The organism is Mucilaginibacter sp. UYNi724 (genome assembly GCF_054057495.1).
The window spans coordinates 1-57,671 of sequence record NZ_JBSRZI010000017.1 but is presented as its reverse complement, the minus strand read 5'-3'; the positions used below and the strand labels follow the sequence as shown (position 1 = coordinate 57,671).

Here is a 57,671-nt window from a genome sequence, read left to right as displayed (position 1 = left end):
TTGGGCATTCGCCATTGACGCTAATAAAAAGAAAATCTGTGCAACAACAATTCCTACTTTGAACCTCTTCATTAATAACATTATAATAACTTATACGAAATTTATTATTAATATGTTGCTATTTAGATTCATAACTAGTTGATCTGGCGATAGCCTCTGTAATGAAGTACAGTCATGGATTTGTCTTTTAAAAGGTTCTGCGTTGTGGTAGTCGAATGGACATCGGAAGTTTACCTTATGAATAACCAACCATATAGCCATGGACGACAAAACATAAACAGGTAGTACGGACAGCAGATTATCAACTTAAACTAAGATTATGAAGTGTCTTACTGGACAAAGTAGCTAGTCACCTTAAGTCGGCGGGAACCTTAGTTAGCGTTGTTAAGATATACTTTAAAAAATAATTACAAATTGGCCTGAGCATTGTGGAAAGAACTTTTATGCTTAAAAGCGCTTAACTTACCAGAAAGCAGACGGCTGCGCAACACACTCGCCGAGTTGCCACACGAGTTAGTAAAAATAGCTGTAAACAAATAGCACACGTTTACAGCTATTTTCGTTCTTTTTGTACCCGGACATAATTTCGTGCACGCAGAGGTACTGCTTCCCCTGAATTCAAAATATTCCTCTATCACTTCTCTATTTAAATTGGTCATCAACGAAGTTCACCCCAGAATCAGTTTCGCAGCCCCAACGAACAGTAAGCCGGTTCCGCAGAGATAACACGAAAGATATTGATAAAATAAAGGCTACACGTTCAGCCGTTTAAGATAATGTCCGAATGTGTCTGTTACACTTTCTTTACCAGCGGCGTAACACGTTACGGAAATACAATGCATGGTTTTCCAATGAATTTCTTAAGCCGGCCATAGAAGTTAACTGAATAACAGTTAGGAAAGCTGTTTTCATCAACTATTATTAACCATTACACAAACAAAAATGAATTTTAAATCAATAGCTTTAATCGCTTTCTTTGCAACCATATTTACGGCTTGTGAAAAAGACAATGACAACGCTTTGTCTACAATTGTTATCAACGATAACTTTGAAACAGCAGCGAATGGATGGACAGGAGATTTCGCTGATTACCCCTTAACTCCCGATTCTTTAACATACAACCTGAGTTTCAATACTGCCAATCTTCCCCTACCGTTAAATGTAACTAAGAAAGGTTTAAAAATCTCGGGGAATAATCATAGTGATGATCTCTTCATGTTTATTAAGAAGAAAATATCGGGACTTAAAGCCAATCAAAATTACAAGTTTAACTTTCAAATCGAGTTGGCATCAAATGCTCCTTCTAACGCTTCAGGGATCGGCGGCGCGCCGGGTGAATCCGTATATTTAGGCGCCGGAGTTACTTCAATTGAACCTAAGAAAGTTAAACTTGAGGGATTTTACCGGATGAATATTAATAAAATATCTCAATCACAAAGTGGTAAGGATATGAAAATTATCGGTAACGTAGCAAACGGGACCCAGAAAAGTGATTACACCTTATTACAGCGAAGCGGGGAATTTTCCGGAAAGGCGAATGAGAAAGGCGAGGCTTGGATCATTATTGGAACGGATTCAGGCTTCGAAGGAACGAGCACCCTTTTTTATACCAATGTTAAAACTACCATAACAAAAATATAATACCTCTTAGTTAACGCCGGTTGTTATGTTAAAACGCCGGCGTTTGCTTAAAAGACGCAGCAGGTCAGCAAAAAAAGAACTGCGATTCAGGCTAGCGATAACCAGCAGCTTGTAATTCGAACAACTTGGCGTACTTGTCATTCTGTATCAGAAGTTCCTCATGCGTCCCTATTTCCATTAGCTGCCCTTTTTCGAGTACCAGTATGGGATTACGAAATTAAAATGACGATTTTTACTTTCTGTTTAATTTCATAACTAATTTATAATCAATTAGTTATATCGTTTACTTACCGATACAGAACTTACTAAAAATATTTTCGAGTAAATCATCTGTGGTAACTGCGCCGGTGATTTCACCCAAGTAGTGTAAGGCCTGCTTGATATCCATTGACAGGAAATCTGATGTGACGGTATCTATCCCCTCAAGTACCCGTATCAGGGCTTCTTCGGTTTTTTGTAGGGCTTCAAGGTGGCGGATGTTGGTTACCAACGTTTCGTGGCCTGTTAGTTTGTCTTTTATAGCAGCAGCGTAGATCTTATTTTTCAGTTCATCTATATGCTGCTTTTCTCTGGCAGATACAATGATTGCCCTTTCGGTATGTGGCAGAGCGGATAATTGTTCCGGGCTTAGCAGATCGGCTTTGTTTGCTACAAGCAGCATGGTTATGCCGGGCTTTTGCAGGCTTTCTATATCGCTGTTCAGTTCGGCAAGGGTAATTTTTTCAGCGTCGTACACATACACAAGCAGTGCGCTTTGGCTTATTTTTTCCATGGTTCGCTGCACCCCTATCTGCTCAATTGTATCTGTAGCTTCGCGAATACCCGCTGTATCTATCAATCGGAAATTAATGCCTTGAATATTTAGCACCTCTTCTATCGTATCGCGTGTAGTACCGGGGATATGGCTCACAATGGCACGTTCTTCATTCAGGAGGGCATTTAACAAGGTCGACTTCCCCGCATTTGGCCTGCCGGCTATTACGGTGTTAACGCCATTTTTAATAGCATTTCCCAACTCAAAAGATTGTATCAAACTGCCTATTACGCGGGTAATTTCGTGGGTTAGCTTTTTCAGCTGGTCGCGGTTAGCAAACTCCACGTCTTCTTCTGCAAAATCGAGTTCCAGTTCTATTAACGACGCAAACTGTACTAATTGCCCGCGTAGTTGTTGCAGTTGATTGCTAAAGCCTCCGCGTAATTGTTGCAAAGCTACCTGTTGCGATGCTTTCGAATTGGAGGCTATTAGATCGGCTACGGCTTCGGCTTGCGAAAGGTCGAGCTGGCCGTTCAGGAATGCCCTGAGTGTAAATTCACCCGCCTTAGCAGCGCGTGCGCCATTTTTAATAAACAGCTTAATGATAGATTCAATAATATAGTTTGAACCGTGGCAAGAGATCTCTACAACATTCTCGCGGGTATAAGATCGGGGAGCCACAAATAAAGATGCCACAACCTCATCTAATTCCAGATCGCCGTCTATAACCCTGCCAAAGTGGATGGTATGCGATGCCTGTTTAGTAAGGTCTTTACCTTTCCAAACCTTTTGCGCTATGTTAATAGCATCCGGGCCCGACAGGCGTATAACCCCTATGGCCCCCACGCCGTTTGGGGTGGCAAGCGCAACTATGGTATCTTCGGTATGGTTCATGGCTGATTGTTCATGGTTCATGGCTAAGCCACAAACCGTTTTCTTGCGCGAAGGTCGTAATTTTCGGTGAATGTTATGTTGACCGGATGCCATAAACTATTACACGGCTATCATCCACGAATCATCGACCATGAACCCAAAAAGTTTTACCTTCGCGATATTATGGTAACTTTTTTTAAAGCTTCGCTCGATACAATTTCTGTACACCATGTGGGTAACCAATCTGCAGGTGAAATGTACGCCCTGTCAGAAAAACCGCTCGAGTTAAAAGATGAGATCATCCCGAACCTGTTGATGCAATACTTTTTAAAGCCTTTTGAAAAAGTTAACGAGGTTTACCACTTATTGCATAGCAGCGGCGACCTTGCCCTTAACGAGTTGCATAACTTTGCTACCAAGGTTTTTGACGACCAGGAGAAATTCCACGAGATGTCTGAGCAGATAGCAAAACATCTGTATAAAGTGAGCACACATCCCAACATCAAGGGCGGCGAGCTTTACGTAGTTTATTTTAATAATGTGCAGATAGAAGGCAACCCGCTGGATGCCATCGGAATCTTTAAATCAGAGAATAAAGAAACTTACCTAAAAGTGTACCCCGACCAGGGCGGTTTCGCGGTAGATTATGAGCAGGACGCCATCAATATCAATAAGCTGGATAAAGGGGTGCTCATCTTTAATATCGAAAAAGAGAATGGTTACAAAGTTGTAGTGGTTGATAAAGTAAGCGGCGGGCAAGATGCAGCGGTTTACTGGAAAGACGAATTTCTGCAACTGAAGATCCGTAACGATAGCTTTAACCAAACCAGCAACACCCTGGGCGTTTACAAAAACTTTGTTACCCAAAAACTGGACGATGAGTTTGAGATGAGTAAAGCCGATAAAATAGACCTGCTGAACCGCTCGATGAAATACTTTAAAGAAAAAGAAACCTTTGACCTGGATGAGTTTAGCGAAGAAGTGATCAACAACCCAGAGGCCATCGCATCTTTTAAAACATTTAAAAGCCAGTACGAAAAAGAATTTGATACCCCAATTGCCGACAATTTTGAAATATCCGGCAACGCGGTTAAAAAGCAGGCCCGTATATATAAAAGTGTTTTAAAGCTTGATAAAAACTTCCATATTTACATCCATGGTGATAATAAACTGATTGAGAAGGGCTTTGACGACGATAAATCAATGAACTATTATAAAGTGTATTTTAAAGAAGAAGAGTAAAAATGGCAGGGTGGCAAATTTTATTGTTAGCTATTGTTGCTGTTCATTTAACAATGGCGGGGCTTGCTATTTTTAGAATTGCCAAAGCAATAGTATTAACTAAAACCCAAAAGCGGTTAAACATATGTCTTACGCTAATATTCCCGCTTATATGGTCAGTATTGATATATTTTATTTTGAAAAAAGAAATGGAATCTTATGAAGCTTGTAAAAACATAAATCGATCTAACGATTTCTACGAGAGTGGCATAGCGATGAACAATTTTGGCCATCATAATTAATTAAAAAAGTCATTATTAGAGCTTAAACCATCCTTTAAAGCATCAGTCATATCGGTATAACATACAATTTATACCTTATTCTATGAAAAAGCTATTCCTTGCCTTACTACTTGCTATTGTTGTTTTATCGGGTTGCATGATGCAAAACAGAACTTTTGCACTTGGAACGTCCGAAGCAGAATTTAAATCCAAAGATAAATGGCTCACAACCATGGTAGAGCAATCTGAAGAACGTACTGTTTACAAAAAAATAGCCGGGCAAAATGGTGATCGTTACACCTATGTATATTACTATTTTGTTGATGGCAAATTAGTGCGTATGGACGAGGGCGAGCGCCAACCAACCGTTGTGGTGGAGCATGTTAAATCCTAAATTTCTTTTCTAAAATCCAGCAATTCAGCATTTGCGTATCTATAGGTAACATTATACCTATAGATATTATTTGTGATAGCTGCATTATTTAACCGGTACAATTTTTTGCGCGTTGCGGTAAGCATTGTTTTGATCCTGTTTATAGGATGCAAAATTGCTGCGCCGGTATTTGCTGCCGGCAAGTTATCTGCAAAAGAAGCATCAGCAACTACCGAAGAAAACGATAATGATGGCGTAAAAAAAAACAACGCTGCACCTTTTGAAAAAGAATTTGCCAGCTTTTATTCCAACAACACCTATGATAATCTGTGGCATACTTATGTTGTACATTTAACCGCGTACAGCAATAACTATCGTTCAACTTATTACCAAACTATTTCCATCCCACCGCCAGATAGGGCTTAGTTTACACACATCATAAGGCCTTTTTGGCTTACATAAATTGTAAATTAATAACACCTATCAAACATGAAAACATTTAACTTTTCTATAAAAAAGCTGGGCATACTATGCGCGGCAGCCATTGTACTTGTAGCAACATCTTGCAAAAAAGATAAAATAACAGTTACCCCACCTGTAGTAATTGACGAAACAATTGCCGGGCCGGATGTACCTTTTTTCGCGGTAACGCTGGATAACCAACTAATCAGCGCGAATGCAAAAAACGCAGCATCGGTAACAAAAAATACCGCTATAACCGGGTTACAGGCCGATGAAAAAATCCTGGCGATAGACTTTAGGCCGGCGACCGGCCAGCTTTACGGCGTGGGCAGCACCAGCCGTATTTACGTTATCAATACCGAAACTGCTGTAGCACGTGCAATTGGCACATCAGCATTTACGCCTGCTATTGATGGCGCGGCGGTTGGGTTTGATTTTAACCCTACGGTTGACAGGATCCGCCTGGTGAGTACAACAGGGCAAAACCTGCGCTTAAATCCTGAGACCGGCACGGTAGCCTTTACCGATGGCGTAATAAACGGTGCAACAGGCGCTACAGTTACCGCTGCCGCATACACCAACAATAAAGCGGGCGCAGCAACAACCGTATTATTTGTAATTGACGTTGCCAACGATAAACTTTACAAACAAGACCCGCCAAACAACGGCATGCTGGTAGAGATAGGCAAACTGGGTTTTGATGTACAAAGTGTTGGCGGCTTTGACATTAGCCCCGATGGTGCAACTGCTTTGGCGGTATTAAATAAAGATAATAAGTCGAGTTTATATAGCATTAATTTGGAAACCGGTAAAGCTACAAAGATCAAGAACGATTTTACCAGCGTGGTTACTTCAATCGCTATCCCTACACAACCGGTGGCTTACGCCATCAGCGCGGCTAACGAACTGGTGATATTTAACCCAACAAACCCTGTCCCTGTTGCAAAAGCGATAACTGGAATACAGGCAGGCGAGAACATCCTGGGGATGGACATGCGCCCCGTTAACGGACAGCTTTACGCCATAGGCAGCACCGGCAGATTGTACACCATTAACGCATCATCAGGCGTTGCAGCGCAGGTAGGTACAGCACAGGCACCACTGTTGGGAACGGATTTTGGTTTTGATTTTAACCCTACTGTAGATCGTATCCGTTTGGTGAGTAACCTGGGGCAAAACTTAAGACTTAACCCTAACGATGGCACCCTGGCCGCTACAGACGGCATCTTAACAGCTGGATCATCTATAACTGGTGCGGCGTACACTAACAACTTCGCGGGTGCAACCACAACTACATTGTTTGATATAGATACCCAAAACAATATGCTTTACAAGCAAGACCCGCCAAATAACGGTACACTTACCGCTATAGGTGCATTGGGAGTTAACGCAGCTGTGGCCAACGGTTTTGACATTGGCAGTACCAGTGGTACTGCTTATGCTTTGCTAACTGTTAGTGGCGTAACCAAGGTTTACACCATTAACTTAACCACAGGCGCAGCAATTGCAGGCGCAACACTTACAGGCACGGTTAAGGCATTTACATTAGGCTTAGGATTTTAATTTTAGACGGTACTTTTGAAGAAAATCCCTGCATCAAACATGCAGGGATTTTCTTTTATTAGGGCTTTTCGTCGAAGGCTAATTTCATAAAGGTCAACACCTCTTCATTTAAATCTTCAGGCATAAGCATCCTGAAATGGTGATTGAACTGCCGCTGCCCCGGCACTTGCGCTATTTTTTGAAAACAAAGATTATCCGGATATTCCTGCTTAAACGGAAAAACCACATGTATAAAGTTCTTTCCCAATTGGGTGATGTAAACAATGCGTTTCGTGCCGTTATCCAACCCTATCATACTTTTAAGCGGCACTGCTTCTATTGGCCCTATGGCATTAAAGCTATTTAAAAAATGATTGAACAGGGCAAGCGTATGCTCGCTTTTACCGTCGAGGAAATCGGATAAGTTCTGCTCTTTGGATGATATCACGTCGTTAGTTTTTACTAAAATAAAAAACTATTGTCATTTCGAACGAGGTACGAGGAGAAATCTTGTTCGATAGAATATTTGCGCTTGAGTGATAGGGCGTAGAAGATTTCTCGTCGCTGCGCTTCCCTCGAAATGACAGGGTAACGAGCTTTATTCTAAAACTCCGGCAATATCCCCTCTTTTCCCCAGCGCTCTTCTATACCCAAACCAAACAGGGCGAAATCATATTTAACGGGATCGGTAGGGTCAAATTCTTTGAGGCGTCCGGTTAGTTCGAGCGCGGTTTGCCAGTCGGTTTGTTTGCGGTTAATGAGTTTTAGCTTGCGGGCTACACGGTCTACATGCAGATCACAAGGGCAAATGAGGTCGGCGGGTTTCAGTTTGGTCCAGATGCCGAAATCAACGCCGTTATCATCCTTACGCACCATCCAGCGCAGATACATGTTAAGCCGCTTGCAAGTAGATTTCTGCGAGGGCGACGACACATGCTTTTTTGTACGGTGCGGAAAATCGGGCAGGGAAAAGAAATAGGAACGAAAATGGTTAAGTGCAGCTTCGGCACCTACATTAGTCTGAGCCTGGCGGAGACCTGTAGTGCTGATGGATCCTTCACTATCTTTGGGGACGACAAATTTATTTGAGGGCACGAACGCGTCCTCTAAACTTTCAAAATGCTCGTAATGCCACCTAAAAAACGAGATAAAATATAGCGTATCTATATCATTAAAGGTGCGGTGTTTAAAATGAAGTAATTTCTTTAGGTCGGGTTCCTCATGATTGATGATAAAATCGTAAGGCGCGCCATCCATCAGGGTAATAAGTTCCTTGCACTTATTAATGATCGTAACCCGCTGCCCCCAGGCCAGCGTAGCCGCCCAAAACCCCATGATCTCGATATCCTGTTTCCGGCTAAACATGTGCGGGATGCTCACCGGGTCGTTTGCTATAAACTCCGGGCGGTTGTATTGGGTTACTTTAGCGTCGAGGAAGGCTTTTAGGTTATCGTTCATTCTTTCAGTATCGAGTATCAAGTAGTTAGTATCGAGACCAAAACAAATCTTGATACGTGATACTAAATACTTGATACTAACTACGCCAACGCCTGTTTCAAATCTTCTAACAAATCTTCAATATCTTCTACCCCTACACTTAGACGCAACAGGTTATCTACTACGCCGGCTTTGTCGCGTTCGGCTTTGGGGATGCTGCCGTGGGTCATGCTTACGGGGTGATTTATCAATGATTCTACACCGCCTAAAGATTCTGCCAGCGCGAACACTTTGAATGAGCCGGCAATACGGTAGGTATCTTCTAAAGTCGCGTCTTTTAATACGATGGAGATCATCCCGCCAAAATCACGCATCTGCTTTTTAGCGACATCGTGGTTTTTAGAATCGGGGAAGCCCGGCCAATAAATTTTCTCTACCCGTGGGTGATCTTTCAAAAACTCGGCAACCTGGCGGCCGTTTTCGCAATGGGCTTTCATACGCAGGTGCAGGGTTTTTATACCGCGTAATACCAAAAAGCTATCCATTGGGCCGGGTGTAGCACCGCAGGCATTGTATATAAACCAAAGCTTTTTATAAAGCTCTTCGTCGTTCAGCATTAGGGCACCCATTACCACATCACTGTGGCCGCCAATATATTTGGTAACCGAGTGCATAACCACATCGGCACCCATATCAATAGGGTTTTGCAGGTATGGCGAAGCAAATGTATTATCCACCACAAACAGCAAATTTTTGACTTTGGTTATTTTGCCCACCGCCTCGATATCTACCACCTGCATGGTTGGGTTGGTTGGGGTTTCTATCCAAACCAGTTTGGTTTTGTCATTCACATACTCGTTGATAATGTCAGGGTTCGACAGATCAAGGAAATGGAATTTGATACCATAGTTAGCGTAGATCTTGGTAAAGATACGGTACGATCCCCCGTAAAGGTCGTTACCTGTTATTACCTCATCGCCGGGGGCCAGCAGTTTCATCACCGCATCAGTAGCGCCCATACCGCTTGAGAAGGCCAGTCCGTATTGAGCATTTTCCAAGGCAGCCAAACAATCCTCTAATGCCTTGCGGGTTGGGTTTGTACCGCGCGAGTACTCATAACCCTTATTATCGCCCGGCGATTTTTGCCAGTAGGTGGATGTCTGGTATATCGGCGTCATGATAGCGCCGGTAGTTGGGTCGGGCTCCTGCCCTGCGTGTATTGCTTTAGTTCCGAATTTCATGGTTGGTGAGTGGTTAACTGTGCGGGGTGCGGGGGAACGAAGTGTGTTTATCCCGCTCCTTACTCCCGCACTCCGCACTAAAAATTAATACGCCCTCGCAAATAACACCCTCTGTGTAGACGGGTTACCTGTAAGAATGCACTTGCCTGCTTCTTGTTTATTGTTCAAAGGTATGCAACGGATTGTAGCCTTAGTTTCATCTTTTATCTTTTGCTCGGTTTCTGATGTGCCGTCCCAATGGGCAGATATAAAACCAGGTTGCTCATCTAACAAGCGTTTAAATTCATCATAGCTATCCACCTCAGTAGTGTTTTCTGCACGGAAATCTGAGGCCTTTTTGTAGATATTCGCCTGGATCTCTTCCAACAATGCTTCGATGTGTGCGGCAAGGCCTTCCTGGTTTACAGTTTCTTTGGTTTTGGTATCTCTACGCGCCAATTCAACCGTACCGTTCTGCATATCGCGGCTGCCAATGGCAACGCGCAGAGGCACACCTTTTAATTCGTACTCGGCAAACTTGGCACCCGGGCGGTGGGTATCGCGTTTATCAAATTTTATGCTGATATCTTTTGCACGCAACTCTTTTGTTAATGCATTTACAAACGTTGTAATGTTCTCAAGTTCTTCGTCGTGCTTGTATATCGGTACAACAACAACCTGTATAGGCGCCAGTTTTGGCGGCAATACCAAACCAGCATCATCAGAATGGGCCATGATCAACGCACCTATTAAACGGGTCGACACCCCCCATGAAGTCGCCCAGACAAAATCCTGTAAGTTTTCTTTATTGGTGAATTTTACATCAAATGCCTTGGCAAAGTTTTGCCCTAAAAAGTGCGATGTGCCTGCCTGCAATGCCTTACCGTCCTGCATCAAAGCCTCGATGCAATAAGTATCTAACGCGCCTGCAAAACGTTCGTTTGGCGTTTTACGGCCTTTAACTACCGGTAATGCCATCCAGTTTTCGGCGAAATCTGCATAAACTTCCAGCATTTGTTCGGTTTCTGCTATGGCTTCTTGTGATGTTGCGTGGGCGGTGTGACCCTCTTGCCATAAAAATTCGCTGGTACGCAAGAACAAACGGGTACGCATTTCCCAGCGCATTACGTTGGCCCATTGGTTTACCAGGATAGGCAGATCGCGGTAGCTTTGGATCCACCCGCGGTAGGTGTTCCAGATGATGGTTTCTGATGTAGGGCGGATGATTAATTCTTCCTCTAATTTTGCATCTTCATCCACAACAATATTACCTGTTCCATCGTTCTTTAGCCTGTAGTGAGTAACCACGGCACATTCTTTAGCAAAGCCCTCTACGTGTGCGGCTTCTTTAGAGAAGAATGATTTTGGTATAAGCAATGGGAAATATGCGTTAACATGCCCCGTCTCTTTAAACATTTTATCGAGCACAGCCTGGATCTTTTCCCAGATAGAATACCCGTAAGGTTTAATGATCATACAACCTTTGACAGGCGAATATTCGGCCATGTCAGATTTAATTACTAGCTCGTTAAACCATTTCGAATAATCTTCGTCTTTACTTATAACACCTTTGCTCATATATTGGATTTTGAAATAGAAATTGACTTTGTTATTAATATTAATAACGCCCAAATTTATAAATTTATACGTTTATTTGACCTTAGAACTTTACATCCTTACAAAAATGAATAGGAACCTTATTAAAGGAATGATTTTGATCGGCGCGGTGGCGCTGAGTTCCTGCTCCGTTAACAAAACCGCATCCACTTCTAAAAATAACAACGACGACGTTTATTTCTCGCACGCGACAGCTGCCGAAGAGCCGGTGTACATCACCCGGGACCAGCAGTACAACCAGGACGGCGACGATGAAACCGATGAAGACGATTACTTTTACTATGACGATTATGCATCGCGCATAAACCGTTTTGGCTATTACTCCCCTTTTGGCTATTACGACAACTTATATTATGGCTATGGCGGTTACGGCGGCCTTGGCTACGGTTACGGCGGCGGCTGGAACATTGGCTTAGGCTTTGGTTACGGCGGTGGTTATGGTGGTTTTGGTTACGGTTCACCATACTACGGTGGCTTAGGTTATGGTGGCGGTTTTGGTTATGGCTACCCTTGGGGTGGTTATGGGTACGGCGGCTACTCTCCATACTCGTTCTGGGGAACAGGTTACGGTTATGGTAGCGGCTTTTGGGGCGGTTACTCTGCATACCGCAGCAACCCGCGCCCTTACAGGGGTAACGGCAGCCCGGGTAGTTCTTTCGGCAACCAGGGCCGTACGGCATTTGGCGGCCGCGGTGGTACCAATACCAACGGTATAGGTTATATCCCAAACAGGGGCTCCCGTGGCGTTAGCTCTGCCGATGGCAGGAATGTTTCCGGAGATGCGCGTGCAACACGTGGTGTACGTACCGACAGGCCTACTTATACACCAAGCGTTGAACGTTCTGCACCATCTACATCATCATATGGCGGCGGCGGCGGTGGCCGTAGCTCTGGTGGCGGCGGCGGTGGCGGCAGGCCTGCAAGGAACTAACTATTAACATCAACCCAACTCATTTTATGAAATTTAAATACATACTAAGTGTAATTGCTATAGTAGCATTTACCCAAAATACTTTTGCCCAATACTCGCAAGATGCCGTAAGGTTTTCGCAAACTACAACAGGTACAACATCGCGCATAAAAGCGGTTGGCGGCGCAGGTACCGCGGTTGGCGGCGACTTAAGCAATGTAAGTGGTAACCCTGCCGGCCTGGGCTTTTTTACCCGTTCGGAGTTTAGCATCACCCCCGGTTATGATAACAACAAAACAGAGGCTAATTATTTTAATAATAAGACTACAACAACCCGCAACAACTTTAACTTAAACAACGCGGCTATTGTAATTTATAACCAGCTATCCAAACCGGCCGGTGCCGATAAAAATAAAGGCTGGTTGAGCGCCAACTATGGTGTAAGCTTTAGCCGTACCAACAATTTCAACCAAAATATCCGCTACAGCGGTAACAATGGATCAAATTCTATCAACAATTATTACGCATCGCAAGCAAACCAATTTGGTATTGATGAGGGTAGCCTGGCAGGCTGGGCATATGATCATCAATTGATAGACCTTTATAATATCACGCCGACCACATCTGAGTACAGGCCAAACAACGTTGGCTCAACTGCCCAGGAAGCTGTTTACAACCGTTCTGGCAGCCAGTCGTCCGTAGATTTTTCGGTGGGCGCTAACTATAGTAACAAGCTATACTTAGGTTTTGGTTTAAGCTTTACAGATATTAAGTATAATTCTTATAACACGTTTTATGAGGATGGAAATGTATCAGTTTTAGAAGGTGGTGCACCTGTGAACCGCGCTTATAATTCGGCATACTCACAAAACCAGGCTACCACCGGTACAGGTTTTAGCGCAAAGGTTGGTGTTATTTACAAACCTGTTGAAGCTGTGCGCCTTGGTGCAACAATCACATCACCTACTTTTTATAATATAGATGATATTTACTACGAAAGCCTATCGTCAAAAGTTGGTAACAATGCTACCAACAACAACGAGTCTCAGGATTATCAATTAAACTACAACCTGCGCACACCACTAAGATTAGCGGGCGGTGCAGCAGTATTTATTAAAAACTTTGGTTTTATAACCGGCGATGTTGAATATGTTGACTATGGTACCGCGCATTTAAGCAGCAACGATAATTATGATGCAGATTTAAGGGACAACCCCGAAATTAAAGGCCTATATAAATCTGCCGTTAATGCACACATAGGTGCCGAGGCACGTATAAACAGCTTCTTTTTACTACGTGGCGGATACGGCATACAGGGTGATACCCGTAACGAAAACGGCAGCGATATAAAAACCACCAGCGGCGGGGTAGGCCTTCGTTTTGGTGCATATTATGTTGATGCTACATACGCTCACTCTACAGGCACACAAAACATTTTTCCTTATGATATTGGCGCGGGCAGCCCTGCAGCCATGTTAAGAAATACCGCTAATAACGGTTACTTAACTTTGGGATACCGCTTCTAAGATTTTAGATATCGGATGTGAGATTTGAGACAAAATCTTGCATAAATAAAAAAGGCGATGAGTTAAACTCATCGCCTTTTTTATTTAATTGATTAGACTTAATTTCTAATCTCTCCAACTTAATCTTCGTTCACAAAAGATCGTAGCATCCAGGTATTTTTCTCTTTAAACTGCATAAAACGGTTCACCATGTCGTTGGTGCCATCATCGCCGGCATCGGCAGTAATATCCAAGATCTGGCGTTCCATTTCTATCAGGGCAGCCATATCTTCGATAAGCGCTTTCACCATATCTGTATCTTTTAGTCCGATAGTTTGGATTTCTTTTAAAGTTGATTGGCTGATGTAATCGTTAAAAGTGCTATACGGGGGTTTACCCAATGTAAGGATACGCTCGGCCAATTCATCTATAGTGGTTAAAGCTACGGTGTATAGCTCCTCAAATTTAACGTGCAGGGTAAAAAAGCTTTTGCCTTTAACGTTCCAATGGCAGCCGCGTAATTTTTGGTAGTGGATATGATAGTTGGCCAACAACTCGTTCAGGTGGTCAACTACGGGTTTTACTTTTGTTTCTTCTAAGCTAATTTTTTCAGCGTCCATGATATGTGTGTGGTTTTGATGTGATAACAGCCTTTTGGTTGGCTTGTTATCAAAGTTAATATGTTTTGATATAAATAGCCATATTTGCACACTTAATGACAATGCTACAACCATTCATCTCCCAACCCTTCACCGGCACCATTTGGCGCTTGCAAACAGACGGGCTTACAGATACGATGGCTATCGAGATCCGCAACGAAGCGGACAAGCAAACCACTTTCGCATCGCTCAGTTTAGCCACCGGCGAAGTACACTTCACAAACTTTACATTACCCGAACGCTGGCTTACGGGCATCGAAGCCATTTACAACGGCGTTATACTTTTACATTACTATAAGCACGAAAGCGGTCCCGAGCACAAGGCCATCATAGCTATTGATGCCACCACATCAAAAGAGCTTTGGAGCAATTACAGTCTGGCGTTCGATCATTTATCTAACAACGGCCCGGTGGTTTATAATACCAGCTTTCAGCCAAAAAAATTAATGCTGATAGATGTGCTTACTGGGCAAACTATAAGACCATACGATACTGCGGAGGATAAACCTTTGGAGAATAATATAGTCATACCTGTATTAATGCCCGCAGCAGACATGGCGCCCGGCAGCTTGCCACACGAGCCGCACGGAAATATGGTGCATTATCTAAACCATAATAGGTACAGAATTGTATCTTTGCACACTTTAAAAAACGGGGCTTTACAACAGCACCTGCATGTGATGCAAGGTAATGATATGGTGTACCACGATTTATTAAACCAAAACATACAAAAATTGCAACCCGAGGCGTTTGTATTACATAAAAACGCACTGGTTTATATTAAAAACAAGGCCGAAATAAAAGTTTTAAAAATATAAATTACTGAATAAGAATTTATTATGAAATTTAAAATACTACTATTATCCACTGTTTTGCTCAGCTCCACTTCTATCCTTTTTGCATCGGCCCTGCCCGATTCTGTTGGTGTTGAGAACCTAAACGGCAAAAAAGTTATCCTGCATAAACTCGACGCTAAAGACAATTACTACTCGCTTGGCCGTAAATATGGTGTTAGCCCAAAGTTTATCCAAACTTTTAATAATAACGCCAAAATGCAAATTGGCCAGATCATTAAAGTACCTACCGAGCGTTCGATAGTTGAAAACGATAAGCCAACAGCAGCTGTATCACAGCCGCAGACCAAACCGGTACAACAAGCACCTGTTATTGCTAAACCTGTTGAGCAGGCACCTGTTAAAACTCCCGTAGTAACCCAGCAACAGCAGGCACAAAAGACTGTTCAACCGCCTGCAATTGTTCCTGCTACAACGCCAAACACGCAAGAGTACAAAGTATCGGCACACGAAACGCTTTATGCCATAGCTAAACGTTTTAATACTACTGTTGAGGTCCTTACTACCCTAAACAAATTAAAATCGATCAACCTTACACCCGGCCAGATTTTAATTGTGCCTAATGGTACACCTGCCCCGCAAGTGCAGGTACAGCCTGTTGTAACAGCCCAGGCGCACGTTGATACCGTTAAGCGCGACTCAACTTACGTTGCCTCGCCTATTGATAGCGCATCACGTAAACCGGGAAGCAACAAATACGGCCTGTTTGAAAAAAATGAAAAAGGCGTAGCTACATGGATAGACGATGCCAGCCTTGACCCTAACAAGAAACTCGTATTACATCGCACCGCCCCTATAGGCACCGTTATGCGCATAACTAACCCTATGAATAACCGCACCACCTTTGCCAAAGTAGTTGGCCGTTTTACAGATAGCCAGTCTACCAAGGATGCGGTAGTAGTGATGACCAAAAATGTTGCTGAAGCATTAGGCGCGCTAGACAAACGTTTTCATGTAAATATCAGCTACGGTACACCTAATGAATAAACCTTATGTAATTGGCGTTGCCGGTGGCAGCGGAAGCGGCAAAACCTTCTTTTTAAAATCCTTCCTTAAACACTTCGGCGATGACGAAGTGTGCCTGGTATCACAAGATGATTACTATTTTTCCGTGGCGCATAACATGACCAAACTGGAGAACCGTGATTATAACTTCGATCTACCATCTACTATAGATCATGACCACTTTGAAAATGATATTTTCAAGCTATTAAAGGGCGAATCTTTTATGAAGCAGGAGTACACCTTTAATAACCAAAATGCTGTCCCCAAGATGCTGGAGATAAAGCCCGCACCTATAATTATTGTGGAAGGCCTTTTTATTATGCACTTCGGTAAAATCAAGGAAGTACTTGATATGACCATATTTATTGAGGCCGACGAACACATCGCCCTACAACGCCGCCTTAAACGCGACCTGGAAGAACGCGGCTACTCTAACGAAGATGCGTACTACAAATGGGTAAACCACGTTGTACCGGCTTATAAAGAGTACTTACTACCCTACCGCGAAGCGTGCGACAAGATCGTCATCAACAACACCCAGGAAGCTGCCGATATTATCAAGATAACTGATGAGATCTCAAAAGAGTTGCGTGAGAAGGTTTTTGGCGAAACTAACGGATAAATTTTAAGATGGAGTCTACAATAGTGGTAACTTAGACGTATGAGTTATCACATCTTCATAAATAACAATCAAGATATTACCTATAAGCAACTGCTTGAAAACAGCTTTATTCCGAATAACGTTCGCGTAAATGGAGATATTAACCCCGAGGATGTTGTTGCCGGCTACAATAAATTTTACCTGGACTATGAATCATCTCGCGGTGTAGCGCTTACAGTTGGTAATGAAGCTTATGATATAGAATTAAACACTTTTGTAAGTGAAGCTGATTATATGTTGGCTGCAAAATTTGCAATGGCAATTGCGCGTATCAATAATTCAACGATTTCGCCAGAATTTTATGAGGAAACTTCTTTGGAAGAATTTGAAATTCAATTCGGTACAGACTGGGCACATTCATTCCGATTCAACGGTGTTGATGCATTGAAATTTATTTTGAAGCAGAGTGGCGAAATTAAACTGCCGGGCTGCGTGAGGCCATTTTATTTCGGGAATTATGTTTTAGACAAAATTTCGAAAGACCAGCCTAATGAAGAGCAATTCGCTGACCGTTTAACGGATGAAATTAAAAAAATACAATTTATTGAATATACTATAGATGAATTAAAAGTGCCAACCCTCATGGAAGCAGATTTTCCTGAAGGCACACAAACTTTTCAAGTTTTATTACCAGGCCATAAATTGTTACTGCAAAAATCAGATTGGGTTGTATTGCGGGCAACTGTTGGTGAAATATCAAGGATTAATCGCCAACAATTCATACAACACCCATCTCTTGTGCTAACAAGGCTTGACGAAGCTCAATATATACTCCAACCAATTGAAAAAGAGGCTTATTTAGATATCATGAAAGAATTCACTTTAACTGAAAGTGAACATATTGAAACTAAGTCGGTTGAAAAAGAATCGCCAAAAGCAGAAACACCAATAATAAATACAAAGAACAAATGGTGGCAATTTCGAAAGAGATAAGCAATCACTAATTTAAGTATCAATCGCAGTTAAGCAGCAGATCATAATACTTTTTCATGAGGATGGTATCGTAGTTTACTAGAGAATTGTAGGCTTCGGTAACCAGTTCGTTCAAAATAGAAGAGCCGAGCTGTCCTGCCCCGTTGGGGATGGAATCGTAATAGGTAATAAGCTCCTTAACCCTTATAATTTCGTACAATAATTTCTGGATCAGATCTGCCTGGTTGCCGGTCTGTATCCCTTGAGAATTATTAAGAAAATCTAAAGGATCGTTAGTAGTAGATGTCATTAGCAAATTAGTACCGGCATGATGGTGTTCTCTTTGTATTATCCTTAACTCAATCAAACCTAAAAAGTTCGGCTTTTGTTTTAAATTTTTTTCAATTAAATAGCAAAACCCTCTAAAAGAGGGTTTTGCTATTATAAATAAAGTACTGCTTAGTTGTTTTCGGCAGGTTTGTTACCGTCCGGGCGGGGCAATAAAGCCTTGCGGGAAAGTTTCAATTTACCTTGCTTATCAACATCAAGTAGTTTTACACGTACCTCGTCGCCTACGTTAAAGATACCATCCATGGTTTCGATACGTCGGTGGTCAATTTCAGATATGTGTAACAAACCATCTTTACCCGGCATGATCTCAACAAATGCACCAAACGGCATAATTGATTTCACTTTACCTTCGTATATCTCGCCTACTTCCGGTTTAGAAGCAATAGCTCGGATCCGTGATAAAGCCGCGTCGATAGCGTCTTTGTTATCACCAAAGATCTGAACGATACCTTGTCCGTCTTTTTCTTCGATAGAGATGGTAGCACCAGTTTCGCGTTGCATTTCCTGGATAATTTTACCGCCGGGGCCAATAACCGCGCCAATAAATTCTTTATCTATCTTGATCATTACGATACGCGGAGCGTGTGGTTTGTAGTCCTCACGTGGTGCGGTAAGCGTTTTGGCCATTTCGCCAAGGATATGTAAACGGCCATCTTTAGCCTGGTTTAACGCGTTGGTTAAAACCTCGTATGATAAACCGTTTATTTTCAAGTCCATTTGTACCGCAACGATACCGTTTTTAGTACCTGTAACTTTAAAGTCCATATCACCCAAGTGATCTTCATCACCAAGGATATCAGAAAGGATAGCGTATTTGGTACCCATTTCGTTAGTGATAAGGCCCATTGCAATACCAGATACCGGGTTGCTGATCTTGATACCGGCATCCATCAAAGCCAATGTACCGGCACAAACCGTAGCCATTGATGATGAACCGTTAGATTCTAAGATATCAGAAACGATACGGATAGTATATGGGTTTTCTGCCTCGGCAGGTAATACACGTTTTAACGAACGCATTGCCAGGTTACCGTGACCAATCTCGCGACGGCCTGCACCCCTGTTAGGGCGAACCTCACCTGTTGAAAAACCAGGGAAATTGTAGTGTAACAAGAATTTCTGGTAACCATTGATGAACGCGCCATCAATCATTTGCTCATCATCCTTAGCACCTAATGTAACTGTGGTTAATGATTGTGTTTCGCCACGGGTAAATACCGCGCTACCGTGTGCAGATGGCAAATAACCAACTTCGCTCCATATCGGGCGGATCTGGGTAGTAGTACGGCCGTCTAAACGTTTGCCTTCGTCTAATACAAGGTTACGGATAGCGTCATACTCAACATCGTGGTAGTATTTTTTAGCTAATGATTTGGTGATGTCGTCAATCTCGCCTAAAGTAGCGATATAAGCATCTCTAACTTCTTTAAACTTAGCGGTACGCTCATCTTTACCTGATGCTGCACCTGCAATAGCGTAAACCTGGTCATAAGTAGCAGCATAGATGGCTTTTTCAAGCTCGTCGTTGCTGTGCTCGTGGCTGTAAACACGTTTAACAGTTTTGTTAAGCTCGGCAGTTAGTTCTTTCTGAGCTAAACATTGTACTTTAATGGCAGTATGTGCAAATTTAATTGCTTCAACAAGTTCTGCTTCCTGTATCTCTGCAGATTCACCTTCAACCATGTTGATATCGTGCTCGCTACCGGCAACAATAAACTCTAAAGTTGCAGATTGCAGCTGTGTTACAGTTGGGTTGATAACCAATTGGCCGTTAACTTTAGCAACACGTACTTCAGATATAGGGCCGTTGAAAGGGATATCAGAACAAGCCAAAGCGGCTGATGCTGCTAAACCAGCAAGGCAATCAGGCATAATATCTTTATCGGCAGATATCAATGATATCATTACCTGAGTATCAGCATGATAATCGTCAGGGAACATTGGGCGCAATGCACGGTCAACCAAACGAGAGATCAAAACCTCATAGTCTGACAAGCGTGCCTCGCGGCGTAAAAAACCACCCGGGATACGACCGGTGGCAGCGTATTTTTCTTGATAATCAACAGAAAGAGGTAAAAAATCGATACCTTCTTTTGCTTCCTGCGATGATACTACTGTAGCTAATAACATGGTATCACCCATTTTAATCACTACCGAACCATCGGCTTGTTTGGCCAGTTTACCGGTTTCGATCTCAATGGTGCGGCCGTCACCTAAATCAATAACCTTTTTAATTACGTTTAAACTCATCTTGTTTGTTTTGTAGTGCACTTTTCATCTTTCGGAGCGCACCGGTTTTTTATGTGTGTGTAATAATGTTTCAAAAGTAAAAAAGCCATCCTGCAAATGCGGACGGCTTCTTTTAAAAAAATAAGAAAAGTTATTTGATGATATCCCTAAGCGCTAACGCTTTGATGATAGCACGATATCTTTCAATGTCTTTTTTGAACAGGTATGCCAACAAACCGCGGCGTTTACCTACTAATTTTTGAAGCGATAACTGGGTTGAAAAATCATGTTTGTTCTTTTTCAAGTGACCGGTTAAATGCGCGATGCGGTAAGTGAATAATGCTACCTGACCTTCGGTTGAACCTGTGTCGGTTACACTTTTACCATGTTTTGCAAAGATCTCTGCCTTTGCTTCTTTACCTAAATACATTACGTGAATAATATTAAAGCGTGATTGATTTGATTAATTGGGTGCAAAGATACGGTTTTAATTGAAAAGTAAAAATGAATTTTGAGAGGTTGGTGAGTGGTTAATTAAGTTAAGTAGCGCTTGGTTTAATATAGAGAATATTGAGTAGAGAGCAGTGATTGGTTGTTTATAGGTTATAAGCATACAAGAACTATTCACCACTTAACCCCATCAACTATTCACCAAAACATGGCGTTGCCTACGGCCCGCGCTTTCCGTTTCAAGTCCTCGCCTGCCCTACCACAAGCCACTCACGCTGTGGGCTTTCCACTGCAAACGCAAAAAAGTCTTTTGTAAACAATGTCGCGATCTGCCCGCCATTATGGCATTCTTACACAGTATGGATACAAAGGTTAAGTATAACTTTGTACCAGTTATACTTTTATACAATATTATCATAAAGGCTGTATATTTAAACACCTGTTAATAACCTGTTATGTCACAAGTCGCCAAGTCAAAAGCTACCGTAAAATCATTTTTCAGCGTTTTAAAGCAATCCTTAAAAGGCGAACAGGTAGACCTTACATCGATCACCATTAAACGGGCCATTGTATTATTAGCTATCCCCATGATGCTGGAGATGGCTATGGAATCTGTTTTTGCGCTGGTAGATCTGTATTTTGTAGGCCACTTGCCCAATAGCAGCAACGCCATCCAAACCGTTGGCTTAACCGAATCTGTACTCACCGTAATATATTCTTTAGCAATAGGCCTAAGTATGGCGGCAACCGCGGTTGTTGCCCGCCGCATTGGCGAGAAAAACCCCGAGGCAGCATCAAAAGCCGGCATGCAAACTATCGTTATCGCCGTGGTAATAAATGTAATTATCAGCATTGCGGGGTTAATCCACGCCCGCGACCTTTTGCTTTTAATGGGCGCTTCAACAGCAACGGCCAACCATGACACGCGCTTCGTCCAGATCATGATGGGTGGCAGCCTCATCATCGTACTGTTATTCCTGATAAACGGAATTTTCCGCGGGGCGGGCAATGCAGCCGTTGCCATGCGCAGCCTATGGATAGCTAACATCGCCAATATTATTTTGTGCCCTATCTTTATTAGGGGCTTTGGCCCTATCCCGGCGTTTGGTTTAACGGGCGCGGCAATAGCCACAACTATCGGTCGCGGTTTGGGAGTATCATACCAGGTTTATAATTTATTCAACAACAAAAATGCCTTAAAAATACGCCTGAGTTATTTTGTGCCCGACGGGAAACAGATTAAGGCCATCATCAAAGTAGCGGCACCCGGCATCCTACAGTTTGTAATAGCCAGTTGCAGCTGGATCTTTTTGGCAGAACTTGTTGCCACCACCGGCGGCGACCAGGGCTCGGCAGGCTATCAAACCTCGTTACGTTTAATGATGTTTTTTTTGCTGCCCGCATGGGGGCTTAGCAATGCGGCGGCTACTCTTGTTGGGCAAAACCTCGGCGCAGGCAATATAGACAGGGCCGAGCAGTCAGTATATCAAACTATCAAATACACCGTTGTTTTCCTGGGTGTGGTAAGTGTGTTGTTTTTAACCTGCGGCCATTTGTTCGCGTCGTTTTTTACAGAGGATGAAGTGGTAAAACAAGTGGCCACACGGTCCTTAAAGATTCTGAGCGGGGGCTTTATCATTTTTGGGATAGGCATGATATTCACCAGCGCCTTTAACGGTGCCGGCGATACCTGGACACCCACCAAAATAAATTTCTGCACGTTTTGGCTCTTCCAGATCCCGTTTGCCTACCTTATGGCTAAGCACTTTCAAATGGGCCCAACAGGCGTGTTCATCGCCATCCCCGTAGCCGAAATAGGCCTAACAATAGCAGCTTATATATTATTTAAGAAAGGTAAGTGGAAGAAGACGTTGGTGTAAAAAACAAGATTCATCAAACTTGTTGGTATAATATCAAATAAGTAAATTTGTATATGCAGACGATTGAAATTCAGGTACCGGACGATAAAACCCAACAGGTTAAACAATTTTTAAAAGAATTGAACATTACTGTGAAAGTAAAAAAACAAAGCACTACTCCTAATGCCGATACAATTGATGCGATAAACGAGCTAAAGGCCGGGAAAGGTAAAAAATTCAACAATGTAGCAGAACTGTTTAATAGCATTTAATTGCATCATGTTTCAAATAGTTACCTCTACAAAGTTTTTAAAAGACCTAAAACTCCTTAAGAAACGCTCGGCAAACGATTTCCATTTACTGCAACTACTCATCGAAACCCTTGCAGAAAAAGGCCATTCCGGTTTAGCTAAGAAGCATAAGCCGCATAAGTTAAGCGGCAATTACTCCGGTTACTGGGAGTGCCATGTAAAACCCGACCTATTATTAATTTGGGATGAAAATGAAGAAATAAACCTACTGGAATTGGTGCGCACAGGCTCACATTCTGACCTATTCTAACATTATTTTTCCTTTTGAATTTTTACTTTTGAATTAATGAATTACTCCACCTTCGAGACCGAACTGCGGGTACGCCCCGATGATATAGACATGTTTCACCATGTGCACAACAGCAAGTATTTTGATTACGTACTTGCCGCCCGTTACGACCAAATGGAACGCTGCTACGGCATGGCTATGGAAAAATTTATGGAGCGTGGTTTTGGCTGGGTGGTGCGCACCGCGCATGTTGACTATAAACGCGCACTCACCATGGGCGACTACTTCATCGTAAAAACCGGCATCGAAACTATTAATGACAAGGGCTGTCGCGTGGCCTTTACCCTAACCAATAAAGCCACTAACAAAGTTTGCTGCGACGGCTACTTCGATTACGTGATGATTGACATGGCTACCGGCCGCGGCGCAAAAGTCCCGGAGGATGTAATTGAGCATTACCAGATCTAAACACTATGGTACCCTTTACAATTTTCGAAATAGAAAATCACCTGCGGCCCGATTTCAGCACATCAGAATTTGAAACATTGAATGGATGGGATTTTGGATGGGAGATTTTATCTACCATCAACATTGCTGAATCAAGTGACGATGATGATGAGCTTTCAAAAAGATTTTCGCCGGGGCAAAAAGCCCTATACTTTTTTTGGTATTTGGACGGAGCAGTAGCAAACGGGGGATTTAAGCAGTTTTATGATCACAATTATGGCAAATATCTCCCCACTATAAAAAACGGGTTGGCCTTGGTAGGCGACATTGAACTTTTAAGCCTTGTTGATAAAGTAGAGCGTGCTTACCTCGAAAATCAAAAAACATTTGATGAATACAATGCAAGCTATTTTCAATTGCACGATAATACCATGGCTATAATTGAAAAGTACGCGCGGGCAAATGTTGAAGAATTTGTAAAGCTCGTTTAGTCGATAAGTAATTTTTAAAATTTTAAGGATAAGATCAGCAGAACTCCTGCTGATCTTATTGTGCACCTGGCAAGCCTCTCTGCCTCCCTAAAAATCCACACTATAGCGCATAGATAACCTTGCAAACGGGTATCGTTTGTTTACATCGCCATGTTCGTCATATTTTCCACGTAAAAAGAAATAACCCGATTCGCCAACAACCGATAGCTTTTTAGACAAGGCGTACCGCAATTCGCTGTTAACGGTATGCAAATAGTAATGAGATTTATTCCCGTTTACTGTATAAAGAAATGCGCCGCGGTAATCAAAACTTGCAAAAAACCTGTCTTTTACAATTATCCCGGCCCCGCCATTAAAGCTAAAGCCCGACGTATAATCATAATTTCGGCCGTTTGATGAGTAAGTGCTGGGCACCGCCGCCAGCAACACGGGGCCGGTGCCTATATTGGTGTTGACCTTCACTTTTGTACCCACGTCATATTGAGAGAAAAGGTTTAGCTTAACGCTTTGGCCACCATAAAAGAACGACTCATTACTAATGTAATCATAATTTGCGCTCAGGATAGCCAGGTGTTTAAAGTCTCGGTTTGATTCCAGCTCCCACCCTGCCAGCGAACCGTACACATTTATCGCGTTCACTACCGAACTATCATCCTTACCAACCTCCAGGTTAATCATGATATTACTGAATGGAGTATGGTAATCTTTATAACGGTTACCATAAAAGAGCTTGGCACGCCCAAATATCCCTGCCTTTTTATTGCCGCCTTCTGCACCTGTAATGCTATTGAAAGTACGGGCGCCCAGGTCAAACTCGGCAGATACTTGTGATGAATCCCTGTCCTTAGGGTTACCATACACTTTGCCCCATCTACCATCAAGCAAACGGTTCAGGCCATTCATTGGGTTGGCTAAAAAGGCGACAAACTCTTCCATCTGCCTGCCAAAGCCACGGTGGCGGTTGTTTACGATTTTGTTAGAGAGTCGGTAACTCATCTCGCCCAACACGATCCCCCCGAAGCTTGTGTTCACAAAATCGTTGGGCGACGGGTGCTCGTTCTCGCCAAAGGTTTCCCAAAAATAACTGCCCGCAACAGCCGCCGGTGCCGATTGCCAAAAGTTATACCCATTGCTACGAAATGAACTGAAGTATAAACTCCCCTGGTACGGGTGCCCAAATTGATTGGTACGAAAAATATCTTTATCCCATTGCCAGCTGCCGGGGTTTAAGTTGCGCCAAATGGTTGAGGTGGTTACGTTAGAGTATGGTGCATGCACTACAAACTTACCATAACTAAAGGGTATGGCTTGCGCAAGCCCCCACTCGATGGCGGCGCGGCCAAAGCGTTTTGTCTCGGGTGGTGCGGGGCCAAAAAATGGCGTACGTGCACGCCTAGGTATGGGCTTTGGCAACGTGTCAACAATCAACTTGTTGGCATCCTGGGCGGTTTGAGCAATCAGGGTTACGGGGAAACATAACACCACGGCTAAAGCCAGCATGGTGAACTGGTAAGGTAAAAATTTCAATACGCGTGCATTAAAGGGTTAAGTCATCAACAAGATTGTATTACGCAAATGTTAAGGTTAAGGTTATGTCAACTATAATGCATTTTGGTGTAAATGGTTTGCAAAAAAAATATTTTAAGGCCAATATCGTGCCCGTAGCTTTCTGGCGATTATTCTGCAATAGCTATTTTAAGTATGCGAAAGTTTTTTATTTTTGAAGAGGGCAAATTATTTAATTAGTAATACACTAAAGCAATTGGAACCAACCGGAAATATTTTTCGCGATATTGTTGAAATGTCACCTTTCCCGGTGTATGTATGCACGGGCGAAGATATGACCATCACGGTTGCCAATGCCGCTACCCTGAAAGCCTGGGACAGGGACGCATCCGTTATCGGGAAAACTTTTTTTGATGCCCTGCCCGAACTGGAAGACCAGCCATTTTTGGGCTACCTGCAAAGCGTTTACCGCACCGGCAAAACATTTGATAGTGGCAGTGAGCGGGTCGATCTTTTAGTGGCAGGCAAACTACAAACCTATTACTACAAATTCACCTATATGCCCCTGCGCAATGCAGATGGCAATGTATATGGTGTAGCGGCCTTTAATACCGATGTTACTGAACTTGAGCGCGCTAAACAAGCGGTAGAAGAAAGCGAAATGACGCTTTATAACCTGGTAAGGCAGGCACCTATAGGCATCTGCATCATCGGTGCCGAGGACTTGATGATTGAGGTGGTGAACGATACCTACCTTGAACTGGTTGGTAAAAAACGCAAAGAACTGGAACGCCGCACCATTTGGGATGCCGTGCCCGAGGCCGCGCCCGCCTATGCCCCGGTCATGAACCAGGTTATTACAACCGGCATGGCCTACACGGCAACAGAGGCCGAGGTTACAATGATCCGCAACGGGAAACCAGAGGTGATTTATATAGATTTTGTGTACGAGCCGGTGCGCCACTTTGATGGCAGCATTAATTCGATATTAGTTATAGCCATTGATGTTACCGATAAGGTATTGGCCCGCCGTAGCATAGAGGATACTGAAGAACGTGGTCGCCTGGCTATTGAGGCCGCCGAGATAGGCACTTTCGATTTGAATCTACTTACTCAAAACATGGTAACCTCCGAGCGTTTCAACACAATATTTGGATTTGAGAAAGCTGTTGGCCGCCGAAAGTTGATAGACGCTTTTATTCCCGGGGACAAGGAGATTCGCAGCAAGGCGCATGAAGAAGCCCTGAAAACCGGCATACTATTTTACGAAGCGCGAATATCAAACCCCGACGAAACCACCCGCTGGATCCGGGTACAGGGGAAAATTTACTATGATACCGACGAAACGCCTGTACGAATGCTTGGCACTGTGTTAGACATTACCGAGTTTAAACGCCTGCAACAGCAGAAAGACGATTTTATAAGTGTTGCCAGCCACGAGCTTAAAACCCCCATGACGTCACTAAAGGCATCTATCCAGATCCTGGATAAGCTGATAAAAACCAACGGCAACCCCGAAAAGGTGACCCAGTTTATAAGCAAGGCAAATACCAGCCTGTCTAAAATGCAGCACTTGATAGAAACCCTGCTTAATGTATCTAAAATAAGCGCCGGCCAACTGGCACTCAATAAAACCAACTTTAATGTTGCTGAAATGGTTACGGAAAGCTGCGACCATATCCGACTTGCCGGCGAACACGAACTTGTTTTAAAAGGCGATACAACTGTTGATGTTTTTGCCGACAAGAGCAAAATAGAGCAGGTTATAGTAAACTTTGTTAACAACGCGGTTAAATACGCGCCATTATCCAAAAAAATAATTGTTGAAATCAAAAAGCGCGAACGCTCTATTAAAATATCCGTACAGGATTTTGGCGAAGGTATCGCCTATGATAAGATTCCCCACTTGTTTGAACGCTATTACCGGGTAGATGCTACCGGCCTGCAATACTCGGGCCTTGGGTTAGGGCTATATATTAGTGCCGAAATTGTGGAGCGCCATGGCGGCAAAATAGGCGTTAACAGCGAAGCCGGCAAAGGCAGCACCTTTTGGTTTAGCATCCCCGTTCCTGAAAATTAATCCCAGATGCCGTTTGCAGCAGTAAGTATAACGGGTTGCCCGCCTGTTACCATAATGGTATGCTCGTGTTGTGCAACAAAACCACCTTTTTACCTACCAGGGTCCATTTATCGGCCTGGGTATTCGCAATGGTCGATGCGGTAGATATAAAAGTTTCGATAGCTACAACCGAGTTTTTCTTAAAACGGGTCACATTCCACTTATCGCAATAATTAGCAATTTCGTGTGGTTCTTCGTGCAGGCTGCGGCCTACGCCATGGCCTGTTAAATTTTTGATAACTGTATAACCTGCTTTTTTTGCTTCAGTTTCTATCAAACGGCCAATTTCGTTGATCTTAACGCCTCCTTTAATACTGCTGATAGCTTTCTGCAAAATTGCTTTTGATGCTTCTACCAATTTACCGTGGCCGTGGATATCCTCGCCCAAAACAAAAGAACCGCCATTGTCAGACCAGTAGCCATTCAATTCCGCGGATACATCAATGTTCACCAGGTCGCCTTCTTGTAGTATTTTTTCTGCGGATGGTATCCCGTGCGCAACCTCATTATTGATGCTGATGCACGTCCACCCCGGGAAACCGTAAGTAAGCTTTGGGGCCGATTTTGCACCAAGCCCGTTAAGTAGTTCGCCACCAAAATCATCAAGTTGCTTAGCGCTCATGCCGGGTTTGGCATATTGGCGCATTTGCTTAAGCGTATTAGCCACGGCATTACTTACTTTTTCCATCCCCAAACGTTCGGCTTCTGTTGATATTGACATGGTACAAAATTACTAATCCTGATTAACATTTAAACAGCCTTACAACATAACAAGGTAAATTAGCGATGCATTGGCTATCCTTATAAAACCTATATAAATGACCGTACCGCTGGTTTATAATTGGGCTTGCTGCATATTTATCGTAAAATAAAAAGTGGAGCCTTCGTCTTCGCGGCTTTCCACTTCAATTTTAGTTTTGTGGTAGCGTAATAGTTCTGACACCAGGTATAGCCCTATGCCGAAGCCCGATACGGTCTTTATCTTTTCGTTTTTAACCCGATAAAATTTATCAAATAACTTTTGCTGATCTGCCAGGCTTATACCAATACCATCATCTTTCACAAAAACCTTTACCTTATTGCCAAGCTTTACACAGCCAATAACAATTGAGCCACCTTTAGGCGAATATTTGATAGCATTACTAAGTAAATTCATCAGTACTTGCCCTATTTTATCCCTGTCTGCCCGTATAATAATATCCTCGCAGTCCTGTAATTTAACCGTATGGCTCGAAGCTAAAAATTGGGCATCGCCGGCAATTTCCTCTATCAGCTTGTGCAACTCAAACACCTCTTTATTCAGCCGGATCTTCCCTTCCTCCAAACGCGCAAGGCTCAGGAAATCCTGTATCATCAATGTCATCTTTTGGGTTTGTACCTCCGCCCTGGTCAAGGCATTCAGTTTAAAAGCGTTGCCTTCCATTTTCTCTTTTGCCAACAAGATCTGGATATATGATTTTACGGCGGTTAAAGGCGTTTTAAGTTCGTGGCTAACCATCGCTATAAAATCATTCTTTCGTAATTCCTCCTGCTTGTTCTCGGTAATATCAACCACAGTTCCAATAAATCGTTCTGCCTTACCGCCCGCTTCAAAATAAACTTTACCCTGTGCCCTAACCCACCGTGTGCTGCCATCATCAAAACGGATGATCCTTAAAACTATATCGTACTCCCCGCCGTATGCCCCGTCCAGACAATCCTGTATCGCCTGCACCACACGCTCTTTATCGTCCGGGTGCAAGTGTTGAACGTATATTTCAAAAGTTATTTCCTTGTCTAGTGGCAACCCATAAATCTTTTTACATTCATCGCTCCACGTCAAAAGATCAGTTTTAGGTTCCCATTCCCACGTACCTAAATTAACGGATGCGATCACCATTTTCAATTTGGCTTCGCTTTTTTCAAGTTCCTGTAAAATAATATCCCTGCGGATACTTGCTTCATTAAGCTCAGTAATATCGCGCGTAAAGCAACGGGTATGCACAAACTCGCCGTTTTTAGTTAATACATTGGAGTTAATAAGTACATGCTTAATACTGCCATTTTTACATCTAAGTTTTGAAGCGTAATTTTGAAGCGTTTCGTTATTGGTGAGGCGGGTTAAAATATCAGATATCACGTTCTCATCAGTATGAAAATCAGTTATGGAGAAACCTATATATTCATCTTTGGTATAGCCTAACAAATCAAGCTCGGCCTGGTTAGCCCATATTATAACGCCGTTGCCGTCCACCCAGTGTAGTGGTAAAGATGCGTTTTCTACAAAATCTATCAATTCATCTAACTTGCTTTGCAGTTCCCTTTCTCTTTGTTGGTAGTGGGCGATATTGATAGTAGGATTTGAGGCATCTTCCATTGGTCTTCTAAATTACCTTTATAATATCACTTATAATAACATTTACTTTTAAGAACATAAGCAAGGCATTATTTGCTAAAAGATGACCGGCCAGAAATTATTTTACCGGCATAGTAAAGGTGAAGGTAGTTTCTTCTTGTCGCGAGTCTACCCATAACGTACCACCATGGGCGCGTGCGATTTCTGAAGCGATATAAAGGCCAAGTTCAAGCCCGTCCTTACCCGACTACCACGTGAAAACGGCCTGAACAGCTTTTCTCTAACAGCTTCGGGGGTTGGTTTGCCCGCGTTTGTAACAGTTGCCGGGAATAAGTCCAAAACGATCTCATCGCGCACTGCGCAGGTTATCCACTTATCGTCGGTGACCCGGGCAACCCCCAAAAACCCCATGCCCGTAGTGCGGCAAACTACTTCTATTATAGATGTTATTGCTTCAATGCTGCCTATTGCATCAATATCTGCTTGTATATTCTCCAAAAAGGGTGGGTGGTTTTTTGTTACAAATGAAAGTCTTTCGGCACAACTGCAACGACATTTATAATTTTTGCGCCACAGTAGCACACATGGTTAATAAAGCGTACCTTTGCAAAATTATTTTCAATGGATAAACTCCATCGGCGATAACCAATACAATAGCAATACAATGAAAAAGATCGTCGATTACCGCAAACTTTTAAACGTTACCGAAGCTGCCGAGCTGGCCGAATTAAAATCAACCTACCGCAGTTTGATGAAAGAATGGCACCCGGATAAATTTCAGGATAGCGAAGACAGCAAGCACCAGGCCGAAGAAAAAAGCAAGACCATTATTGAGGCTTACCACTTTTTAGTAAGCATAGCGCCCGAAACCCGCGCGCAATCTTTAGCGGAATATACCGCTACCACAGGCACAGCTGCCATTGTAGATTTTGAATACAAATCACAAGTGTTACGTGTTGATTTTACTGACGGTAACTCTTACGAATACTTTGACGTGCCAAAAGCCGTTTATGTAAAACTGGTTAATGCAGATTCGCCGGGCAGGTTTGCACGCAGGCATATTTATACCGAATACGTTTACCGCAGCACAAGCAAACTGGTAGCCACAGCCTAATTATTTTTTTAGTAATTGTGTTGTATGGATGACATGCAGTATAATCCGGATAATTAAATTTGTTGGATAATTTTCTGCTGCATTTATGTTTAAAAAAATAGCTTTCGCCTTACTGTTACTTTTTATCGTATCTGAAAGTTCATCGGCCCAATATACCTGGGCTTTAAAGAGCGATAAGGACGGCATTAAAATATACACCAGCACTGTAACTAATTCAAAGCTTAGGGCTTTAAAGATAGAATGCAGCTACCAAAGTACCCTTACACAGATGGTAGCTGTACTGCTTGACCTTAAAAGCCGCCCGCAGTGGATCTATCATACAAAATCGATCCGCCTGGTTAAACAGGTTTCCCCTTCCGAGCTTTTTTATTATTCGGAAATAAGCATACCATGGCCGGCACAAAACCGCGACTTTGTGGCCCACCTGATAACTACGCAAAACGAAGAAACCAAAATAGTAACTTTGGATGGCCCCATTGCCCCTACCATGGTGCCCGAGCGTGATGGGATTGTGAGGGTAAAAAACTCCATCAGCAAATGGCTTATTTTCCCACTTAATAAAAACGAAGTTAAGGTAGAATATACCATACAGCTTGATCCCGGTGGCGCTATACCTGCCTGGCTAAGTAACATGTTCGCATCCGATGGGCCTTACGAAAGTTTTAAAGCACTAAAACTGCAACTTAAAAAAACGGAATATAAAACCGCCCGCTTGCCGTTTATTAAGAATTACTAAAAGCTATACTTTTTATTTTTTGGCAAGTGCATTATCCAATTGCTTTAGCAAAGCAACGCCCGTATCAGGTGGCATCGCGCTTTTAAGCAGTATGTTGCCATCACTGTCAAACAAAAGATAATTGGGTATCGAGAACGCGTCTACCCCGCCCCATATCATAGTGGTAAGATCGTCCCGCAGGGCTTTGTTTGCTTTGATATGATTTCCGGTTAAGTCAAACGCCTGCATATCCTTTTTCCAGGCGATGTTAGAGGTATCTTTATCTACAGATACGTAGAGCATTTCTATATTTCTTTCCATTAATGCTGCATGTAATGCCTTAGTATATTTAAACTCCTCTTTACAAGGTTCGCACCAGGACGCCCACATATCTATAAATACCGGTTTCCCTTTAAAATTTGTCAGTAAAGTTTTAACACTGTTTATATTTTCATAATTCGCTATTACCTTAATACTATCGCTTTTGCTTTGCGCCTTAACATCAAATGCAGTAACCGAGACCATCGCCACTATCAGAAAGATCTTTTTCATTGGTTGTAAGATACAAAAAGTGCCCTTAACATTTGCTAAGGGCACTTTTTGTTTTTATGCTTTGACGTTACATGTTCGGTTTACCGTCGCTGTCTAATTCAACAATTGGATAACCTAACTTTTGCAGTCCGGGTAATACCCTTGCCTTATCGCCCACTACCAGTATCACCATATTGTCAGTGTTCAGGTATTTGTCGGTAAGCTTTTTAAGCTCGGCCGGGGTAATGGTTTGCAAGATCTTGTTTTGCTCGTCAACATATATTGGCTTCAGGTTATACTCTTGGATCTCTGAAAGAAACACCGCCTTTTGCCTGTTAGTTTCGTAATTACGGGCATCGCTCTGGCCTATTGAGGTTTGGGTAAACTTCAATTCCTCGGGCGTGATACCTGCTTTTTGGTAATCCTTTATCTCTTTAATAAATTCATACACCGAGCTATCGGTAGCCGTAGCCAAGACACCTGCTGATGCCGTAAAAGTACCGCCAAATTTACCGGAGTTAAAACCCGAACGTGCGCCATAGGTCCAGCCTTTTTTCTCGCGCAGGTTTAGGTTGATGTGGCTATTGAACGCGCCTCCTAAAATGTAGTTGGCTATACCCAATTTGTAGTAATCGCCTGTTGCATCATAGTTTAGTTTATCCAAATAACCTATGCGGATCTCTGATTGAGCAGCACCGGGTACATCAACAATGTACAACGTGGTTTTTTCGAAAGTTTTACCTTCGTTCGGGGTTGGGATGGTTACTTTTTTGTCTGCCCATGCGTTCAGGAACGCCAGGTTGCCTTTGGCTGTGCCTTCGTTCACATCGCCCACAACCACGATGGAGGTTTGCGACGGGGTGAAATACTTGTCGTAATAAGCCTGCACATCCTGCAAAGTGATGCCGGCAACGGTTTCTTCGTTCCCACCTGTCGAGTAAGTGCGCACATTATCCGTTCCGTAAAGTATTTTACTGTAAACGGTTGATGCCACACCTGCGGGTTGGGTTTTGGCTTGTTTAAGGCCTTCTATCGTCTGCTTCTTGATCCGGTCCAATGCATCTTGCGTAAACTTAGGGGCAAACAAACGCTCCTGTAGCAAGTTCATGGTTGCAGGCAGGTTTTTAGTTAGGGTTGATACGCTAACGAACATTTCTTCGGCACCTGCGCCAATGCTGATGTTGCTACCCAGTTTATCCAACTCGGAGTTAAATTGCTCGGCAGTGTACTTTTGGGTTTCCTCGTTCATCATACGGCCCACAATGCCTGCTAATCCGGCTTTAGCAGGGTTGCTGATGGCATCTAAACCACCGCCTTTGATCGACATAGAGATAGATACCGTTGGGATCTCACTGTTTTTGGTACCGATCATTTTTATACCGTTCGGTGTAACAGACGACCACATTACCGGCACTTTAATTACAGGGTTTGCACCTGTAGCCGGTTTAGCGGCGCGGTTAAAGTTATCGGTGGCTTTTTTATAGGTTAAGCCGTTGTAACCATAATCAGGGGCTTTGTACCCCGCGGTATTTACGGTATAGTTGTCTGGCGCAGCAGCTGTTAAAGTACCGCCTTTAGGCAACACACTTAATATAACGGCCGGTTTGCCTTTGATGTATTTGTTGTACACGCGCATTACATCATCCTTGGTAACTGCCCTTATATCGGCCAATTCACGGCCTATCTGATTAGGGTTGCCGGTTAAGTATTGGGCTTCTGCAAGTTCAGATACCTTGCCGTTAACGCTTGATAAACCATTTACGGCATTTGCCTCGGCGCTGCCTTTAAAACGGACAAGTGCCTCATCGCTCACGCCTGTCTTTTCAAACTCAACTAACGACTCATCTACCAGTTTTTTAGCATCAGCTAAGGTTTGCCCAGGGAACGGAACTACACGGATGCTGATCTCGCCAGATAATTCGGGACTTGCCGAATTCATGGACGCTTGTGCTGCCTTACGCGTTTTTACAAAGTTTTTGTAAAGGATAGAGTTACGACCCTGCCCGATGATCTCTGATAGCGCATCTAAAGCTGCCCCGTCTTTATCGTAAGCTTTAACACCCGGGTAACTAATTGATAATAACGGCAGTTTCGCGTAATTATCAATGTATGACACATACCTGTCCGCGGTTAACACCGGGATAGGGAATGCTGCTTTATTAACAACAGGCCCGCGCGGGATGCTGCCGAAATATTTGCTTACCCATGCCAGGGTTTGCGTGGGATTAAGGTCGCCGCCGATGGTGATGGTTGCGTTATTTGGGCCGTACCATCTCAAAAAGAAATTCTTAAGATCGCTTACATTTACTTTGTTCAATTCCTCGATGTACCCAATAGTTAACCACGAATATGGGTGGCCATAAGGGTACATAGCCCTTGCTGCATACTCGCCAACTAAACCGTAAGGGCGGTTATCGTAGTTTTGGCCGCGCTCGTTTTTAACGGTTGCGCGCTGCACCTCAAATTTTTGCTGGGTAACGGCATCAAGCAAAAAGCCCATGCGGTCGCTCTCCAGCCACAGCATTTTTTCTAATTGATTGGCAGGTACGGTTTCGTAGTAGTTGGTACGGTCGCGGTTGGTAGATCCGTTTAGGGTACCGCCTGCTTCGGTAATAATTTTAAAGTGGTCGCCATTGGCAACATGGTCGCTTCCTTGGAACATCATGTGTTCAAAGAAGTGGGCAAAACCCGATTTACCAATTTCTTCTCGCGCCGAACCTACATGGTAGGTAATATCCACGTGTACTAATGGGTCTGAGTGGTCTTCGGCCAAAATAACGGTTAACCCGTTAGGAAGCACATACTTCTCGTAAGGGATAACCAGTTCGGTGCCCTTGCGGGTAACCTTTTCGATCAGTTTAGGCTGTACAGCAGTTTGGGCGTTGGTAGTTAGGGCCGCTACCACAAAAACCTGTGCCAGCAAAGCACATTTTAAAGTTTTGTTCATATGATTAATGTTTAGTCAGTATTATTTCTCCTGATGTTTGAAGCATCCGGCAGGAAAATATAATATTAATGAATTAACGTATGAGTTGATATTATAGCTGTAGATTTTGAAACACTGTAACAGATTTGTGACAATTAATTATCGCTTAACCGGGATGTTTTTAATGACGCCTGCGCCTATCACGATTACGAAGAACTGCATTTTACGGTTTCACAATGTTACCTTAAATATTGTTGGCGCTAAACACCAACAACACCTACCACAGGCAATGAATATGCAAATCGGATAACCTTAAAAGTTATCCGATTTTTTGTTTAAGAAGCTTTTAATGTGAAATAAAAGGTTGAGCCTGCGCCTTCTGTACTATCTACTTTTATTTCGCTACCGTGGTACTTCAATATCTCCGATACAAGGTAAAGCCCGATACCAAAACCTGATACCATTTTAATTTCTTCGTCCTTTACCCGGTAAACCTTTTCGAACAGGCGTTTTTTGTCGGTATTGTTTATACCAACGCCCTCGTCCTTTACAAATATTTTTACGTCATCGCCGGTTTTGCTGCAGCCTATCGTGATTGTGCCCCCTTTTGGTGAGTACTTGATGGCATTGCTTAACAGGTTGATGAGCACCTGCCCTATTTTGTCCCTATCTGCCGTTAAATTTATTCCTTTACAATCAACAACGGTAACCTTATGGGTTGTAGTTAAAAACTGCGCGTCATCAGCTATTTCTTCTATCAGGGTGTGAAGTTCAAACTCCTCTTTGGTGATGCGGATCTTGCCCTCTTCCAACCTTGCCAGGCTCAGGAAATCGTGGATCATGGAGGTCATTTTTTTTGCCTGCACATCTGCACGTGTCAGCGCGTTCATACTAAAGCCGGTCTCATCTTTTTTAGCCTGGGCAAGTAAAACTTGAATATAGGTGCGGATAGATGTTAAAGGCGTTTTAAGCTCGTGGCTTACCATGGCTATAAAATCGTTCTTCCTTAATTCTTCCTGCTTCTTTTCGGTTATATCACGGGCTATTTTTGATAGGCCGATGATCTTCCCCTCCGCATTTTTGATGGGCGAAATAGTTAACGACACATTTATCAGTTGGTTGTACTTGGTTACCCTAACGGTTTCGAAATGCTCCACACGTTCGCCGTTTTTAAGCCGCGCCAATATTTGTGGTTCCTCCTCCTGCCTGTCGGCCGGAATTAGTTTAAGGATGGATTGCCCGATCATTTCATCGGCGGTGTAGCCAAACGTCCGCTCTGCCGACCCATTCCAACTGGTGACAATACTATCAAGCGTTTTGCTGATAATTACATCCTCAGACGAATCGATTATAGAGGCAAGCCGTGCGCTTTGCTCGCCGGCTGCCCGCTGTTCTGTAACATCAAGTACAGTACCAATAAACATATTGGGCTGGCGCAAAATATCAAACGTAACCTTGCCCTGCGACCTGATCCAACGCTCGGTCTTATCATCAAACCGAATGATCCTGATCGTTACATCGTAGGTACCATCGCCCGCCGGGTTTAACGCGTCTTGAATTTGCTGTAGCGAAAATTCTTTATCATCCGGGTGAATGTGATCTGTAAAAAACTCAAAATCAACTTTTGCATCTAACGGCAGGCCGTAAATTTCTTTGCATTCTTTAGACCACGTAAGTTCATGTGTAACGGGGTTAAAATCCCAGGTACCTAATCTGGTTGAGTTAATAACCATATTTAACCGGGCTTCAGATTGTTTAAGCCTGGTTAAAATATCCTTAATGTCGCCTTGCGTTAATTTATCGTGCATAAGGTAGATTTGCAATAACAGCACAAGCCCGTTATTAACTGCTAAATAATAATTTTTGAGCAATATAAGTTTTTAAAACTCAAAATAGTTGTAGCGGCAAGGATAGCATTGTAACAAAAAGGCAGGTAAACTTAAAAGGAGTAGCCTTTTGATTGTATGTTGATCGGATCAATAAATTATAACTGCCAGGAACACCACCCATATGGCGATGAAGAAAAACCCGGCAAAAACTTCGTTCTTATATTGCTTGTAAGTTTTGGTAAAAAGGCAATGTAGCACACCCAGCCTAAAAAAATGACAGCCATAATTGGTGCAGCAAATAATCTCATCGTATTTCGTATTAATATCCTATTGATTAAGGCTTTACAAATATACTATTATCTGCCATTCTGCGGAAATATGCGCACTGTTTTTACATAGCGCCCCTGGTAATAGCTATTAAAGGGCGTTTCTGTTACGCCATTGGCTTTACCGGACGTGGAGTGAATAAAAGTCAACTCCCGGCCCGGTGATCTGATAATAATGCCCATGTGACCAACTACCCTAATGGTGCTATCGGTACCGGTAAAAAGGATCAGGTCGCCGGTTTTGGCGTCACGCAGGTTTACGGGTTTGTCCATATAAGTAAAATCGACCGAGCGGCGGGGCACGGCAATCTTGAAATGGTTAAACACAAATGTGATAAAGCCCGAGCAATCGAAACCCACAGCCGGGTCTATTGATGCATACTTATATGGGATGCCACGTAAGGTATTGGCGAAGGCAAGTACCTGTTCGGGAGTGGTGTTCCCTGTATTTATTTTGGTAAATAAGCCGGCGCTATCAGGCGCGGGTGGCGGCAGGGTGTCTTGTTTGGCTACAGTAGCCCCGTTGCCCGTAATTACATAGGTTGGTTTGCGGGCATCTGAGCAAGAAAGTAAAACACCTGCCGAAAGCAACATGATGATGAGATAGCGCATACGTAGTACTACATTGTATTGTATAATAAGTTTTTATCGCCCAAACAAAAAAGGCGGATAACCTTCATCAGATCATCCGCCTTTAATTCAAGTATAATGTCGCTTACAGCGTTGCAATATCAATTACAAAACGGTAGCGTACATCACCTTTAACCATACGTTCGTATGCTTTAGTGATGTCTTTAATGTCTATCATTTCAATATCTGAAACGATGCCGTGCTCGGCGCAGAAATCAAGCATTTCCTGGGTTTCGGCAATACCGCCGATGCCCGAACCGGCAAGGCTTTTACGGCCGCCCAACAGGCTAAACGCTGCAACCTTTGCAGGCTCTGATGGCACACCCACGCAGATCATGGTACCGTTGGTACGTAACAAGCTTAAGTACATGTTAAAATCGTGCTCGGCGGATACGGTGTCCAATATAAAATCGAACGTACCGGTTGCGGCTTTGATCTGTTCAGGGTCTGACGTTACCACAAAGTGGTGGGCGCCTAACTTTTTAGCGTCTTCTTCTTTCTTTGGCGAAGTACTTAATACTGTAACCTCGGCACCAAAAGCAACACCAAATTTAACAGCCATGTGGCCAAGGCCGCCTAAACCCAATACGGCTAATTTGTGGCCTTTGCCAACACCCCAGTGCCTAAGCGGCGAGTAGGTGGTGATACCAGCGCACAATAATGGCGCGGTTGCTGCAAGGTCAAGCTTATCTGAAATGTGCAGCACAAATTCCTCGCGCACTACAATGCTGTTGCTGTAACCACCGTAAGTTGGGGTTTTGCCATCGCGACCAAGACCGTTATAGGTTGGCGTATTACCCTCAAGGCAATATTGCTCCAGATCTTGCTTGCAGTTTTCGCAAACCTGGCAAGAATCAACCATACAGCCGGTACCGGCAAGGTCGCCTACCTTAAAGTTTTTTACGTGCGCGCCAACCGCGGTAACACGGCCAACAATTTCGTGGCCCGGCACCATCGGGAAGATCCCCGGGAACCAGTCGTTTTTTATCTGGTGAAGATCTGAGTGGCATACACCACAGAACAAAATGTCGAATTGCACATCATGAGGGCCAACGTCGCGGCGCTCAAAGCTCCAGGGTGCAAGATCGGTTTGCGGGTCTTGTGCCGCGTATCCTTTTACTGGTATCATGTTTTTTGGTTTTTGTTTTTCGTAATACGAATATGGGCACATTATGCAGCTATTCGTGTAATATTGTTGTAAATAATTATAGCCGGGGCTTAGAAAACTGAGTTCGGCTCCCTCTCTTTCAAAGAGGGCCGGGAGAGGCTCTTAATACCCCGTATTAACCGTTAACTCTTTCCACGTTTCCAGGTCTTGCTTAACGTCGTTCATTTTTTGATAGGCAAGGTCATAGGCATCCTGACCAAGAAACAAGTGCATTGGCGCTTCTGCAGCTTCGGCTACGGTAATGATGGCAGCAACACCTTTTTCAGGGTCGCCGGCTTGCTGTCCGTTAATGTCGCTTTGGTGGGCCGCCTGTACATCGCGTACGGCTTTGTAATCTTCAATCTCGTTTTTTGGTACGCTCAGGGCATCGGGGGCTAAAAAGTTTGTGCGGAAGTACCCCGGAGAAACGATTGTAGCTTTTATCCCGAATGATTTAACCTCGGCAGCTAACGACTCTGTAAAGCCCTGCACCGCGAATTTGGTTGCGCAATAAATACCAAAACCCGGATAGTTGCCGCTAAAACCACCTATAGATGAAATATTAAACACATGCCCGGATTGCTGCCTGCGCAGATGCGGCATCGCCGCGCGGATCACATTTAACGACCCAAATACGTTTACATCAAAGTTAGCACGCGCTTCTGCATCGCTCAGTTCTTCTAAAGCACCTATTATGCCGTAACCCGCATTGTTTACCACAACATCTATCTTACCAAACAAACTAATGGTTTGGCTGATGGCATCGTTTACGCTTCTTTCATCTGTAATATTTACAGCCAACGGTAAAAAGCTTTCAGACTTACCTACGGCGTTTTCAAGATCGGCTACGCTGCGCGATGTGGCAGCCACGTTATAACCATTGTTTAATAATTGTTTTACAAGGCTTAGCCCGAGGCCCTTTGAGGCGCCTGTTACAAACCATACTTTTTGATTGCTCATTGTTTTATGTTTTAATGTTAGATGTGATAAAATTATGGCAAAGGCATCCCCTGTCCCTTCTTGGGAAGCATTTGTCATTTTAATAAATACTTTGAAAAATTAAGCGCTGTACGCCATTGATCGGCTTAGCTCTTCGTTAAAGCGGAACTCTTTCTCCAGCTTTTCCAATTGAGCCATGGCGCGGTCGTAAGCATCGGCACCCAATAATAAATGCAGCGGCGGGTTTTCGTCATACGCTACATTGATAATGGCTGTAGCAGCCTTTTCAGGGTCGCCTGCCTGCTGGCCGTGGTAACCCAGGTAGCGGTCTAATGATTGACCAACCACCTTGTAATCTTCAATGCGGTTTTTAGCGATGGTTAGGGAATCCTGCGTTAAAAAGCTGGTGCGGAAAGCGCCGGGGGCAACCACAGTTACCTTTACCCCAAATTCACGCACATCCTCAGCCAATACTGCTGAAAGGCCTTCCACAGCGAACTTAGTAGCAGCATAAACCGACCAGCCGATGCCCGGAGCAAAACCCGCGATAGATGAAATGTTAATGATGTGGCCCGATTGCTGGTAACGCATATAAGGCATAACCATGCGGATTACATTTAGCGTACCAAATACGTTAACGTCGAAACTGCTACGGCTCTCCTGGTCGGTCAGTTCTTCGATGCTACCGCCAATGCCGTAACCTGCATTGTTGATCACCACATCTATGCGGCCGAAAGCTTTTTTAGTTTGATGCATAGCGCAGCCCACGCTATCTTCATTGGCAAGGTCAACCTCAATCGGCAAAAAATTGTCGGCGGTTGAGCCTACAGCAATTACCAGTTCGGCAAGGTGGCGTGATGTTGCGGCAACATTTTGCCCTGCTGCCAGCAGTTGCTTTACCAGGCTTAGGCCTAATCCCTTTGAAGCACCGGTAATGAACCATGTTTTAATTTTGTTTTCCATTTTTGATGATGATTTGATAAAACAAAAGTACATCAGCAAAACAGGCAAGCGTTTACATCATTCAAACCAATACTTACAAAATTCAAACAACACGGTAAGAAGATGGGGTTGAACTGGTTTGTTTTTTAAAAAAATTATTGAAATGGGCGGGTTCTTCAAAGCCCAGGCTGTAGCTAATTTCTGATACATTCCAGTTGGTGTGCCTTAATAAGGCCTTGGCTTCGCTGGTTAGGCGTTCAAAAATATGGTCGGTAGTGGTTTTACCCGTGGTTACCCGGATAGCCCTGTTGAGGTGGTTTACGTGCACAGATAACCTATCGGCAAAATCCTTAGCCGACCGCAGGTTGAAGCGCTGAGAAGGTGTTTCTATCGGGAACTGGCGTTCCAGCAGTTCGGTAAATACAGATGTAATGCGCGAGTTGGCATCCGGGTGCTGGTAAATGGTTTCCTGTGGTTGTAGCTTAAGGGCATAGTGCATCAGTTCGGTAACATAGTTGCGCAACAGGTCGTACTTAAAGCGGTAATCTGAATTGATCTCGTCAAGCATCTTTTTAAAGATCTGGGTAGCGTACTCATCCTGCTCACTGTTAAGTGTGTAGGTGGGTTTGCCATTTAAGCCAAACATAGGCAGTTCGTGCACATTAGTGCGCAGGGTTTCTGTAAAAAACGATTCTTTAAAAATACAGAAGGACCCGGTTTGGTCATTACTTTTATGCTCGAAGGTATAGGGCACGTTAGGATTAAAAAAGATGAGCGTAGTGCCATCTACCTCAATACTCTTATCGGCATAGTGCACCACGTGCTTACCGCGGATAAGGCTGATCTTATAAAAATCGCGGCGGGTGTACACAATTGGCTTGGCGCCGGGGGCGTAACAATCCTCTAAACGAAAAACATTGAAGTGCCCGATATCCTGGCCCAGGTTATCCGGCATGTAATTAAACTTCTGTTTGTAGAAATCTTCTATTGTTTCTGTAGTTGCCATAAGGCAAAGTTACACAATTCAAACTAAACGCAAACTTTTATCGGAGGTGTCTCACCCTGTCCCACTCTGTACCGTTTTTTAACAAATGGGACATCTATACAAAAACACATAAGTAACTTTATAACAAATGATCGTAGCGTTTATTTAAAGTATTAGCTGATGAAACCTTGTTGCACCAAAAAACACAACACACTTATATACAGATACTTATAATTTAGAAATCGCACATGAATAAAAAAGTGGGACACCTGATACTACGCGTGCATAGTTCCTTCTATTAGCGTGCCGTAAAAGTCGGTAACGCTCATGCCCATAGCCCTTACCTGTTGCGGTATCAGGCTGTTGGCGCTTTGCCCCGGCGTGGTGTTCACTTCAATGAAGTAGAACTCTTGCGTACCCTCCAGCAATATAAAGTCCACACGTACCATACCACGGCAATTCAAGCGAAGATAGACCTGGGTAACTATTTCGGCTATCTCGTGGTTCTTGGACTCGGGCAGGTCGGCAGGGGTAATTTCTTCGGACACACCGGGCGTGTATTTGGCTTCGTAATCGAAGAAATCCTTCGAGCTGATGATCTCGGTAGCGGGCAGCACCACTATTTTGCCGTGCAGCCTGGCAATCCCAATGCTAAACTCTCGGCCTTTAATAAACTCTTCAATTAATACTTGCGGGTCTTCCTTAAAGGCCTTTTGGATAGCCTCGTGCAGGCCGCCAACATTATAAACCTTGCTCATGCCCACGCTGCTCCCGCCATTATTTGGCTTGATGAACAGCGGGAACTTCAGTGCAGAAGCGATGGTTGCCGTATCATGGTCGTCCTTTTGGTGCAATTGGATAGATTTGGCGGTGTGCAAACCGTGAATGCCATTCACAATAGCCTTGGTGTAGGCCTTGTTCATGGTGATGGCCGATGTGGTAGCATCGCAGGTGTTATACGGGATATTCACAAGGTCAAAATAGCTTTGCAGCTTGCCGTCCTCGCCCGGCGTACCGTGCACTGTAATAAACGCAAAATCGAACTTTATTTTTTCGCTGTTTAGGGTAAGGCTAAAATCGTTTTTATCAATATCGATGGCTTGGCCATCAGTTTCGTAAACCCAGTTATGGCGGTTTATCAGTATGGTATAAACCTTGTATTTGGTGGCATCTAAGCTGGCGGCAATGTTTTTGGCGCTGTCGATAGATACTTCGTACTCGCCGGTAAAGCCACCGGCCAAAAGGGCTACGTTTATGGTTTTCATGATAGCCAAAGATAGTTTTTGAATTTGAATGTGAGGATATGCCCGCAAAAATTTTGTGCGGTGCTCACTTGGCTTATTTACAGCTATCACAATCGCAAACCTACATTACCCGCACATCAATAACCTACTATTGCAAACGCGTGGGAATGCTAAAATAAAAAGTTGCGCCGTTACCTATCTCACTTTGCACCCAGATCTTACCGCCATGGCGGGTAATTATCTCGTCACAAAGATATAAGCCAATACCAAAGCCGTTTATATGCGCCATTGCTTTACTTTCCACGCGATAAAAGCGGCCGAACAAATGCTTTTGATCCTCCTCACTAATACCCATCCCACGGTCTTTAACGCTCACTTGTACATCATTACCAATAGATAGGCAGGCTATATTTATAGTGCTCCCAATTGGTGAGTATTTAACCGCATTACCAATCAAATTATTAATCACCTGGCCTATCTTATCTTGGTCTGCTTCGGTTTGCGTTGGCTCTACAGGTGCAAAAACTATGTTATGGGTTGAAATAGTCGCGGTAGATTCCTCCTCCATTTCCCTGATTAGATCGGCCATATCAAAAGGTTGTTTGTCCAATGGGATCTTGCCGGTTTCGAGGCGCTTCATATTCAAGAACCCGTCTATCATCGTATTCATTTTCCAGACTTGCTTATTCGCTTTGTCCAAAACCCCGGTGGCAAATGTGTCGTCTTTCTTCTTGGCAACCATGTGCAGCATTTGGATATAGCCGTTCATTGACGTTAGCGGAGTTTTAAGTTCGTGGCTTACCATGCTTATAAAATCATTTTTACGCTGGTCGTCCTCTTTCTGCTCGGTAACATCCATAATCGTACCCGAAAAATATGACGCCCTGCTATTCCGGGCCGGGTTAAGTTTTCCCGTCGCCCTTACCCACCGTAACTTATTGGTTCTAAACTCTATGATCGGATACGATATGTCATAGGGTTTACCGTTGGCGATGGCTATATCTACTTCCGTCGTTACCCGTTCGCGATAGTCTTCCTGTATTTGATTAACCGTAGCTTCGTAAGGCATTTTTTCATCAGGCCCATAGCCAAAAAATCCTTTTAAACGCACCGATGGTATAAAATCCCTTCTAACCGCATCCATATACCAAATGCCAAGTTTTGCCTGTTCAATAGCGATATCTTTCAATTCTTCACTTTCTTCGAGTTTCGTCTTAGCTAAAACCAGGCTATCCTGAATTTCTTTCAATTCATCGTTTGTTGAAATTAATTCTTCATTAGAAGCCATAATTTCTTCATTAGTGGCAGACAGCTGCTGATTTAGGTCCTCTATCTCCCTGCGAATGTTCACCTGCCCGGTAACATCCATAACCACTCCAGAAAACATGGTGTAATTCCCTTTTTCATCCTGCGCAATCTTACCTATAGATCTTAGCCAGATCACCTCATTATCATTAAACCGCCGCTGGGTATAAGTAATATCATAATCATCACCGCTTGAGATCGCTTTGTTGATCTCCACAGTGATTTTTTCTCTGTATTCCTCCGTTACCTGCCCTATAGCTTGCTCATAAGTCATTTTTTGGGGGCCGTTGTAACCAAAAATAATTTTTAACTTGTTGTTATATTCCAGGCCTTTGGTCACCGGGTCAATAAACCACGATCCTAAATTTGCTGCATCTACAGCAAGGCGCAACCTTTCTTCGGCAGCATTTATTTTATGGCGGGCAAGTACCCTGTCAGTAACTTCGGTGGCAACAACCATTATGGCTGTGGCCTGGCCCGAGTTATCTTTTAACGGGTGATACACCAGGTCGAAATAAGCATCTGCTGGCTCACCGTTTCTAACCAGCCTTGCATAAAAATCATTCCCATAAAATGGCTGGCCACTGTTCAAAACACCATTCAGGATCTCAAAAAAAGGCTGCCCTTCCAGTTCGGGCAGGGCTATATGCAAAGCCTTACCAATCACCTCATCTGTTTTACCCCAAAGTTCAATTAACTTGTTATTGGCAGATTCTACAATAAATTGAGGGCCTTTTAAAACACCAATGCCCACGGGCGCATCGGCTATCATATATTTTAGCTTGACTTCGCTAACAATAATCTTTTTTACATTTTCTTGCAGGCTGGCCTGCGTATTTACCAACTGCTCGTTGGCGGTTAGCAATTCTTCATTAATGGCAGCCGCTTCCTCAATCGCGGTTTGCAGCTTAGCTGTTTCTTGGATAGCAGAGAGCCTGAGCTCTATCTCGTCCATCACAATTTTAGCCAATCCTTCTAAAACCTTTTCATCCTCTTTTGTGAACGGGCGTGGTGTTTTATCAATTACACATAAAGTACCTATCCTAAAACCGTCATGAGTGGTTAGGGGCGCACCCGCGTAAAATTTGAGGCCGAACGAGCCTGCTACGTTGGGGTTAGTTAACAGGCAGGGTTCATCGGGCGCGTTTTCAAAAACGGTAAAGTCTTGTTTTAAAACCGCGAGGGAACAAAGGCTAATCCCCCTTGAGGTGACTTTTGCTTCGCCCATACCGATATTGGCTTTAAAATAAACCTGATCGGCATCTACCAATGAAACCAAAGATATGGGTACCTTAAAGATCTGGGCTGCCAACCGTGCTACATTGTCGAATGCATTTTCGGGTGGAGTATCCAGGATCTGGTAACGCCTTAGCGCAGAAATACGCTGTTCATCATTGTCGGGATTTATATTCTTCCCAAACGTATTTTCCATCGATATATATTAATTAGGAACCGCTAATTTATGCAGTTTAACATTGATAATATGAAAAACAATGTTAATGCGAATTAGTTTGCCGAAAAGTGAATGAACAGCACATACCAAAGGCATCATATCTTACCGAAATCCGAAATCCGAAATTATTAGCTATGTTTGAAGTTAAATTTCCTACAGAAAAACATGAGTAATTTTTGGGCTTATTTAAAAACCAGGCAATTCAGAAACACTATATTATTGGTTATAGCCACGGTTATCAGCATCGTACTGATCGCCTTTTTCAGCCTTAGCTCGTACACCCGCCATGGCCAGGGCATTCCTGTCCCAAAGCTTAAAGGGCTTAATGTTGATAGGGCTATGGAGCTGCTTAAAGAGCAGGGGTTCAGCTTTAAGATAGATTCGGTTTACGTGCCCGACCAAGCCCCCGGGACTATTGTGGAGCAAGACCCTGATGCCGGCACCAACGTTAAAGAAAACCGCACCATATATCTTACCATGGTTACCCAACTTGCGCCACCTGTGTCCCTGCCGGATCTGACTACCGAACAAAGCATTTACCGCGAGGCGGTGGCTATATTATCTAATTACGGCTTAAAAGTTGGCGACACCACCTATAGGTCTGACATTGCGCGCGACCGTGTACTGGAGGTACGTTTTGGCGGGCAGATCATAAAACCGGGCACCAAAATACCAAAAGGCTCTAAGCTTGACTTGGTGCTGGGTAACGGCGAAGGCGCAAGCGAGGTTGAGATACCGGAATTGCTGAACCTTGACCTTGATGCGGCGAAATTCGCTATCAAGGGCGCGGGGTTAACTATCGGTACCATCACTTACGAGGGATCTATAAGCGACTCTACCAACGTATTGGTGGTTTCACAATCGCCGATGCACAGCGATTCGTTAAGTAAAACCAGCATCGGCACACGAATCAATTTAACCGTATCGCAAGGTAAAGCAGAGAATGCCCCAACAAATTAACGCGGCACAATTACAGGAGCGTTTACGGGCCGGCGAAACTTTAAACCTGCTTGATGTTAGGGAAGCTATGGAATACCATACCTTTAATATTGGCGGGCCAAATATCCCGGTAAATAAGCTGGCGCATAACATTAATAGCACCGGCTACAACAAAACCGACGAGATAATCGTTATTTGCAGTGCAGGTATCAGGAGCCAAACAGCGCAAGCCATTTTAACCGATAACGGATTTGCAAACGTGCTAAACCTTACCGGTGGCCTTAAAGCCCTGCAAAAACTAAATATTAACAACACATCTTCCTAAACATAGCATGAAAAAATTCTGGATAGCACTGGTGGTCATCATCGTATTATCATTAGCCGGTACAGGCATATTTTATTACCTCCGTTTTTTTGGGCCAAACGTTACCGATAAGCAGGAATACCTGTACATAAAAACAGGATCTACGCTTGATGACGTTTACAGATCTATAACCCAGCAGGGCATTGTCAAAGACACTACTTCGTTTTTACAATCGGCCCAGAGCATGAAGTTTGTAAAGGTTAAGCCAGGCAAGTACCGTTTAAAAAGCGGCATGAGTAACCGTAATTTAGTTAACATGCTAAAATCGGGCAATCAGGAGCCGGTTACGCTTGCCTTCCATAATATCAGGCTTAAAAATCAGTTTGCCGGTTTTGTATCTAAGAAAATAGAAGCCGACTCAGTTTCGGTATTGCGCCTGTTAGATTCGGCCAAATTTGCCGAGCAACACGGCTTTACTACAGATAATATTTATACCGTTTTTATTCCAAATTCTTACCAGTTATACTGGAATACATCGCCAGAGAAATTATTTGATAAAATGTATGCCAACTACCAAAAATTTTGGACGCCGGAACGGAAGCAAAAAGCAGCTGCCCTTAAACTTACACCGCAGGAGGTTTCGGTTTTAGCATCAATAGTTGATGCCGAGGCTTTGCGTGATGACGAGATGCCAACCATTGCAGGCCTTTATCTTAATCGCCTTAACAAAGGCATGAAACTGCAGTCCGATCCTACCGTCATCTTCGCGGTGAACGATTATACTATTAAGCGTGTGCTTTATCGTGATTTACTTACTAATTCCCCATATAATACTTACATGTATAAAGGTTTGCCGCCCGGCCCTATCATGATGCCATCGATAAATGCTATAAACTCGGTCTTAGATAATAAGAAAACGGACTATTTATACATGTGCGCCAAGGCAGATTTTAGCGGCAACCATGCCTTTGCTACTAACGAAGCCGAGCACAAGGTTAATGCCAAGGCATTCCAGCAGGCCCTTAACGACAGGAATATTAAACGCTAATGTTCCAGAACGCTACCAAATTGAGGGTTCGTTACGGCGAAACCGACCAGATGGGCTATATGTATTACGGTAACTACGCCGAGTTTTTTGAGGTTGGCCGTGTAGAGATGCTTCGTAGCCTTGGCCTCACATACAGCGGCATGGAAGCATCGGGCATTATGATGCCTGTATTGGAACTTAAATGCAAATACCTTAAACCTGCCCGTTACGATGAGGAAATTACCATCAACGTTATTATGGATAAGATGCCCGGCGTAAAAATCCATTTCAGTTACGAATTATTTAACGAGCACGAAGAACTGATACACCTGGGCGAAACGTTGCTGGCCTTTATAAATATGAAGAGCAACCGCCCCTGCCTGCCCCCTGCCGATTTTATTGAAAAACTAAAGCCTTTTTTTGAGTAGTTTTATCCTTAATGAAATGGGCCCACAAATTTTTACTGCACTTTAAGTTTTACCAATACCTTACCGACTGGGCCAAAACCGTTTACATCCCCGGCTTTAGGCCTTTGCCTTTATACACGGTTGTTGTGTTTTTTATCCTTGAGATCCAAAAAACGTCGTTAGCTAACCGTGCGGCTGCCTTGGCTTATAACTTTATGCTGGCGCTGTTCCCGGCCATAATATTTTTATTTACGCTGATAGCCTACATACCGGTAAAAGGTTTCCAAGATAACTTGCTTAGCCTATTCGCTTTAATTATGCCTACAAACGCCTATCAGGCCTTTAAAAGCACTATTATTGATATCATCAAGCACCAAAACGGTAAGTTGTTATCGTTGGGCTTTATTACAGCCCTTTACTTCGCAACTAACGGAGTAAGCAATTTAATGCAGGCCTTCAACAAATCATCGTTGATACTGGAAACCCGTACTTGGCTAAAAAGGCGCTTTATAGCGCTTTTGCTTACGTTAATGATTAGTATAGCCTTGTTGATAGCCATCGTAATCATGACGGCCGGCCAATCTGTAATTTATTTTATCAAAAGGGAATTAGATAGCGATGCTGTCTTTTGGTTCTGGCTGATAGCCTTCTCGCGATGGATAATTATTCTGGTGATATTCTTTACCACCATTTGCATATTGTACCGCTACGGGCCTTCAAACAAGCGCAAATGGAAGTTTATCAACCCCGGCTCGGTACTGGCAACATCGCTGGCCATAGTAACATCGATAGGGTTTACCTACTACACCAATAATTTTTCATCCTACAATACGGTTTACGGCGCCATTGGTACCCTTATTGTAGTGATGATATATCTGTATCTAAACTCGATGATTTTACTCATCGGCTTCGAATTAAACGCCAGTATTGACCTTTCCAAGCGCACTATCCGTATCGAAAAACCTCGGTTTAACACCTTCCGCATCAAAAAAGCAGAGGATTTGGGGCAATAACCCAATGGCTGTCAATACATTACAATTAATTAAAAAAAAATTAACATCAAGTTTGGCAATTCGCCCCGGATTTGTACTTTTGTCCCCGGAGAGCTGGCAGAGTGGTCGATTGCGGCAGTCTTGAAAACTGTTGACTGTAACAGGTCCTGGGGTTCGAATCCCTAGCTCTCCGCTGATATACGTATCAAAACATCTAAAAGGCCTCAAATCGTTGATTTGAGGCCTTTTTCGTTCCTACTACCCTACCAAAACATTCATATAATCGCATAATTCTATTGAGTTATTCGTTGAGTAAATTAAATTAAAAAAAAAGACTCAATGGAAACGCTACAATTAACTGATTTACAACATGTTCGATAGTGAAACATCTTGTCATTTCAGGGCTTAAAATCGACATTTGTTAACCATAAAAATTGTTGATTATGTTAGAAAAAAGCTTTGGGTTATTATTCTTTATGAGAAAGCCCAAGAATTACAAAAACGGCCTGTTACCAATCTATCTTAAGATCACCGTAAACGGACACCCTAAAGAACTTTCAGCGAAAAGAAAATGGGATCCCTCAAAATGGAATTCTGCTGCCGGCAGAGCTACTGGGACAAAAGAAGAATCCCGGGAACTCAATTATTATTTGAATACGCTGGAACAAAAAGTCTACGAAGCGAAAAAATCGCTAATGGAAACTGATAAGCTGATTACATCAGCCGCCATCAAAAATGTTTTGATAGGTTTTGATGAATCCCAAAGAATGATCCTCGAGTTATTTCAGCACCATAACGAGCAAATGAAAGCATTGGAAGGTATAGACTTTGCCCCAGGTACAATAGAGCGGTACAACACGTCTTATGAGCATACAAAGCAGTTTATATTTTGGAAATATAAAGTATCTGACAAAGACATTAAAGAATTGAATTTTGAATTTATCAGCGAATATGCTTTTTGGTTAAAAAGCATTCGAAAATGTAATCATAATACAACTATGAAATACCTTGGAAATTTTAAAAAGATAGTTTTGGTATGCGTGAAAAATAAATGGTTAACCGTAGACCCATTTGCAAATTTTAAACTTACAAAAAAAGAAGTTGAACGAACCGCACTAACAAATATTGAATTGAAACGAATTACTCAAAAGAAATTCGAAAGCGACCGTATAAATCAGGTTAAAGATATGTTTCTATTTAGTTGTTACACCGGTTTATCCTATGTGGATTTGCAACAATTAAAAATAAACGACATCTGCGAGGGTGCGGATGGTGAAAAATGGATTTTTACAAAGCGACAAAAAACTAAAACGGCCACACATATTCCATTGTTACAAGAGGCTGTGAGGTTAATGGAGAAATATCATGATCATCCAAAGTGCATTGTCAGCAACCTTGCTTTTCCTGTGCTAACTAACCAAAAAATGAATTCTTACCTTAAAGAAATAGCTGACTGCTGTGGTATTAAGATAAATTTAACGTTCCACATTGCGAGACACACATTTGCGACTACAATAACGCTAAGCAATGGCGTACCAATCGAATCGGTTTCGAAAATGTTAGGTCATTCTAACTTAATCCAAACACAACATTATGCAAAGACATTAGATATCAAAGTAGGTCAAGACATGGGTAAACTTAGAAACTTACTTAGTGAAAAAAAGAGCTAACATTATATTTATAAAATGTATCTCATCAGTATTATAAACAAATTTTGAGCGGTGGGATTATACCCACCGCATCGAGGTGTAGCTTGTCAAGAATATTTTCACTTTTGAATCCGATTTTTAAAGCGGATACAGCGCTTATTCTTAAGGATATAGCTGCCCATATCGGAATGAAAACCAAGCAGTTTAGCAGTCTTGCAAAATTTGAAGCGCAGGATAACTGATCGTAAACCTTTAACGCGCTTTATAGCATGCTAACGTAAAATTTCATCATAAGCGGCAGTATCATAATCTATTACTTTAATTTTATCTATTGTCAGCTTTAATAAATGAACACGTTAATTGAATTGGTACAGGCTTACGGGCTTTGGATAATATTTCTCATTACGCTATTACAGAGCGTTGGCTTGCCTTTACCTGCGTTTGCGATCCTGATTGTTACGGCAGCAGTCACACCTCCTCATACCTTAAATATTATTGCGCTAGCACTTACCGCAATCTTCGGAACTTTAACTGGTGACATTATCTTATACTTCGCTGGTAAAAAACTTGGCACCAGCGTATTAGGAAAACTGTGTAGAATCTCTTTATCACCCGACTCTTGCGTCAAAAGTAGCGGAGATATTTTTAATCGTTACGGCCCTCCTGCGTTGACCGTCGTAAAATTCGTTCCCGGCCTCTCTACCTTAGCTCCCGTAGTAGCAGGTGTTTATGCCATGTCGTTATCTTCGTTCATAGGCTACTCGATAATTGCCGGTGCAATTTACAGTATTGCTGCTGTTAGCCTTGGAATGCTATTTCGTCATGAGATCAGTAGCTTAATTACTACACTTACAAAATTCGGAAAGTTTGGTGTTGTGATTGTCATAGTATTATTTGTTATCTACCTTTTAGCAAAATGGTTGCAACGATATCTTCTTATCAGACAATTCAAAACTGACCGGGTAACGGTCAATGATCTGCTAGATTTGATTCAGAAAAGAGCGAATCCTGTAATATTCGATGCACGTCCTGCCGACCAGCGCACGAGGAACGGGTTCATCCCCGGTTCTATATCTATAAGCGACAATAATTTAATTGAGATTGCCAATCTTTATTCTGAACATGAGGAAATAATTGTCTATTGTTCTTGCCCAAACGAACTTACCGCGGCAAAATATGCTAAGAAATTACGCAAAACTGGCTTAAAAAGGATAAGACCTTTGCTGGGCGGCGTGGAAGAATGGGCAAAATCTGGTGGAGAAATTTCTTTCATTTGAGGTCGCAAATAAGTTCAATGATATAATTCGATAAGTGTTTTTATTTCTGGTACTACTGATAGCCGAACCCTAAATAGAATTTTCACTGCTATAATTTAAGCCCGCTAGATCTTCCGGCAGAAGAATTTGAAAGAGTGGTTTATGATGAACATCATGTCTTTTAAACATATTCGGTGAGAGACAAAAGATTTCGGGTGGCTTCTAATTCAGCAATTTTATTTTCTACTTCCGCAACATCCCCTTTATTGCATTCAAGAATCTGCATAAGTTGTCGGTTGTCCGATAAAAATTTAGCTATTAGCTAAATAATTAATCCATATGTATAAATGGATTAATTTCCGGATAAAGCAAATAGTTAGTTTTAATTACGATAAATTTAATATCTATAGTTAGAATGAAAATGGCACCATTTTCCAAAAAACCATGTTTGAAAAGTTGAGCTAAGGGGATGTTAACTAGTTCTTAAATTGTTAGTCAGGCATGTATCGGGATATTTTGTCCTCTTGTTGTTAACACATTTTAATATCATCAATTTATAAGGATTCTACAACAATTCGTAAACAAGAAATAAAACATAAGAAGTCAAGTTTTGTTGATTTATTAGAATACCTGAAATTTAAATATCATGTCAAAAACTATTTTAATTACCGGCGCATCTTCAGGACTTGGGAAAGCGACCGCAATTTTATTTTCCGAAAATGGTTGGGATGTTATTGCTGCGATGCGTAAGCCTGAAGACGAAAAAGATCTGTCACGATACCGCAATATTGAGCTGATTAAATTGGATGTCACCAATGTGAATGAAATCCAGAATGCTGCTGAACAGGTAATTCTTAAAGAAAGATTAGATGTAGTTTTTAATAATGCAGGTTACGGGTTGGTAGGGCCTCTTGAAGGTACTTCCGATGAACAGGTTGTCAACGAAATCAATACAAATCTGCTGGGTGTAATAATGGTGACCAAAGCTTTTATTCCATTTTTTAGAAAACAAGGTAAAGGCCTTTTCATAACTACTACCTCAATCGGGGGCTTAGTCGCTTTTCCCTTTAATTCTGTATATCACGCAACTAAATGGGCTCTTGAAGGCTGGAGTGAGAGTATGGCTTTTGAACTTGAGGAGTTCGGTGTAGGAATAAAGACGGTTTCCCCAGGAGGTATAAAAACGGATTTTGCAGGGCGCTCGCTTCAATTTGCGCAACATGAAGCCTACGCTGGGTCTATAGGAAAAGTAATGAAAGCATTTGGTGACCCTGCGCGTGCCGAAAATTATTCAACGGCCGAACAAATTGCAGAAGTTGTTTTTGAAGCAGCAACCGACGGTAAAAAACAGTTGCGTTATATTGCAGGCAAAGACGCCAAAATTCTTTACGCAAAACGCTTGGAAGTTGGGGATGAGGAATTCAGAGCGCAGATTAAGACTAGTTTTTTAGAATAGTTGATGTAAATCCGGCTTCTAAAAAATAATTTTTCTATAAGAATGTATCAGTGTTTCTCTGCCTAAATGTAAGTAGGCACACGCTGATCAGAAAATTATTTCATCTGAATTTTTTTAAAAATATTCTGACAATCTTACGCATTGCGTACATTCTTTAGACACGATACTTCAAAATGTATATAACATCTTTTGCCTAATTTATTTTTAGCTACAATACTGGGAGAACGTAAATAATGAACTAAATTATAATTATAGATCTTTTATTCTGCCTGACAGCTTTAATTTTTTAGTCAAAAATTCGCCTACTTTTAAAGGGTTAAACATAGAACCAGTAAAGAAATTTTGTGTTTTCACGAACATCTTATGGAAACTTTGCTTATTTTGCTTTTCCAGGAAGCGGCGAAGCTGGTATACATCCGGTTTTAATATCCAAAGCTTCCAAGATTTAACAGCATAATACCTAAAATCCCTTCCATGGTATACCAAGCTTAATATTTCCGCTATTTTATTCCCAGTTAAAAAATCCGCTATGAGATCGATAGTCATTTTCTTATAAGTGCCCGGATTTTTGAAGATAATTCCAGCACCCCTGGCGATGTCTGCCAGGGCAATGTAAGGCACGAGCGTCTCCCCACTATAATTTCCTTCGATTTTTCTTTTATTAGGTTGGATTTTAATATTTTCCATAAATAATGCACAGCGAAGGATTGTAAAAGAAATGCCACGAAACCTGATCAGCCGCTCGATTTCAACTTTACTATCTATAAAACTGACGCCTGTCAGCTCATTTCCCGTTCGAATAAAAGAACTAAATACGAGGTGATAAACCCCACACTGCTGGCATGTCCAAAGAATATTTTTGGCCTGGATTATTTCACTTGTGATATCATAATTTTTTTTTGTGGCCGACCATGGCTGTGTAACTCCAAACACCCCATAGGCACCTGTGAATGGCTCAATTAACGAAACCTGACTGTTGGTATCGGCTTTGAAGATTCGGGCACCCATAGTTGCTAATTGTTTCGCAGCACGGGAATCGGGATCACGTGTAAGCGCAACTACTTCCCAGCATTCCTCTCTGAGCAGATATCTCGCAACCGCACCGCCCTGGTTACCGGTAGCTCCGCAAACTACTATTTTTTGTTTTAGCGTGGATGTCATGGAAGCTTTTGGTTTTGATAAGTCTGCTGTTTCACAATTATTCTCAAGTTTCAACAAATGAATTTTTTATCCATGTACTTTTCAGTGAGTGCTGCATAATCTATACCGTTTGATGAAATGATCATGTTTAAGCGAAATACAATATGAGAAGAATGACGGGTAACGAAATTTCGTATTCCGGGCGGTGAAGGTTACGAGATTTCGTAAACCCTTCAATCGCCAACCAAATCTTCTACCGGGAAAATTAGATTGGCTAAGAATTATTATTGATCAATTGGAGTCAGCATGACCAACAAATTGTTCAAGTAGTAGTCGATTCAAAAGGCGTGACCACCGATACCATGGGCGCAAAACTGTTCGACCTTAAAAAACAACTTGTGGTACCTATGATATAGGTATCGAAATTATTGAACAGGCCTGTTTATTGCTGTGCGAAAACCAAAAGAGCTTATCCAAAACCCAAATTTGATTATTAAATATCAACCATCACATCACCATGGATTCAAAAGAAATTAACCTGGCAGAGGCAAAAGTAAAACCGGTTGTAGATCATTTAAACGATTTACTTGCCAACTACCACATACACTACCAAAAACTTCGCGGCTGCCATTGGAACGTAAAAGGCCAAAGTTTTTTTACGCTGCACTTAAAATTCGAGGAACTGTACACCGTTGCCTTAACCACTATAGACGAATTAGCCGAGCGTATACTAACCCTCGGCAAGTCGCCATATAGCACCTTTGCTGATTATATAAGCGAGTCGACTATTAAAGAAATGAATACCATTGGTCTTAAGGATACCCATATGGTGAAAGCGTTACTAAACGATATGCACGTTTTAATTAAAATGGAGCGCTCTATTTTAGAAATTACAGCTAACGCAGGCGATGATGGAACCAATGATATGGTAAATCGCTTTATGCAGTTTAAAGAAAAAACCATCTGGATGCTAAGTGCATTTATTAACGAGGATTGATGACCTTGTAAGGTAAGGTCGTCCACTAATCACATTTATTAACTGTCAACAGGTGTGATTAATTGAGCCTGCATTTTCAGTAATGCAATAAAGAAATTGCTGCGCGCTTTTTCCAAATACGGCAGCCGCAGTCAGGAGCAATTTTTTTGGCTCCAATTTTTATGCGGTTATTTTCGCTGGCTAAAAGTTATTTTTATCTTAAATTGTAAAGGGTTGCACTTTTCATTCCTTTGAAAATCGCCTGATATAGAATTACGCAAAATCCGCTACAACATCCCAGTGAATGAACTGCCATTTTAAGAAACCTGCACATCAAAAATTCAATCCGAATAAAGATCAATAGCGACCCATTGAACAGGATTCTGAAAGGAATTTTATTCACTATCATAAATTATGAACATGTTTTTATTACGTGTTTAAAGAACATCGGACTTTCCTTATTAGCAGCGACTGAAATACATATTTATAAGTTGCTTAAAGTGGTAACTATTGCTGTTACCAGAGAAATTTTCAGGCCAAAAAAAATGATGAAAAAAAAATTATTTATTCGCCTAACAGTTGAACTGTTTCAAGTGGTAGTCAATATGAATAAGACATAATTTACCCCACTCGCTTGCTGAAAGTATTCCAAAGTAACAATGCGGCTGCCATTGTTTAGATGCCGTTGAAGAGACCGCTTTATCCAGAATCTCTAAAAATCTTGTTTTCTCAAAATCGAAGTTGCAATAATTCTCATGGCTGACCGCCATACCGATAGGTAGCTCTAACCCTTTCGGCTGTTCTGAGTAAAGGTCTATAACGATCCACTTGATCAGGCTCCTGGAGAGGAAATTACTTTCATCCGGCAAAAAATAGTAGCCCTGGCCGCTCCCCATTGACAGATTAAGATGATGTAGCATTTGTGCAGCATCCATCTTACCCCAATTTGAATGAGATGATGGGTTAAGTCTTATTAGTCTTCCTTCAAATCTTCGGTAGGTTTTAGCCGAAAAAAAGGCTTCACCGCTTACCCGCTTGGCCACAAAGTATTTCGGGATGTAGCGCAATAACGCCAAAAAAGAATGCCAGAGTGTATATTATGGAGATAGAGACCACCCTATTTCGGGCCAAATTGACCCAGGGGTTAGCTGACTTTTGGGTTGCAGCAAATGCTATAAAAGCATG

At 42.6% G+C, this 57,671-nt stretch carries 55 protein-coding genes, 1 tRNA gene and 1 pseudogene (1 of these 57 running past the window's edge); 30 read left to right on the top strand and 27 right to left on the bottom strand.

What is annotated here, in order from left to right:
• On the bottom strand, nucleotides 1-72 hold the 5' end (the start) of the coding sequence (locus tag ACVW0P_RS19655; protein ID WP_457133580.1) for a two-component regulator propeller domain-containing protein. Its footprint begins 3,930 nt before the window's first position; the window shows 72 of its 4,002 coding nt (coding positions 1-72); the start codon lies at nucleotides 70-72; its stop codon lies beyond the left edge, outside the window.
• A gap of 870 nt (nucleotides 73-942) precedes the next feature.
• Between ACVW0P_RS19655 and ACVW0P_RS19650 the strand changes: the two genes are divergently transcribed.
• Entirely contained in the window at nucleotides 943-1,641 is a 699-nt protein-coding gene (locus ACVW0P_RS19650) for a hypothetical protein (RefSeq protein ID WP_457133579.1), read from the top strand.
• A 283-nt stretch (nucleotides 1,642-1,924) separates the two neighbouring features.
• Here ACVW0P_RS19650 and mnmE read toward each other — a convergent pair whose 3' ends face one another.
• A complete protein-coding gene (mnmE, locus tag ACVW0P_RS19645; protein WP_457133578.1) occupies nucleotides 1,925-3,310 on the bottom strand; it encodes a tRNA uridine-5-carboxymethylaminomethyl(34) synthesis GTPase MnmE in 1,386 nt (461 codons plus the stop codon).
• Between the two features lie 141 nt (nucleotides 3,311-3,451).
• Here mnmE and ACVW0P_RS19640 point away from each other — a divergent pair, with 141 nt between their 5' ends.
• The 5 genes from ACVW0P_RS19640 (at nucleotide 3,452) to ACVW0P_RS19620 (ending at nucleotide 7,168) form a co-directional block, all read left to right on the top strand.
• On the top strand, nucleotides 3,452-4,510 hold the full coding sequence (locus tag ACVW0P_RS19640) for a nucleoid-associated protein (protein ID WP_457133577.1): 1,059 nt from the start codon (nucleotides 3,452-3,454) through the stop codon (nucleotides 4,508-4,510).
• 2 nt (nucleotides 4,511-4,512) lie between these two features.
• Nucleotides 4,513-4,791 (top strand): hypothetical protein, encoded by a 279-nt coding sequence (locus ACVW0P_RS19635; RefSeq protein ID WP_457133576.1) that lies wholly within the window; start codon nucleotides 4,513-4,515, stop codon nucleotides 4,789-4,791.
• Nucleotides 4,792-4,873: 82 nt separating this feature from the next.
• Nucleotides 4,874-5,164 carry a hypothetical protein gene (locus tag ACVW0P_RS19630; RefSeq protein ID WP_354431925.1) on the top strand — a complete coding sequence of 97 codons (291 nt, stop codon included), beginning with the start codon at nucleotides 4,874-4,876 and terminating at the stop codon, nucleotides 5,162-5,164.
• 72 nt (nucleotides 5,165-5,236) lie between these two features.
• Nucleotides 5,237-5,569 carry a hypothetical protein gene (locus ACVW0P_RS19625; RefSeq protein ID WP_457133575.1) on the top strand — a complete coding sequence of 111 codons (333 nt, stop codon included), beginning with the start codon at nucleotides 5,237-5,239 and terminating at the stop codon, nucleotides 5,567-5,569.
• A 63-nt stretch (nucleotides 5,570-5,632) separates the two neighbouring features.
• The gene (locus ACVW0P_RS19620; protein ID WP_457133574.1) at nucleotides 5,633-7,168 is read left to right on the top strand and encodes a DUF4394 domain-containing protein; all 1,536 of its coding nucleotides are present in this window, start codon (nucleotides 5,633-5,635) and stop codon (nucleotides 7,166-7,168) included.
• Between the two features lie 58 nt (nucleotides 7,169-7,226).
• On the opposite strand, the gene ACVW0P_RS19615 is transcribed toward ACVW0P_RS19620, so the two are convergent.
• The 4 genes from ACVW0P_RS19615 to proS form a co-directional block, all read right to left on the bottom strand.
• Entirely contained in the window at nucleotides 7,227-7,595 is a 369-nt protein-coding gene (locus ACVW0P_RS19615) for a DUF5655 domain-containing protein (protein WP_457133573.1), read from the bottom strand.
• Nucleotides 7,596-7,750: 155 nt separating this feature from the next.
• On the bottom strand, nucleotides 7,751-8,605 hold the full coding sequence (locus ACVW0P_RS19610) for a TIGR02757 family protein (RefSeq protein WP_457133572.1): 855 nt from the start codon (nucleotides 8,603-8,605) through the stop codon (nucleotides 7,751-7,753).
• Between the two features lie 80 nt (nucleotides 8,606-8,685).
• Entirely contained in the window at nucleotides 8,686-9,825 is a 1,140-nt protein-coding gene (locus ACVW0P_RS19605; protein ID WP_457133571.1) for a cystathionine gamma-synthase, read from the bottom strand.
• A gap of 84 nt (nucleotides 9,826-9,909) precedes the next feature.
• A complete protein-coding gene (proS, locus tag ACVW0P_RS19600; protein ID WP_457133570.1) occupies nucleotides 9,910-11,382 on the bottom strand; it encodes a proline--tRNA ligase in 1,473 nt (490 codons plus the stop codon).
• 106 nt (nucleotides 11,383-11,488) lie between these two features.
• Here proS and ACVW0P_RS19595 point away from each other — a divergent pair, with 106 nt between their 5' ends.
• Together ACVW0P_RS19595 and ACVW0P_RS19590 are read left to right on the top strand one after the other, a co-directional pair.
• Nucleotides 11,489-12,352 (top strand): hypothetical protein, encoded by an 864-nt coding sequence (locus ACVW0P_RS19595; protein ID WP_457133569.1) that lies wholly within the window; start codon nucleotides 11,489-11,491, stop codon nucleotides 12,350-12,352.
• Nucleotides 12,353-12,378: 26 nt separating this feature from the next.
• On the top strand, nucleotides 12,379-13,857 hold the full coding sequence (locus ACVW0P_RS19590) for a hypothetical protein (RefSeq protein ID WP_457133568.1): 1,479 nt from the start codon (nucleotides 12,379-12,381) through the stop codon (nucleotides 13,855-13,857).
• 119 nt (nucleotides 13,858-13,976) lie between these two features.
• Here the strand turns inward: ACVW0P_RS19590 and ACVW0P_RS19585 are convergent, their stop codons facing one another.
• On the bottom strand, nucleotides 13,977-14,456 hold the full coding sequence (locus ACVW0P_RS19585) for a Dps family protein (RefSeq protein WP_457133567.1): 480 nt from the start codon (nucleotides 14,454-14,456) through the stop codon (nucleotides 13,977-13,979).
• A 101-nt stretch (nucleotides 14,457-14,557) separates the two neighbouring features.
• Here ACVW0P_RS19585 and ACVW0P_RS19580 point away from each other — a divergent pair, with 101 nt between their 5' ends.
• From ACVW0P_RS19580 to ACVW0P_RS19565, 4 genes are read left to right on the top strand one after another with little or no spacing between them, the layout of a single operon-like run.
• On the top strand, nucleotides 14,558-15,313 hold the full coding sequence (locus tag ACVW0P_RS19580; protein ID WP_457133566.1) for a DUF4905 domain-containing protein: 756 nt from the start codon (nucleotides 14,558-14,560) through the stop codon (nucleotides 15,311-15,313).
• A gap of 21 nt (nucleotides 15,314-15,334) precedes the next feature.
• A complete protein-coding gene (locus ACVW0P_RS19575; RefSeq protein ID WP_457133565.1) occupies nucleotides 15,335-16,336 on the top strand; it encodes a DPBB and LysM peptidoglycan-binding domain-containing protein in 1,002 nt (333 codons plus the stop codon).
• Nucleotides 16,329-16,976 (top strand): uridine kinase family protein, encoded by a 648-nt coding sequence (locus ACVW0P_RS19570; protein WP_457133564.1) that lies wholly within the window; start codon nucleotides 16,329-16,331, stop codon nucleotides 16,974-16,976. Before ACVW0P_RS19575 ends, ACVW0P_RS19570 begins: the two co-directional genes overlap by 8 nt.
• Before the next feature lie 39 nt (nucleotides 16,977-17,015).
• Complete coding sequence (locus ACVW0P_RS19565) at nucleotides 17,016-17,948, top strand: hypothetical protein (RefSeq protein WP_457133563.1); 933 nt, start codon at nucleotides 17,016-17,018, stop codon at nucleotides 17,946-17,948.
• A 19-nt stretch (nucleotides 17,949-17,967) separates the two neighbouring features.
• Here the strand turns inward: ACVW0P_RS19565 and ACVW0P_RS19560 are convergent, their stop codons facing one another.
• From ACVW0P_RS19560 to rpsO, 3 genes are all read right to left on the bottom strand, one after another.
• On the bottom strand, nucleotides 17,968-18,237 hold the full coding sequence (locus tag ACVW0P_RS19560; protein ID WP_457133562.1) for a hypothetical protein: 270 nt from the start codon (nucleotides 18,235-18,237) through the stop codon (nucleotides 17,968-17,970).
• Between the two features lie 149 nt (nucleotides 18,238-18,386).
• The gene (locus ACVW0P_RS19555) at nucleotides 18,387-20,528 is read right to left on the bottom strand and encodes a polyribonucleotide nucleotidyltransferase (protein WP_457133561.1); all 2,142 of its coding nucleotides are present in this window, start codon (nucleotides 20,526-20,528) and stop codon (nucleotides 18,387-18,389) included.
• Between the two features lie 130 nt (nucleotides 20,529-20,658).
• Complete coding sequence (gene rpsO, locus ACVW0P_RS19550) at nucleotides 20,659-20,937, bottom strand: 30S ribosomal protein S15 (protein WP_322227586.1); 279 nt, start codon at nucleotides 20,935-20,937, stop codon at nucleotides 20,659-20,661.
• A 475-nt stretch (nucleotides 20,938-21,412) separates the two neighbouring features.
• Between rpsO and ACVW0P_RS19545 the strand changes: the two genes are divergently transcribed.
• From ACVW0P_RS19545 to ACVW0P_RS19525, 5 genes are read left to right on the top strand one after another with little or no spacing between them, the layout of a single operon-like run.
• On the top strand, nucleotides 21,413-22,837 hold the full coding sequence (locus ACVW0P_RS19545; RefSeq protein WP_457133560.1) for an MATE family efflux transporter: 1,425 nt from the start codon (nucleotides 21,413-21,415) through the stop codon (nucleotides 22,835-22,837).
• Nucleotides 22,838-22,890: 53 nt separating this feature from the next.
• On the top strand, nucleotides 22,891-23,088 hold the full coding sequence (locus tag ACVW0P_RS19540; RefSeq protein ID WP_354431941.1) for a hypothetical protein: 198 nt from the start codon (nucleotides 22,891-22,893) through the stop codon (nucleotides 23,086-23,088).
• Between the two features lie 7 nt (nucleotides 23,089-23,095).
• Nucleotides 23,096-23,377 (top strand): type II toxin-antitoxin system YafQ family toxin, encoded by a 282-nt coding sequence (locus ACVW0P_RS19535; RefSeq protein ID WP_457133559.1) that lies wholly within the window; start codon nucleotides 23,096-23,098, stop codon nucleotides 23,375-23,377.
• A 36-nt stretch (nucleotides 23,378-23,413) separates the two neighbouring features.
• A complete protein-coding gene (locus tag ACVW0P_RS19530) occupies nucleotides 23,414-23,824 on the top strand; it encodes an acyl-CoA thioesterase (protein ID WP_457133558.1) in 411 nt (136 codons plus the stop codon).
• Nucleotides 23,825-23,829: 5 nt separating this feature from the next.
• Nucleotides 23,830-24,294, top strand: coding sequence for a DMP19 family protein (locus ACVW0P_RS19525; RefSeq protein ID WP_457133557.1), 465 nt, complete (start codon nucleotides 23,830-23,832; stop codon nucleotides 24,292-24,294).
• A gap of 87 nt (nucleotides 24,295-24,381) precedes the next feature.
• Here ACVW0P_RS19525 and ACVW0P_RS19520 read toward each other — a convergent pair whose 3' ends face one another.
• Nucleotides 24,382-25,821 (bottom strand): DUF3943 domain-containing protein, encoded by a 1,440-nt coding sequence (locus tag ACVW0P_RS19520; RefSeq protein ID WP_457133556.1) that lies wholly within the window; start codon nucleotides 25,819-25,821, stop codon nucleotides 24,382-24,384.
• 235 nt (nucleotides 25,822-26,056) lie between these two features.
• On the opposite strand from ACVW0P_RS19520, the gene ACVW0P_RS19515 reads away from it, so the two are divergent.
• A complete protein-coding gene (locus tag ACVW0P_RS19515; RefSeq protein WP_457133555.1) occupies nucleotides 26,057-27,880 on the top strand; it encodes a PAS domain-containing sensor histidine kinase in 1,824 nt (607 codons plus the stop codon).
• Here ACVW0P_RS19515 and map read toward each other — a convergent pair.
• The 4 genes and pseudogenes from map to ACVW0P_RS19495 form a co-directional block, all read right to left on the bottom strand.
• Nucleotides 27,877-28,640: pseudogene (gene map, locus ACVW0P_RS19510) on the bottom strand (type I methionyl aminopeptidase). The gene ACVW0P_RS19515 and the pseudogene map sit on opposite strands and share 4 nt — an antisense overlap.
• A 114-nt stretch (nucleotides 28,641-28,754) precedes the next feature.
• A complete protein-coding gene (locus tag ACVW0P_RS19505; RefSeq protein WP_457133554.1) occupies nucleotides 28,755-30,275 on the bottom strand; it encodes a PAS domain-containing sensor histidine kinase in 1,521 nt (506 codons plus the stop codon).
• 97 nt (nucleotides 30,276-30,372) lie between these two features.
• Entirely contained in the window at nucleotides 30,373-30,456 is an 84-nt protein-coding gene (locus ACVW0P_RS19500) for a hypothetical protein (protein ID WP_457133609.1), read from the bottom strand.
• Nucleotides 30,423-30,752: a hypothetical protein gene (locus tag ACVW0P_RS19495; protein WP_457133553.1), complete on the bottom strand. Its 330-nt coding sequence runs from the start codon at nucleotides 30,750-30,752 to the stop codon at nucleotides 30,423-30,425. The genes ACVW0P_RS19500 and ACVW0P_RS19495 overlap by 34 nt, the downstream gene beginning before the upstream one ends.
• A 166-nt stretch (nucleotides 30,753-30,918) precedes the next feature.
• On the opposite strand from ACVW0P_RS19495, the gene ACVW0P_RS19490 reads away from it, so the two are divergent.
• Both ACVW0P_RS19490 and ACVW0P_RS19485 read left to right on the top strand, forming a co-directional pair.
• A complete protein-coding gene (locus ACVW0P_RS19490) occupies nucleotides 30,919-31,368 on the top strand; it encodes a KTSC domain-containing protein (RefSeq protein WP_457133608.1) in 450 nt (149 codons plus the stop codon).
• An 85-nt stretch (nucleotides 31,369-31,453) separates the two neighbouring features.
• Complete coding sequence (locus tag ACVW0P_RS19485; protein WP_457133552.1) at nucleotides 31,454-32,104, top strand: START domain-containing protein; 651 nt, start codon at nucleotides 31,454-31,456, stop codon at nucleotides 32,102-32,104.
• Between the two features lie 12 nt (nucleotides 32,105-32,116).
• On the opposite strand, the gene ACVW0P_RS19480 is transcribed toward ACVW0P_RS19485, so the two are convergent.
• The 10 genes from ACVW0P_RS19480 to ACVW0P_RS19435 all read right to left on the bottom strand — a co-directional run bounded on the left by ACVW0P_RS19480 (nucleotide 32,117) and on the right by ACVW0P_RS19435 (nucleotide 46,319).
• The gene (locus tag ACVW0P_RS19480; RefSeq protein WP_457133551.1) at nucleotides 32,117-32,635 is read right to left on the bottom strand and encodes a TlpA family protein disulfide reductase; all 519 of its coding nucleotides are present in this window, start codon (nucleotides 32,633-32,635) and stop codon (nucleotides 32,117-32,119) included.
• 67 nt (nucleotides 32,636-32,702) lie between these two features.
• Entirely contained in the window at nucleotides 32,703-35,561 is a 2,859-nt protein-coding gene (locus ACVW0P_RS19475) for a M16 family metallopeptidase (protein WP_457133550.1), read from the bottom strand.
• Between the two features lie 314 nt (nucleotides 35,562-35,875).
• On the bottom strand, nucleotides 35,876-37,348 hold the full coding sequence (locus tag ACVW0P_RS19470) for a PAS domain S-box protein (RefSeq protein WP_457133549.1): 1,473 nt from the start codon (nucleotides 37,346-37,348) through the stop codon (nucleotides 35,876-35,878).
• 377 nt (nucleotides 37,349-37,725) lie between these two features.
• Entirely contained in the window at nucleotides 37,726-38,307 is a 582-nt protein-coding gene (locus tag ACVW0P_RS19465) for a C40 family peptidase (RefSeq protein ID WP_457133548.1), read from the bottom strand.
• Nucleotides 38,308-38,410: 103 nt separating this feature from the next.
• Nucleotides 38,411-39,454, bottom strand: coding sequence for an NAD(P)-dependent alcohol dehydrogenase (locus ACVW0P_RS19460; RefSeq protein ID WP_457133547.1), 1,044 nt, complete (start codon nucleotides 39,452-39,454; stop codon nucleotides 38,411-38,413).
• A gap of 141 nt (nucleotides 39,455-39,595) precedes the next feature.
• Complete coding sequence (locus tag ACVW0P_RS19455; protein WP_457133546.1) at nucleotides 39,596-40,432, bottom strand: SDR family NAD(P)-dependent oxidoreductase; 837 nt, start codon at nucleotides 40,430-40,432, stop codon at nucleotides 39,596-39,598.
• Between the two features lie 99 nt (nucleotides 40,433-40,531).
• Entirely contained in the window at nucleotides 40,532-41,374 is an 843-nt protein-coding gene (locus ACVW0P_RS19450) for an SDR family NAD(P)-dependent oxidoreductase (RefSeq protein WP_457133545.1), read from the bottom strand.
• A gap of 82 nt (nucleotides 41,375-41,456) precedes the next feature.
• Entirely contained in the window at nucleotides 41,457-42,359 is a 903-nt protein-coding gene (locus tag ACVW0P_RS19445) for a helix-turn-helix domain-containing protein (RefSeq protein WP_457133544.1), read from the bottom strand.
• Between the two features lie 254 nt (nucleotides 42,360-42,613).
• Nucleotides 42,614-43,603, bottom strand: coding sequence for a D-alanine--D-alanine ligase (locus ACVW0P_RS19440; protein ID WP_457133543.1), 990 nt, complete (start codon nucleotides 43,601-43,603; stop codon nucleotides 42,614-42,616).
• A gap of 127 nt (nucleotides 43,604-43,730) precedes the next feature.
• The gene (locus ACVW0P_RS19435; RefSeq protein ID WP_457133542.1) at nucleotides 43,731-46,319 is read right to left on the bottom strand and encodes an ATP-binding protein; all 2,589 of its coding nucleotides are present in this window, start codon (nucleotides 46,317-46,319) and stop codon (nucleotides 43,731-43,733) included.
• A 186-nt stretch (nucleotides 46,320-46,505) separates the two neighbouring features.
• Here ACVW0P_RS19435 and ACVW0P_RS19430 point away from each other — a divergent pair, with 186 nt between their 5' ends.
• The 9 genes from ACVW0P_RS19430 (at nucleotide 46,506) to ACVW0P_RS19390 (ending at nucleotide 54,370) form a co-directional block, all read left to right on the top strand.
• The gene (locus ACVW0P_RS19430) at nucleotides 46,506-47,300 is read left to right on the top strand and encodes a PASTA domain-containing protein (RefSeq protein WP_457133541.1); all 795 of its coding nucleotides are present in this window, start codon (nucleotides 46,506-46,508) and stop codon (nucleotides 47,298-47,300) included.
• Complete coding sequence (locus tag ACVW0P_RS19425; RefSeq protein ID WP_457133540.1) at nucleotides 47,284-47,604, top strand: rhodanese-like domain-containing protein; 321 nt, start codon at nucleotides 47,284-47,286, stop codon at nucleotides 47,602-47,604. The genes ACVW0P_RS19430 and ACVW0P_RS19425 overlap by 17 nt, the downstream gene beginning before the upstream one ends.
• A gap of 7 nt (nucleotides 47,605-47,611) precedes the next feature.
• Nucleotides 47,612-48,631: an endolytic transglycosylase MltG gene (gene mltG / locus ACVW0P_RS19420; protein ID WP_457133539.1), complete on the top strand. Its 1,020-nt coding sequence runs from the start codon at nucleotides 47,612-47,614 to the stop codon at nucleotides 48,629-48,631.
• Nucleotides 48,631-49,038, top strand: coding sequence for an acyl-CoA thioesterase (locus ACVW0P_RS19415; RefSeq protein WP_457133538.1), 408 nt, complete (start codon nucleotides 48,631-48,633; stop codon nucleotides 49,036-49,038). The genes mltG and ACVW0P_RS19415 overlap by 1 nt, the downstream gene beginning before the upstream one ends.
• 11 nt (nucleotides 49,039-49,049) lie before the next feature.
• The gene (locus ACVW0P_RS19410) at nucleotides 49,050-50,030 is read left to right on the top strand and encodes a YihY/virulence factor BrkB family protein (protein ID WP_457133537.1); all 981 of its coding nucleotides are present in this window, start codon (nucleotides 49,050-49,052) and stop codon (nucleotides 50,028-50,030) included.
• An 87-nt stretch (nucleotides 50,031-50,117) separates the two neighbouring features.
• Nucleotides 50,118-50,202, top strand: a tRNA-Ser gene (locus tag ACVW0P_RS19405).
• Nucleotides 50,203-50,452: 250 nt separating this feature from the next.
• Nucleotides 50,453-51,679 (top strand): site-specific integrase, encoded by a 1,227-nt coding sequence (locus ACVW0P_RS19400; RefSeq protein ID WP_457133536.1) that lies wholly within the window; start codon nucleotides 50,453-50,455, stop codon nucleotides 51,677-51,679.
• A 326-nt stretch (nucleotides 51,680-52,005) separates the two neighbouring features.
• The gene (locus ACVW0P_RS19395) at nucleotides 52,006-52,935 is read left to right on the top strand and encodes a VTT domain-containing protein (RefSeq protein WP_457133535.1); all 930 of its coding nucleotides are present in this window, start codon (nucleotides 52,006-52,008) and stop codon (nucleotides 52,933-52,935) included.
• A gap of 625 nt (nucleotides 52,936-53,560) precedes the next feature.
• The gene (locus ACVW0P_RS19390) at nucleotides 53,561-54,370 is read left to right on the top strand and encodes an SDR family oxidoreductase (RefSeq protein WP_457133534.1); all 810 of its coding nucleotides are present in this window, start codon (nucleotides 53,561-53,563) and stop codon (nucleotides 54,368-54,370) included.
• Between the two features lie 249 nt (nucleotides 54,371-54,619).
• On the opposite strand, the gene ACVW0P_RS19385 is transcribed toward ACVW0P_RS19390, so the two are convergent.
• Nucleotides 54,620-55,585, bottom strand: coding sequence for an NmrA/HSCARG family protein (locus ACVW0P_RS19385; protein WP_457133533.1), 966 nt, complete (start codon nucleotides 55,583-55,585; stop codon nucleotides 54,620-54,622).
• 442 nt (nucleotides 55,586-56,027) lie between these two features.
• On the opposite strand from ACVW0P_RS19385, the gene ACVW0P_RS19380 reads away from it, so the two are divergent.
• Nucleotides 56,028-56,507, top strand: a complete 480-nt coding sequence (locus ACVW0P_RS19380; protein WP_457133532.1) for a Dps family protein — start codon at nucleotides 56,028-56,030, stop codon at nucleotides 56,505-56,507.
• 551 nt (nucleotides 56,508-57,058) lie between these two features.
• On the opposite strand, the gene ACVW0P_RS19375 is transcribed toward ACVW0P_RS19380, so the two are convergent.
• On the bottom strand, nucleotides 57,059-57,529 hold the full coding sequence (locus tag ACVW0P_RS19375; RefSeq protein ID WP_457133607.1) for a DUF1569 domain-containing protein: 471 nt from the start codon (nucleotides 57,527-57,529) through the stop codon (nucleotides 57,059-57,061).
• Nucleotides 57,530-57,671 lie beyond the last annotated feature (142 nt).

Coding starts and splice junctions, on each gene's coding strand:
- ACVW0P_RS19455 (WP_457133546.1), bottom strand. CDS start 40,432: ATGAGCAATCAAAAAGTATGGTTTGTAACAGGCGCCTCAAAGGGCCTC.
- ACVW0P_RS19490 (WP_457133608.1), top strand. CDS start 30,919: ATGAAAAAGATCGTCGATTACCGCAAACTTTTAAACGTTACCGAAGCT.
- ACVW0P_RS19410 (WP_457133537.1), top strand. CDS start 49,050: ATGAAATGGGCCCACAAATTTTTACTGCACTTTAAGTTTTACCAATAC.
- ACVW0P_RS19545 (WP_457133560.1), top strand. CDS start 21,413: ATGTCACAAGTCGCCAAGTCAAAAGCTACCGTAAAATCATTTTTCAGC.
- rpsO (WP_322227586.1), bottom strand. CDS start 20,937: ATGTATTTAGGTAAAGAAGCAAAGGCAGAGATCTTTGCAAAACATGGT.
- ACVW0P_RS19650 (WP_457133579.1), top strand. CDS start 943: ATGAATTTTAAATCAATAGCTTTAATCGCTTTCTTTGCAACCATATTT.
- ACVW0P_RS19445 (WP_457133544.1), bottom strand. CDS start 42,359: ATGGCAACTACAGAAACAATAGAAGATTTCTACAAACAGAAGTTTAAT.
- ACVW0P_RS19475 (WP_457133550.1), bottom strand. CDS start 35,561: ATGAACAAAACTTTAAAATGTGCTTTGCTGGCACAGGTTTTTGTGGTA.
- ACVW0P_RS19450 (WP_457133545.1), bottom strand. CDS start 41,374: ATGGAAAACAAAATTAAAACATGGTTCATTACCGGTGCTTCAAAGGGA.
- proS (WP_457133570.1), bottom strand. CDS start 11,382: ATGAGCAAAGGTGTTATAAGTAAAGACGAAGATTATTCGAAATGGTTT.
- ACVW0P_RS19425 (WP_457133540.1), top strand. CDS start 47,284: ATGCCCCAACAAATTAACGCGGCACAATTACAGGAGCGTTTACGGGCC.
- ACVW0P_RS19525 (WP_457133557.1), top strand. CDS start 23,830: ATGGTACCCTTTACAATTTTCGAAATAGAAAATCACCTGCGGCCCGAT.
- ACVW0P_RS19595 (WP_457133569.1), top strand. CDS start 11,489: ATGAATAGGAACCTTATTAAAGGAATGATTTTGATCGGCGCGGTGGCG.
- ACVW0P_RS19580 (WP_457133566.1), top strand. CDS start 14,558: ATGCTACAACCATTCATCTCCCAACCCTTCACCGGCACCATTTGGCGC.
- ACVW0P_RS19465 (WP_457133548.1), bottom strand. CDS start 38,307: ATGCGCTATCTCATCATCATGTTGCTTTCGGCAGGTGTTTTACTTTCT.
- ACVW0P_RS19575 (WP_457133565.1), top strand. CDS start 15,335: ATGAAATTTAAAATACTACTATTATCCACTGTTTTGCTCAGCTCCACT.
- ACVW0P_RS19565 (WP_457133563.1), top strand. CDS start 17,016: ATGAGTTATCACATCTTCATAAATAACAATCAAGATATTACCTATAAG.
- ACVW0P_RS19555 (WP_457133561.1), bottom strand. CDS start 20,528: ATGAGTTTAAACGTAATTAAAAAGGTTATTGATTTAGGTGACGGCCGC.
- ACVW0P_RS19590 (WP_457133568.1), top strand. CDS start 12,379: ATGAAATTTAAATACATACTAAGTGTAATTGCTATAGTAGCATTTACC.
- ACVW0P_RS19530 (WP_457133558.1), top strand. CDS start 23,414: ATGAATTACTCCACCTTCGAGACCGAACTGCGGGTACGCCCCGATGAT.
- ACVW0P_RS19585 (WP_457133567.1), bottom strand. CDS start 14,456: ATGGACGCTGAAAAAATTAGCTTAGAAGAAACAAAAGTAAAACCCGTA.
- ACVW0P_RS19480 (WP_457133551.1), bottom strand. CDS start 32,635: ATGAAAAAGATCTTTCTGATAGTGGCGATGGTCTCGGTTACTGCATTT.
- ACVW0P_RS19620 (WP_457133574.1), top strand. CDS start 5,633: ATGAAAACATTTAACTTTTCTATAAAAAAGCTGGGCATACTATGCGCG.
- ACVW0P_RS19540 (WP_354431941.1), top strand. CDS start 22,891: ATGCAGACGATTGAAATTCAGGTACCGGACGATAAAACCCAACAGGTT.
- ACVW0P_RS19560 (WP_457133562.1), bottom strand. CDS start 18,237: ATGACATCTACTACTAACGATCCTTTAGATTTTCTTAATAATTCTCAA.
- ACVW0P_RS19415 (WP_457133538.1), top strand. CDS start 48,631: ATGTTCCAGAACGCTACCAAATTGAGGGTTCGTTACGGCGAAACCGAC.
- ACVW0P_RS19605 (WP_457133571.1), bottom strand. CDS start 9,825: ATGAAATTCGGAACTAAAGCAATACACGCAGGGCAGGAGCCCGACCCA.
- ACVW0P_RS19390 (WP_457133534.1), top strand. CDS start 53,561: ATGTCAAAAACTATTTTAATTACCGGCGCATCTTCAGGACTTGGGAAA.
- ACVW0P_RS19395 (WP_457133535.1), top strand. CDS start 52,006: ATGAACACGTTAATTGAATTGGTACAGGCTTACGGGCTTTGGATAATA.
- ACVW0P_RS19435 (WP_457133542.1), bottom strand. CDS start 46,319: ATGGAAAATACGTTTGGGAAGAATATAAATCCCGACAATGATGAACAG.
- ACVW0P_RS19610 (WP_457133572.1), bottom strand. CDS start 8,605: ATGAACGATAACCTAAAAGCCTTCCTCGACGCTAAAGTAACCCAATAC.
- ACVW0P_RS19400 (WP_457133536.1), top strand. CDS start 50,453: ATGTTAGAAAAAAGCTTTGGGTTATTATTCTTTATGAGAAAGCCCAAG.
- ACVW0P_RS19570 (WP_457133564.1), top strand. CDS start 16,329: ATGAATAAACCTTATGTAATTGGCGTTGCCGGTGGCAGCGGAAGCGGC.
- ACVW0P_RS19635 (WP_457133576.1), top strand. CDS start 4,513: ATGGCAGGGTGGCAAATTTTATTGTTAGCTATTGTTGCTGTTCATTTA.
- mltG (WP_457133539.1), top strand. CDS start 47,612: ATGAAAAAATTCTGGATAGCACTGGTGGTCATCATCGTATTATCATTA.
- ACVW0P_RS19470 (WP_457133549.1), bottom strand. CDS start 37,348: ATGCACGATAAATTAACGCAAGGCGACATTAAGGATATTTTAACCAGG.
- ACVW0P_RS19440 (WP_457133543.1), bottom strand. CDS start 43,603: ATGAAAACCATAAACGTAGCCCTTTTGGCCGGTGGCTTTACCGGCGAG.
- ACVW0P_RS19430 (WP_457133541.1), top strand. CDS start 46,506: ATGAGTAATTTTTGGGCTTATTTAAAAACCAGGCAATTCAGAAACACT.
- ACVW0P_RS19485 (WP_457133552.1), top strand. CDS start 31,454: ATGTTTAAAAAAATAGCTTTCGCCTTACTGTTACTTTTTATCGTATCT.
- ACVW0P_RS19630 (WP_354431925.1), top strand. CDS start 4,874: ATGAAAAAGCTATTCCTTGCCTTACTACTTGCTATTGTTGTTTTATCG.
- mnmE (WP_457133578.1), bottom strand. CDS start 3,310: ATGAACCATGAACAATCAGCCATGAACCATACCGAAGATACCATAGTT.
- ACVW0P_RS19380 (WP_457133532.1), top strand. CDS start 56,028: ATGGATTCAAAAGAAATTAACCTGGCAGAGGCAAAAGTAAAACCGGTT.
- ACVW0P_RS19505 (WP_457133554.1), bottom strand. CDS start 30,275: ATGGAAGATGCCTCAAATCCTACTATCAATATCGCCCACTACCAACAA.
- ACVW0P_RS19640 (WP_457133577.1), top strand. CDS start 3,452: ATGGTAACTTTTTTTAAAGCTTCGCTCGATACAATTTCTGTACACCAT.
- ACVW0P_RS19535 (WP_457133559.1), top strand. CDS start 23,096: ATGTTTCAAATAGTTACCTCTACAAAGTTTTTAAAAGACCTAAAACTC.
- ACVW0P_RS19460 (WP_457133547.1), bottom strand. CDS start 39,454: ATGATACCAGTAAAAGGATACGCGGCACAAGACCCGCAAACCGATCTT.